Source organism: Parasphingopyxis sp. (assembly GCF_052168275.1).
Taxonomy (GTDB): Bacteria; Pseudomonadota; Alphaproteobacteria; order Sphingomonadales; family Sphingomonadaceae; genus Parasphingopyxis.
Genome location: NZ_JBQLZM010000003.1, coordinates 1 through 57,671 on the forward strand (window position 1 = coordinate 1; position 57,671 = coordinate 57,671).

At 63.4% G+C, this 57,671-nt stretch carries 47 protein-coding genes and 1 pseudogene (1 of these 48 running past the window's edge); 26 read left to right on the top strand and 22 right to left on the bottom strand.

Annotation, left to right across the window (positions count from 1 at the left end):
• Both ACTS1X_RS00165 and ACTS1X_RS00170 read left to right on the top strand, forming a co-directional pair.
• Positions 1–1,052 (top strand): NAD(P)/FAD-dependent oxidoreductase (locus ACTS1X_RS00165; RefSeq protein ID WP_442612363.1); only part of this gene is annotated, 1,052 nt, incomplete at its 5' end.
• Between the two features lie 45 nt (positions 1,053–1,097).
• Entirely contained in the window at positions 1,098–1,241 is a 144-nt protein-coding gene (locus tag ACTS1X_RS00170; protein WP_442612364.1) for an acyl-CoA dehydrogenase family protein, read from the top strand.
• A gap of 46 nt (positions 1,242–1,287) precedes the next feature.
• Here the strand turns inward: ACTS1X_RS00170 and ACTS1X_RS00175 are convergent.
• The 8 genes and pseudogenes from ACTS1X_RS00175 to ACTS1X_RS00210 form a co-directional block, all read right to left on the bottom strand.
• Positions 1,288–1,623, bottom strand: a pseudogene (locus ACTS1X_RS00175) (IS66 family transposase); the annotation flags it as partial.
• Positions 1,624–1,627: 4 nt separating this feature from the next.
• Entirely contained in the window at positions 1,628–1,834 is a 207-nt protein-coding gene (locus tag ACTS1X_RS00180) for a hypothetical protein (RefSeq protein WP_442612365.1), read from the bottom strand.
• 49 nt (positions 1,835–1,883) lie between these two features.
• Positions 1,884–6,974, bottom strand: a complete 5,091-nt coding sequence (locus ACTS1X_RS00185) for an autotransporter domain-containing protein (RefSeq protein ID WP_442612366.1) — start codon at positions 6,972–6,974, stop codon at positions 1,884–1,886.
• Between the two features lie 129 nt (positions 6,975–7,103).
• Entirely contained in the window at positions 7,104–9,467 is a 2,364-nt protein-coding gene (locus tag ACTS1X_RS00190) for a protein kinase domain-containing protein (protein ID WP_442612367.1), read from the bottom strand.
• Positions 9,468–9,469: 2 nt separating this feature from the next.
• Complete coding sequence (locus ACTS1X_RS00195; RefSeq protein WP_442612368.1) at positions 9,470–10,024, bottom strand: ECF-type sigma factor; 555 nt, start codon at positions 10,022–10,024, stop codon at positions 9,470–9,472.
• A gap of 417 nt (positions 10,025–10,441) precedes the next feature.
• Positions 10,442–12,067: a flavin-containing monooxygenase gene (locus tag ACTS1X_RS00200; protein WP_442612369.1), complete on the bottom strand. Its 1,626-nt coding sequence runs from the start codon at positions 12,065–12,067 to the stop codon at positions 10,442–10,444.
• Between the two features lie 10 nt (positions 12,068–12,077).
• Positions 12,078–12,881 (bottom strand): alpha/beta fold hydrolase, encoded by an 804-nt coding sequence (locus ACTS1X_RS00205; protein WP_442612370.1) that lies wholly within the window; start codon positions 12,879–12,881, stop codon positions 12,078–12,080.
• A gap of 11 nt (positions 12,882–12,892) precedes the next feature.
• Positions 12,893–15,235: a TonB-dependent receptor gene (locus tag ACTS1X_RS00210; RefSeq protein WP_442612371.1), complete on the bottom strand. Its 2,343-nt coding sequence runs from the start codon at positions 15,233–15,235 to the stop codon at positions 12,893–12,895.
• Positions 15,236–15,372: 137 nt separating this feature from the next.
• Between ACTS1X_RS00210 and ACTS1X_RS00215 the strand changes: the two genes are divergently transcribed.
• Positions 15,373–16,077: a TetR/AcrR family transcriptional regulator gene (locus ACTS1X_RS00215; protein ID WP_442612372.1), complete on the top strand. Its 705-nt coding sequence runs from the start codon at positions 15,373–15,375 to the stop codon at positions 16,075–16,077.
• Between the two features lie 3 nt (positions 16,078–16,080).
• Positions 16,081–16,830, top strand: coding sequence for an SDR family NAD(P)-dependent oxidoreductase (locus tag ACTS1X_RS00220; protein ID WP_442612373.1), 750 nt, complete (start codon positions 16,081–16,083; stop codon positions 16,828–16,830).
• Positions 16,831–17,083: 253 nt separating this feature from the next.
• Here the strand turns inward: ACTS1X_RS00220 and ACTS1X_RS00225 are convergent, their stop codons facing one another.
• Together ACTS1X_RS00225 and ACTS1X_RS00230 are read right to left on the bottom strand one after the other, a co-directional pair.
• On the bottom strand, positions 17,084–19,612 hold the full coding sequence (locus ACTS1X_RS00225) for an ABC transporter permease (RefSeq protein ID WP_442612374.1): 2,529 nt from the start codon (positions 19,610–19,612) through the stop codon (positions 17,084–17,086).
• The gene (locus ACTS1X_RS00230; RefSeq protein ID WP_442612375.1) at positions 19,609–20,310 is read right to left on the bottom strand and encodes an ABC transporter ATP-binding protein; all 702 of its coding nucleotides are present in this window, start codon (positions 20,308–20,310) and stop codon (positions 19,609–19,611) included. The genes ACTS1X_RS00225 and ACTS1X_RS00230 overlap by 4 nt, the downstream gene beginning before the upstream one ends.
• A gap of 16 nt (positions 20,311–20,326) precedes the next feature.
• Between ACTS1X_RS00230 and ACTS1X_RS00235 the strand changes: the two genes are divergently transcribed.
• Entirely contained in the window at positions 20,327–21,037 is a 711-nt protein-coding gene (locus ACTS1X_RS00235) for an arylesterase (protein ID WP_442612376.1), read from the top strand.
• A 28-nt stretch (positions 21,038–21,065) separates the two neighbouring features.
• On the opposite strand, the gene ACTS1X_RS00240 is transcribed toward ACTS1X_RS00235, so the two are convergent.
• The 4 genes from ACTS1X_RS00240 to ACTS1X_RS00255 form a co-directional block, all read right to left on the bottom strand.
• Complete coding sequence (locus ACTS1X_RS00240) at positions 21,066–22,178, bottom strand: TIGR03032 family protein (RefSeq protein WP_442612377.1); 1,113 nt, start codon at positions 22,176–22,178, stop codon at positions 21,066–21,068.
• Positions 22,179–22,311: 133 nt separating this feature from the next.
• A complete protein-coding gene (locus ACTS1X_RS00245) occupies positions 22,312–23,451 on the bottom strand; it encodes an acyl-CoA dehydrogenase family protein (RefSeq protein ID WP_442612378.1) in 1,140 nt (379 codons plus the stop codon).
• A 23-nt stretch (positions 23,452–23,474) separates the two neighbouring features.
• The gene (locus tag ACTS1X_RS00250) at positions 23,475–24,671 is read right to left on the bottom strand and encodes an acyl-CoA dehydrogenase family protein (RefSeq protein ID WP_442612379.1); all 1,197 of its coding nucleotides are present in this window, start codon (positions 24,669–24,671) and stop codon (positions 23,475–23,477) included.
• Positions 24,672–24,923: 252 nt separating this feature from the next.
• Positions 24,924–25,703, bottom strand: coding sequence for an STAS/SEC14 domain-containing protein (locus ACTS1X_RS00255; RefSeq protein WP_442612380.1), 780 nt, complete (start codon positions 25,701–25,703; stop codon positions 24,924–24,926).
• Between the two features lie 175 nt (positions 25,704–25,878).
• Here ACTS1X_RS00255 and ACTS1X_RS00260 point away from each other — a divergent pair, with 175 nt between their 5' ends.
• Positions 25,879–26,850 (top strand): zinc-dependent alcohol dehydrogenase family protein, encoded by a 972-nt coding sequence (locus tag ACTS1X_RS00260; RefSeq protein ID WP_442612381.1) that lies wholly within the window; start codon positions 25,879–25,881, stop codon positions 26,848–26,850.
• Positions 26,851–26,875: 25 nt separating this feature from the next.
• Here the strand turns inward: ACTS1X_RS00260 and ACTS1X_RS00265 are convergent, their stop codons facing one another.
• On the bottom strand, positions 26,876–27,478 hold the full coding sequence (locus ACTS1X_RS00265) for a murein L,D-transpeptidase catalytic domain family protein (protein WP_442612382.1): 603 nt from the start codon (positions 27,476–27,478) through the stop codon (positions 26,876–26,878).
• Between the two features lie 115 nt (positions 27,479–27,593).
• Here ACTS1X_RS00265 and ACTS1X_RS00270 point away from each other — a divergent pair, with 115 nt between their 5' ends.
• The gene (locus ACTS1X_RS00270) at positions 27,594–28,505 is read left to right on the top strand and encodes a L,D-transpeptidase family protein (protein ID WP_442612383.1); all 912 of its coding nucleotides are present in this window, start codon (positions 27,594–27,596) and stop codon (positions 28,503–28,505) included.
• Between the two features lie 229 nt (positions 28,506–28,734).
• Here the strand turns inward: ACTS1X_RS00270 and ACTS1X_RS00275 are convergent, their stop codons facing one another.
• Complete coding sequence (locus ACTS1X_RS00275; RefSeq protein WP_442612384.1) at positions 28,735–29,166, bottom strand: DUF2267 domain-containing protein; 432 nt, start codon at positions 29,164–29,166, stop codon at positions 28,735–28,737.
• A gap of 41 nt (positions 29,167–29,207) precedes the next feature.
• Positions 29,208–29,900 carry a DUF4136 domain-containing protein gene (locus ACTS1X_RS00280; RefSeq protein ID WP_442612385.1) on the bottom strand — a complete coding sequence of 231 codons (693 nt, stop codon included), beginning with the start codon at positions 29,898–29,900 and terminating at the stop codon, positions 29,208–29,210.
• A gap of 187 nt (positions 29,901–30,087) precedes the next feature.
• Here ACTS1X_RS00280 and ACTS1X_RS00285 point away from each other — a divergent pair, with 187 nt between their 5' ends.
• Positions 30,088–31,143, top strand: coding sequence for an NAD(P)-dependent alcohol dehydrogenase (locus tag ACTS1X_RS00285; RefSeq protein ID WP_442612422.1), 1,056 nt, complete (start codon positions 30,088–30,090; stop codon positions 31,141–31,143).
• On the opposite strand, the gene ACTS1X_RS00290 is transcribed toward ACTS1X_RS00285, so the two are convergent.
• The 3 genes from ACTS1X_RS00290 to ACTS1X_RS00300 form a co-directional block, all read right to left on the bottom strand.
• The gene (locus tag ACTS1X_RS00290; protein WP_442612386.1) at positions 31,140–31,784 is read right to left on the bottom strand and encodes a helix-turn-helix domain-containing protein; all 645 of its coding nucleotides are present in this window, start codon (positions 31,782–31,784) and stop codon (positions 31,140–31,142) included. The genes ACTS1X_RS00285 and ACTS1X_RS00290 overlap by 4 nt on opposite strands.
• A 120-nt stretch (positions 31,785–31,904) precedes the next feature.
• Complete coding sequence (locus tag ACTS1X_RS00295; protein ID WP_442612387.1) at positions 31,905–32,516, bottom strand: response regulator transcription factor; 612 nt, start codon at positions 32,514–32,516, stop codon at positions 31,905–31,907.
• A gap of 2 nt (positions 32,517–32,518) precedes the next feature.
• On the bottom strand, positions 32,519–33,652 hold the full coding sequence (locus tag ACTS1X_RS00300; RefSeq protein WP_442612388.1) for a sensor histidine kinase: 1,134 nt from the start codon (positions 33,650–33,652) through the stop codon (positions 32,519–32,521).
• A 223-nt stretch (positions 33,653–33,875) separates the two neighbouring features.
• Between ACTS1X_RS00300 and ACTS1X_RS00305 the strand changes: the two genes are divergently transcribed.
• The 9 genes from ACTS1X_RS00305 to ACTS1X_RS00345 all read left to right on the top strand — a co-directional run bounded on the left by ACTS1X_RS00305 (position 33,876) and on the right by ACTS1X_RS00345 (position 42,795).
• A complete protein-coding gene (locus tag ACTS1X_RS00305; protein ID WP_442612389.1) occupies positions 33,876–34,340 on the top strand; it encodes an Hsp20/alpha crystallin family protein in 465 nt (154 codons plus the stop codon).
• 244 nt (positions 34,341–34,584) lie between these two features.
• Entirely contained in the window at positions 34,585–35,538 is a 954-nt protein-coding gene (locus ACTS1X_RS00310; protein ID WP_442612390.1) for an MBL fold metallo-hydrolase, read from the top strand.
• A gap of 2 nt (positions 35,539–35,540) precedes the next feature.
• Entirely contained in the window at positions 35,541–35,978 is a 438-nt protein-coding gene (locus ACTS1X_RS00315) for a YeeE/YedE family protein (protein ID WP_442612391.1), read from the top strand.
• Between the two features lie 5 nt (positions 35,979–35,983).
• Positions 35,984–36,424 carry a DUF6691 family protein gene (locus ACTS1X_RS00320; RefSeq protein ID WP_442612423.1) on the top strand — a complete coding sequence of 147 codons (441 nt, stop codon included), beginning with the start codon at positions 35,984–35,986 and terminating at the stop codon, positions 36,422–36,424.
• A 4-nt stretch (positions 36,425–36,428) separates the two neighbouring features.
• Positions 36,429–37,748, top strand: a complete 1,320-nt coding sequence (locus ACTS1X_RS00325) for an FAD-dependent oxidoreductase (RefSeq protein WP_442612392.1) — start codon at positions 36,429–36,431, stop codon at positions 37,746–37,748.
• 20 nt (positions 37,749–37,768) lie between these two features.
• Positions 37,769–39,538, top strand: a complete 1,770-nt coding sequence (locus ACTS1X_RS00330) for a SulP family inorganic anion transporter (protein ID WP_442612393.1) — start codon at positions 37,769–37,771, stop codon at positions 39,536–39,538.
• 19 nt (positions 39,539–39,557) lie between these two features.
• Entirely contained in the window at positions 39,558–40,289 is a 732-nt protein-coding gene (locus ACTS1X_RS00335; RefSeq protein ID WP_442612394.1) for a VIT1/CCC1 transporter family protein, read from the top strand.
• 89 nt (positions 40,290–40,378) lie between these two features.
• The gene (locus tag ACTS1X_RS00340) at positions 40,379–41,611 is read left to right on the top strand and encodes an alginate export family protein (protein ID WP_442612395.1); all 1,233 of its coding nucleotides are present in this window, start codon (positions 40,379–40,381) and stop codon (positions 41,609–41,611) included.
• Positions 41,608–42,795 (top strand): NnrS family protein, encoded by a 1,188-nt coding sequence (locus tag ACTS1X_RS00345; RefSeq protein WP_442612396.1) that lies wholly within the window; start codon positions 41,608–41,610, stop codon positions 42,793–42,795. The genes ACTS1X_RS00340 and ACTS1X_RS00345 overlap by 4 nt, the downstream gene beginning before the upstream one ends.
• Here ACTS1X_RS00345 and ACTS1X_RS00350 read toward each other — a convergent pair.
• Positions 42,759–43,493: a cyclic nucleotide-binding domain-containing protein gene (locus ACTS1X_RS00350; protein ID WP_442612397.1), complete on the bottom strand. Its 735-nt coding sequence runs from the start codon at positions 43,491–43,493 to the stop codon at positions 42,759–42,761. The two genes, ACTS1X_RS00345 and ACTS1X_RS00350, sit on opposite strands and share 37 nt — an antisense overlap.
• A gap of 239 nt (positions 43,494–43,732) precedes the next feature.
• Between ACTS1X_RS00350 and ACTS1X_RS00355 the strand changes: the two genes are divergently transcribed.
• The 9 genes from ACTS1X_RS00355 (at position 43,733) to ACTS1X_RS00395 (ending at position 56,838) form a co-directional block, all read left to right on the top strand.
• Complete coding sequence (locus ACTS1X_RS00355; protein ID WP_442612398.1) at positions 43,733–46,483, top strand: nitrate/nitrite transporter; 2,751 nt, start codon at positions 43,733–43,735, stop codon at positions 46,481–46,483.
• Positions 46,484–46,495: 12 nt separating this feature from the next.
• Complete coding sequence (locus ACTS1X_RS00360; RefSeq protein WP_442612399.1) at positions 46,496–50,242, top strand: nitrate reductase subunit alpha; 3,747 nt, start codon at positions 46,496–46,498, stop codon at positions 50,240–50,242.
• Positions 50,239–51,765, top strand: coding sequence for a nitrate reductase subunit beta (gene narH / locus ACTS1X_RS00365; protein WP_442612400.1), 1,527 nt, complete (start codon positions 50,239–50,241; stop codon positions 51,763–51,765). Before ACTS1X_RS00360 ends, narH begins: the two co-directional genes overlap by 4 nt.
• Entirely contained in the window at positions 51,765–52,493 is a 729-nt protein-coding gene (gene narJ, locus ACTS1X_RS00370) for a nitrate reductase molybdenum cofactor assembly chaperone (protein WP_442612401.1), read from the top strand. The genes narH and narJ overlap by 1 nt, the downstream gene beginning before the upstream one ends.
• Positions 52,486–53,181, top strand: coding sequence for a respiratory nitrate reductase subunit gamma (gene narI / locus ACTS1X_RS00375; RefSeq protein WP_442612402.1), 696 nt, complete (start codon positions 52,486–52,488; stop codon positions 53,179–53,181). Before narJ ends, narI begins: the two co-directional genes overlap by 8 nt.
• Positions 53,178–53,990: a peptidylprolyl isomerase gene (locus ACTS1X_RS00380; RefSeq protein WP_442612403.1), complete on the top strand. Its 813-nt coding sequence runs from the start codon at positions 53,178–53,180 to the stop codon at positions 53,988–53,990. The genes narI and ACTS1X_RS00380 overlap by 4 nt, the downstream gene beginning before the upstream one ends.
• Before the next feature lie 51 nt (positions 53,991–54,041).
• Positions 54,042–55,472, top strand: coding sequence for a glutamate-cysteine ligase family protein (locus ACTS1X_RS00385; protein WP_442612404.1), 1,431 nt, complete (start codon positions 54,042–54,044; stop codon positions 55,470–55,472).
• A complete protein-coding gene (locus ACTS1X_RS00390) occupies positions 55,469–56,479 on the top strand; it encodes a M14 family metallopeptidase (protein ID WP_442612405.1) in 1,011 nt (336 codons plus the stop codon). Before ACTS1X_RS00385 ends, ACTS1X_RS00390 begins: the two co-directional genes overlap by 4 nt.
• Positions 56,480–56,592: 113 nt before the next feature.
• The gene (locus ACTS1X_RS00395; RefSeq protein WP_442612406.1) at positions 56,593–56,838 is read left to right on the top strand and encodes a YdcH family protein; all 246 of its coding nucleotides are present in this window, start codon (positions 56,593–56,595) and stop codon (positions 56,836–56,838) included.
• A 28-nt stretch (positions 56,839–56,866) separates the two neighbouring features.
• On the opposite strand, the gene ACTS1X_RS00400 is transcribed toward ACTS1X_RS00395, so the two are convergent.
• On the bottom strand, positions 56,867–57,671 hold the 3' portion of the coding sequence (locus tag ACTS1X_RS00400) for a cupin domain-containing protein (protein ID WP_442612407.1). 53 nt of this gene lie beyond the right edge of the window; 805 of the gene's 858 nt are visible here — the last part of the coding sequence; its start codon lies off the right edge, out of view; the stop codon is at positions 56,867–56,869.

Sequence of the window (57,671 nt, forward strand, 5' to 3'; positions counted from 1 at the left end):
GTCGCGAAGTGCTTGTCCTCGAAGCGGAAAACGCGATCGGCATGCACAGCAGCAGCCGAAATTCCGAAGTGATCCACGCCGGAATCTATTATGAGCCAGGGAGCCTGAAGGCCGAATTGTGCCGACGTGGAAAGGAGCAACTGTATCGCTACGCAGCCGAGCGTGGCATCCCGCATCACCGGACGGGCAAGCTCGTCGTGGCGTCGTCGAGCGACCAGGTCTTCCGGCTCGAGGAGATCAAAGCCAACGCCGTCGCCAACGGTATCCACGATCTGGAACTGATCTCCGGCTCCGCGGTGCGCGAGTTGGAACCGGCTATCTCCTGCACCGCAGCGCTTCTGTCGCCGTCGACCGGTATCATCGATACACATGCCTTTATGCTGGCGCTGGAAGGCGATTTGGAAGCGCATGGCGGCATGGTGGTGCTGCAGACGCCGGTTATCGGTGCGACGATCGGTGCGGCAGGCATCGAAGTCGAGATCGGCGGTGCCGAACCGACGAAACTGCGCGCGCACCACCTGGTCAACTGTGGCGGCCTTAAGGCGCCGCAGGTCGCGCGCTCGATCCGCGGGTTGGAGGCCACATCGATCCCGACCGCTTATTTTGCGATCGGGCATTATTACCGGCTAAGCGGGCAATCGCCGTGCCAGCGGCTGATATATCCGCTCCCCGAACCTGGCGGACTGGGTATCCATCTGACGGTCGATCTTGGCGGACAGGCGAAGTTCGGACCCGATCTGCGCTGGATCGACTGGATCGACTACGCGTTTGATGACAGTCGGTTCGAGAACTTTTTGGCCGCGATCCGAGAATATCTGCCGGACATAGCCGCCGACCGGCTGGCACCCGATTACACTGGTATCCGCCCCAAGATAGTGGGTCCCGGCGCGCCCGCGGCAGATTTCCGAATAGATGTAGAAGTTCCAAACCCAGGTGCGAGCGTGATCAACCTTTTCGGAATCGAATCGCCGGGCCTCACGGCGAGCCTTGCCGTTGCGGATCATGTCGCCGGCTTGTTGACGATATCCATTGATTGCGAGACCGACACATAAGAAACATACACACGCCTCTCGCCGGGGCATTGCTTGGATTGCTTTATGGGCATCGACCGCGCATATGGTTATCTCCGCGATTTCGATATGGAGCGCTATGTGCGCGATATTCTCGTCATCCCGATCCTCGGCGGCTCATCGGCCATCCAGCGCAACAACATCGCAAACCGCCTCCGCCTCCCACGATAGGGGGTGCCGAATGGCCTTCCCGTAAGCGTCCCGCCGCTGCACCCGATCAGCGAGTGTCAGCGTTTTCGGCGGTCCAGCTCCATGGCAGCAGTTCGTCGAGCCTGTTGGCGGGATGCCCATCGACCATCTTCTGGAGCACATCGGCGATATAGGCATAGGGTTCAACTTGATTGAGCGTCGCGGTCTCGACCAGCGATGCGACCATCGCCCAGCGCCGGGCACCACGGCCGCTGCCGGCGAACAGATAGTTCTTCCGCCCGAGCGCGATAGGGCGGATCGCGCGCTCGACCGGATTGGTGTCGAGCTCGACGCAGCCATCGGCGAGGAACCCGGTGAGTCAGGTCCAGCGCACGAGCGCATAGCGGATCGCCTTGGCGATCCGTTAGTCAGAGACGATATTGCTCGGCGATCGCAAGCAGATATCGCACGCGATTGCCGATGGCGCGTCGTTCGCTGAGTTTTCTCTCGAGCCATGCGTTGCGCGCGTCCCTCGGCTGGGCCAGCACCTCTTCGAGCAGTCGCAGCACTTCGCGTTCCGCTGAGGGGGCGAGCCGAGCGGGTCGGTCGATAGAGGGTGGTACGTGCATCACCATCCTATCTCCACGGTCCGCAGCGCCTGGCGGCAGGGCCGGCCGCTGCGGTTCAGAACCGCCATCCGACGGAGATGGAGCCGGCGACGGACTGCTCGTCTGAAGCGAGCAGGGCGCGGGTTTCGCCGGACAGCGTCCAGCCGTTGCCGAGTTCGTACCGGCCCGAGACGGTGAACAGGCCGGCCGCGCCATCGGTGCGCGGCGAGCGGGCCGGGAAGCTTGCGCCGGGCGCGCCCTGGAGCGTCATGCCGGCCTGGGCGACATTGGAGTGTCCGTCGACATATTGCGCGCTGAGGTCCACCCCGCCGCGATCGCCCTGCCAGTTGGCGAACAGGCCGCCCCCGAACCGGGTGATCTCGTCATCGGCACCGCCGCTGCGCAGGTTAAGGGCGTTCGCGCCGATTTCGGCAAAGCCGTCCAGGTCGCTGCTCGCATGATGGACCGAGGCGACCGGTCCGATCGCCCAGCCATTGCCGACGGGCAGCCCGTAACGCGCCTCGCCCGACAGCGCGAACGCGTCGATATCGGCATTGGCCCGCGCGGTGCGTGCGAGCCGGTTGACGCGGATGCCGCGCGTCACATCGGCGTCGATCCGGCCATAATCGAGCGCGCCGGTGAGCGTGATCCCGGTATTGCCGGTGCCGTAACGGCCATAGGCGCCGATATGCCAGCCGTCATATTCGGCATCGCTCAGCCGGTTGTCGACGTCGAGCCCGCCATCGATATAGCCGACCACAGCGCCCAGCGCCCATGCATTGGCGGGCCCGCGATAATCGATGCCGACATCGAAGCCATATTCGTCCTGATCGACATTGGCGGCGTTGCCATCGGCATTGATATCGTTGGTGCGCCCGGCGATCCCGCCCCAAATGCCCCAGCCTTCATGGACCGCCTCGTTGGCCCGCGCGACGAGCCGCTGGGCGCGCGACTGGCCGGCTGCACCGGCCTCGGCGAGCAGCGCGGCATAGATCTCGCCCGATGTCGTGTTGAACGCGGTGAGCGCGCCCGGCACGCTTGAGAAGAGCACGTTCATATAGACGAGGTTGGCGTCGGAGCCGGGCGTCCGGTCCAGCTCTTCGAGCCGCATTGCGGCACCCGCCTCATTGTATGTCGTCGCAACCGTCGGGAAGAGCGGCACCGATGGCGGCGGCGGATTGACCGTCGTCGGCGGTGGCGGAGGTGGCGGCGGCGGAGGCGGCGGCGCCGGAGTGGGAGAAGGAGGAGGAGGAGGCGGCGGCGGAGGAGGTGGCGGCGGAGGCGGCGGAGGCGGCGCGTTGTTCGGGGTCAGCGTCAGTTGCGCATCGTTGCCATCGCCGGCTGCATAATCCACGCTCGGCGTCAGAAAGGCGAACTGGTTGGTGAGTGTAGCGAAGGTTCCGGTAATCGCATCGGTCCCGTCATTGGCGATGATGATATAGTTGAACGGATCCGCGCCCATGAAGTCGCCGATCTCCAATACCGACAGGGTCGATCCGCCCAGCGCCACGGAGCCGTTGACGATCACCAGGTCGCTATTGCCCATGGCATCCACTTCCACCTCATAGGTCGAGGCCGCATCGAGGCTCAGATCGCCATTGATCGTCAGCGTCCCGATCCCGCCCGCAAGCGGCGCATTGTCCGCCATATCCGGCCCCGTAATCGAAAACGGTGTGTTTTCGGCAAGATCGGGGCCATCGCCGTGCGGCGCATTTTCGGCCAGCTCGACAAGTCCGTGCGGCGCTTCTTCCGCCAGGTCGGGCCCCGGAGCGTGCGGGGAATCTTCGGCGATCATGCCGTCGCGCTGCGCTTCATTGTCGAGGATCAAATCGGCAAACCCGCTATGCGGCGCCTCGTCCGCGACCATCGCGCTACGGGCACTGTCTGCGCTGTTCGCGACGTCCGGTTGGCTCCCCGATGCCGCTTGCACGACCGTTTCGGACGTCGGCGCAACGCCGTCGGCGCCCGGCGAGAGCGTGCCCCCGGTAACGGTCAATCCGCCCAGCGTGCCGGTGCCGCCGAGGGTTGTTCCCCCCGCGGCCGTGAACTGCGTGCCGGAAAGGTCGGCATTCACGACCAACGTTCCCCCGCGCAGCTCGTAGAGGCTGAACGCAGAACCCGAACCCGAGATGGTCAGCCGTCCGGGCCCGTCCTGCGCGAAGCCCTCGATGCTGACGAAATTGGGAAAGGCGCTGGAATTGAGATCGAGCTCGGCATCGGTCGCGGCGTCGGTTTCGAACAGCGCGAAGTCGGTCCCCTCGCCGCCGTCGACAGCGACCGAGTTGGAAAGCTGCGTCAGCAGGAACGTATCCTGGTCCGCGCCGAGCGTAATCATTCCCGCGATTGCATGATCTTCGGCGATCGCGACGATATCGTCGCCATCGCCGGCGTCGAAATCGCCGGTAACGATCGTGCCGGCGGCGATGGTGGCCGTATCGGCGCCGCCGCCGAGCAGCAGCGAACCGTTGATTGTGCCGCCCGCCTCTGTGGTCGCGGTGTCGTTTCCGGACCCTAGCTGAACATCGCCATTGGCGATGCCGGTCGAACGCAATGTGAAGCTGTCATCGCCATTCGCGAGGTCGATTGCCACACCAGAGCCGCCGGTCAAAACGCCGGCCAGATTGACGTTGGTCATGTTCAGGGAGTCGGCTTCGGTTTCGACGAATTCGTCGTCAACGCGTTCGAAAAAGGTGAAAGTCAGTTCTTCGGTAATTCCGGTGCCGTCCGCTACCACACTGCTGCCGTCCTCGATGAAGATCGAAACGGTGGAGGGCCCTGCCCGGAAGTTCACCGGATCATAGCCGTTGTTGACGTGAATGCCGCTCGTATCCACGCCGGTGACGGTGACCGTGCCGCCGTTGACGATACGAATATTGCCGGCGTTCGATCCGATATCGAGGCCGTGGCCTCCCGGCGAGACGACGGTGACGGTACCGCCGTCGATCGTCACATCGGCATCGGTGAAGTCCGTGAACAGATCTTGGACACTAACAATGATACCGGCCGAACCATATTCGCGGAACAGGTTATTGGCATCGCCGCCGATCACGTCGATCGTGCCGGTGAGCAGGAGGTCGATCGCGCCATCCCACTGGACGCCCGTTGCAGAGCCGTCGGCATCGGCTCCGCTGCCGCCGCGCGCGATGATCGTACCGGAAATATCGAATTCGGGCTGAAGCCCTGACGGGCTGAACGACCAGATGCCGGCCGCATCGCCGCCGAAAACAGTGGTGGCCGGCCCGGTCGCCGAAGCATCGCCTCCAGTCGCGCGGATCGTGCCGGCGATTTCGAACCGGGCGGTTTGCATGAACAGGCTGGCGCTCGGAATAAGCCCCTGCGCGGTACCGCCGACAACGAGAGTCTCGGCTATATTGCCCATGACGTTGGTCAGCGTCGCATCGCCGCCTGTTACGACGATATCCGCAACCTGCCGGTAAAGCCCGCCATCATAGAGCGTAATTCCAACGCCTTGGGCCAGGCCCCCGACAACGCGTCCGCCGATATTTTCCCCGGTGATATCGAGCGATGCGTCACCGCCAATCACGGTCATCACCGTATCCTGGATATAGACGAAATCATTTGTTGTATTTCGCCCGACGAGGCTCAGCGCTTGACCGCGTCCGCCCCTCACAGACGCGTCATAATCCCGGCCATTCGCGGTTCCCGTCGCGTTGCCGCCGGTTGCCGTCACCGGTCCGGTAAGGGCAAAATCGACATTCTGTGCCCCCGAAACGGATATGGTGAAAATGCCGCCGCCGCTGACATCCAGTCCATAGGTCGGCGTGCGGTCCGTTACATCGGCGTAAAGCGTACCGGTCATCGCGGTTCCGGTACCGGTCGCTTCGCCGAATGCATTGCCGCCCGTCGCGTCATAGCTGCCGTCGAGCGATATATCGACGGTGTCGGCACTGGAGATCGAAATCGCTCCGCCGGATTGGCCGACTGCGCGGGAATAGACGAGTCCGGCCGTTTCGCCAGCACCGCCGAGCGATGCCGTTGCCGTGCTGAATGCGTCGCCGCCAAGGATGATAATGTCTCCGGTAAGATCGAGATTCACATAGCTATCGTCGACATTGAAGCCGGGGCTGATCACCAGGCCCTGTGCGCCGCCGCCGAATGTGCCGCTATCGGCGACAGCCATCGGCACGCGCAGATTTTCCCCGGTGCTTCCTGCATTGGCGGTCGCCGTGATCGCGTCTCCATCGACTATGATGTCGCCGACGATCGTAAAATCGGCCCCTTGAAAGGCGGGTACCGGATTACCCGAAAAACTGAAAAAGGCGGGCGCGAAGACTCCGCTCAGGGACGTGTGGCCGACCTGGGCATCGGCGGTGTTGTCGCTTGTCGAAGCAGAGACGTTGCCGGCGCCGCCGGTAATCGTGATATCGCCCGTTTGGGTCAGGTCAAAGGTGCCGTTCCCCTGAAGATAGATGCCGTTATTCTCGGTGAAGAAATTACTGAACCGGATCGCCCGCGCACCGGCCGAGCCACCGAACGTGTTGGTCGTCGTGATATTGCGCGTGCCGCCGTCGAGCGTGATGTTGCCCGTATTGACGAGCGTTATGTCGCCGGTTTCGTTCTGGGCGTTGATGGCGCCGAAGCGCCCGAGCGTCATATCCGCGCGGAAGCCCGAATTGGCGGTCAGGGTCGGGCGCTGCACGTCGATATCGCCGATATGCGTGAAATCGATGTCGCCGTCTTCGGCTTGCAGCCCGAGTGCGCCGACATTCCGGTACTGGACACTCGTCGTGGTCGTGAAATCTTGCTGCGTCGGACCCACGATATCGCCGATCAGGGTGCCGGAAATACCACCCTCCGCGATAATATGAAATCCGGCCCGGGTGGTCGAGGAATCGCCGGAACTCGGCATCAGGTCGATCCGGAACGCTCCGAGATCGGCATTCACCGTGACATCGAGACCGCCGTCCTGCTGAAAGAGAAAGCCTTCATCGTTGATATCGGTGGTCAGCGAGTTGATGTTGACCGTCGTGACGGTCGCATCGAACACCGTGGGGCCGAAAGCGAGATCGCCCGTGCAGTCGAGCGTCGTCTCGTCCGCGCTTTCGACACATTGCGCCGAAGCGGCCGACGGGAATGCAAACATCGCCGTGCCGATGGCGGCCACTGCCGCGCCCTGACGCAATCGTGCCTTGGTGCCGAAAATCATGCCTATACTCCCCATGCGGGAGGCCGAAAATCAGCCCCTCCAATCCTTCCAGCGAGGGAATTGGGGAAAACGGGTCAAACAGATCGCAGACTTTTTTTGGGCGCGATCTCAGCAGTTGAGAGTCAGCGCCTAGCTGGCGGCCGGGCATTCCCGTAACCGCTCGGCCATCGGCGCCATGCGGTAGCGCAGCGTGGTGGTGGGAAGGTCCCAGCGCTCCGAATAGGCACGATAGATTGCCACCGAGCGGCGCATCGTCCGGCAGGCAGAATCCCTGTCGCCCAAGGCCCATTGCGCGTCCGACGCCTCCTGCAACCGGTGCGCATAGTTGAGCTGCGAGCCTTCCGCGCTCGCAATCGGGCGTTCGGCCTGTCGCGCGAGACGCAGGCCATCGCGCAGATAGCGTTCGGCGCGCTCCCGATCCCCGACATTGGCTGCCGCCAGAGCCCGGATGACGAGCACATAGCTCATACGCCGCTGCAAATCGTTGTCGGTCGGATCGTCGGTCAGCAGTTCCCGCGTTTCGCGATGCACAAGCGAGAGCACGCGATCCGCTTCCGCCGGCCGGTCGACGCGAAGCAGCGTTCGGCCGAGGTTGATCGCAATGGTGGTGAGCAGGCGATAGTCGCCTGCGGCGTGCGTCTCTTCGGTCAGTTCGCGCTGGGCGTTCATGGCCTGGTAGAATGTTATGATCGTGCCCTCTTCATCATTGTCCAGGAAGCGGCGAAAACCACCGCGCAAGTTGGTCAGATCGTTATAGGCCCTGCGAACCTCCGGATCGGCGCGGATGGGCGGCGACGCACCCTCGATCAGCGACAAACCCCGCTGGATCTCGCGCAGCCCCCGTTGCGCCTGATCGTAGCAGCAGGCCAGAAAATCGCCCATATAGCGCTGCGTTCGCCCGCGTGCCGCGATCACTTCGGCCGATTGGTTTTCGATTTCCGCAAGCAGCTGCGCAGCGCTTTCAAGATCGGGCAGCGTGCTCTGCACGTCGATAAAGGTCAGGCCCTTGTCGCGCGCCAGGCTCGTATAGACATTGGCGAGGGCAAACCGCGCTTCGTCGCTCGGTGCCTCCGCCATGACCTGTTCGAGCATCGCGACGGCGCGCTCCAGAAGCTCGACACCCTGGATCAGGTCTCCGCTGTTGCCTGTGTCGAGAGCGCCGGTGGCATTCGCCAGTCGGTGAAAGCCTCGACCTGCCTCGAGGCGCGCTTCGACCGAGGCATCCGGATCTTCCGCGATCTGCGTGAGATAGCGCTGTGCCGTTCGCGCGATCAGAAGCCGCGCATGGCTATTGCCTGGCCGTTCGCTGACTTCATCGAACACATCGAACATCATCGTTCCCGCCATCTCGCGCGTATCCGCCAGACGCTCTTCGGCCTCGATCTGCGCCACGCGCGCCTGCCGGAAGCCGATCGATGTCGTCACAAGGGCGCCGATCAGCAGCACAATGAATGCCGCTATTGCGCCGACCGCGTATTTCTGCCGCTTCAGGAATTTGCCGACATGATATGCGCGCCCGCCCTCGCGTGCCGCAACAGGGCGGCCGTCCCGCAATCGTTCCACGTCGTCGATCAATGCATCGACGGAACGATACCGTTCTTCCGGCTTCTCGGCCGCTGCGCGACCGATGACGGCTGCGACATCGCGATCGTCTTCGTCCGGTGCAACGAACAAGGCAAGGAGCTTTCCCAGCGAATAGATGTCGGTCAGCGTCGTCGCCGGCGCGCCATAGCGGCGTTCGGGCGCGGCGAAGCCGGGCGTCATGCTGAGCGCGACAAGCTTTCGGCCCGGTTGCGCCTCCGCCTGCTCCTGCTCCGTCGGTTTGGCGATGCCGAAATCGATGAGCTTGGGCTGGCCGTCGGGCGTCACCAGAACGTTGGCCGGCGTGATATCGCGGTGAATGACGAGATTCTGGTGCGCATAACGAACGGCACCGCAAATCTGCTCGAACAGGGCGAGCCGCGCCTGGCGATCGAGATCATGGTCGCCGACCCAGCGATCGACCGGTACGCCATCGATCAACTCCATCACGATGTAGGGGTTGCCGCCGTCCATCGTGCCGCCATCGTAAAGCCGGGCGATATGCGGGTGGGAAAGGCCTGCAAGCAACTGCCGCTCGCGCTCGAACCGGTCCTTCAGCGCGCCGCCGAGAACATCGGGGCGCACGATCTTGATCGCGACTTCATGATCGAAATCGCCACGGTCGCGAACGGCCCGATAGACCGCGCCCATGCCGCCCTCGCCCAGTTTTTCGGCGATCCGATATGCGCCTATCCGATCGGGCGCAGGTGCGTCGCCGACAATATGCGCGCCGCCGCCTGTCGGCAGCCTATCGCTCTGTTCGTCGACAGCGCCGAGCAATTCGAATACGCGGCGGCACAATGCGTCGTCATCGCCCGCTTCACGCCTGACAAACGCCTTGCGCTTCTCGGGAGCGTATCTCAGGGCTTCCTCGAGCAATGTCAGCGCGCGGGCGTCCACGCTGACTTCCATCGCTACGCCGCCATATCCATGGCAACGACAAGCCAGGCGCGCGCTGCATTCCACCGTCGCTTGACAGTGCGTTCGGACAGGCCGGTAACGAGGGAGATATCGGCCACTGTCATGCCTCCGAAATACCGCATCTCGACGATTTCGGCTTTCTCGGCGTCGATCGCGGAAAGCCGTTGCAGGGCATGGCTGAGGCGGAGCAGATCCTCGCGCGGCCGTTCGGCGATATTCGTGACGAGCGTAACGCGCCGGTGCGCCCGTCTATTCGCCTGCTTCGAACGTGCATGATCGATGAGTATGCGGCGCATCAGCCGCGCCGACAGAGCCTTTACATGGGCCCGATCCTGCCATCCGGCGTCTTCGATCTCCATCAGTCGGACAACTGCCTCGTTGACAAGATCGCCGATCGTAAACGTGATATGCCCCTCGCCGCGCAGGATTTCCGTCGCCGTCTTCTCCATCCACGCTTGCAACTGCTCGAGCAGCTCGTTGCGCGCGTCGCGGTCGCCATTGCGCCAACGCTGTACGAGATCGCCATTTCGCGTCCGAGATTCGGTCACAACGTCCCCCCTAACCCGCCTTTTGTTGCATATTGAATATGATAGGCCAATTCCAGCACCGAAATCGTCCGGAGAGCGGAGGAACCGCGCTTTCGACGCACCCGAGCATGATCCGCTGCTCCGTCGGTTCAGGCGGAATATCCGATGCGCGCGACGCTCGGCGCGCTGCCAGATCGGATGGCTGCCGGCCTTCTGAGATCGCAACACTCATATCGGGATCCGGAAAGCTGGGCCGGGTCAACCGTGTCCGATATGCCGACGAGCAAATTTGGGCCCCTGGCCCGCGTCCCAGCCCGTCGCTCACGGCGATTGGACGCCAGCATCATGTGTACGTTTTCAGTAGAACATGTTCGATAATCGGCGAGCGCCTGTTTCTCGAGGAGCCCATAACAACAGCCCACGATCGAATCACCGTTGCTAATCTAGGCAGACGATTTGCGAAAACCCGGCTTCGGCTGACTCTTCCAGTGCATCGAAATACGCTTCTGCGCCACCGAAGAAGAAAAGCGGTGCCTGCGGTTTGCCGGGAATGTTGGCCCCCATGAACCAGCTCTTGAGTTCGGCGCCGCCGCCGAGCAACGTGGCGTCCAACGTCTCGTCGACGACCCTGGCCCATTGTTCGACCGCTTCGCGCGAAGGCTCGACGATCGAGCAGCCGGTTTTTTTTGCGTGCTCCATGAGCGCGTCGATCCAGCGCGCGCTGGCTTCGGCGATTGGCGGAAGATTTGCAAACGGGACTTGCGGTCCGGTCATGATGAATAGATTGGGGAACTCGTCGACCATCAGGCCGAGATAGGTTTGCGGGCCGGCAGCCCATTTCTCGCGCATCGACAGGCCGTTCCGGCCTTCCACACCCAGTTTCATCAATGGTCCGGTTACTGCATCGAACCCGGTTGCAAAGATCACGACATCCAGCGCGTGCTCTTCCCCGCCACCGATTATTCCGTTCTGCGTAAGTCGTTCGATCGGCTTGGTGCTCACATCGACGAGCGCGACATTTTCGCGGTTGAATGCCTCAAAATAGTTGGTGCCCAAAGGAGGGCGTTTGAGCGCGAAGGGATAGTCCGGACAGAGCCGTTCGGCAGTGTCCGGATCGTCGACAATTGCGCGGATTTTCGAGCGGATGAACTCGGCAGCGGCGGCGTTGGATCGTTCGTCGACAAGAATGTCACCGAACGTTTCGAACAGGAACCGAAAGCCGCCTTTCTCCCACCCGGCCTCGAAAACCTGCTGTCGTTCCACATCATCAACATCGTCATAGGTCCGCGTCGCCGTCTTCATCGGGAAGGCGAAGACCTGCTTGCGAACCATGTCCCAGTTTCTGCCCCGTTCGCGATCCAGGCCGCGTCTGTCCTCGTCGGTCAGTGGATGGTTCCGGCTCGGTAGAACGTAATTTGGTGTACGCTGGAACAGGGTGACGTGGTCGGCGAGTTTTGCCACGATGGGCAGAAGTTGAACTGCCGTGGAACCGCTTCCGATGATCCCTACTCGCTTGCCCGCGAAATCGACAGGCTGTTCGGGCCAAGATGAGGACCGGTAAATCTCGCCTTTGAAATCGCACTCGCCCGGAAAGTTCGGCCGATAGGCTACCGACAGCCAGCCCATGGCGCTGATAAGATACCGGCTGTTGTAGGTCTGGCCTGTATGGGTGGTCACGTTCCAACGTCCGGTCCGTTCGTCGAACTTCGCCGAAACGATCTGGATCTCGAACCGGATGTCACGACGCAAGCCGAAACGGTCCGCAACATGGGAAAGATAGCTGTGAACCTGTTCCTGGCTCGGCATCCGGTCGGGCCATTGCCATTCGTCCTGCAACTCCTCGGAGAAAGCGTAACAATAAGACCATGCTTCGGAATCGGTGCGTGCGCCGGGGTACCGGTTCCAATACCAGGTTCCACCGACATCGCTTCCGGCCTCGAAAACCAGCGTGGACCTGCCCGATTGCCGCATCTCGTAAAGCGCACGAAGCCCCGCAAAACCGGCGCCGATAATGATAACGTCCAGATCAGGCGTAGAACCGGAAAGCGGGTTTTCGTTCGCCATGTTCGCCACCTTATCCGTCCAAGTCTTTCAAAAACCTCGATAGTGCGGTCATGTAACCGTCAAAATCCTCGAGAAACGGCGCATGGCCGCAATGGTCGAACGAAACATGCGTGCCATGGGGTGCGATGCGCGCCGCTTCAAGGCCGATAGCCGGCACGACGAAGTTATCCCTACCTCCGGTGACGCTAAGAACCGGTACCGCGAGAGCGCCGAGCTCGCTTCTCTGATCGCTCTGTGCAAGGTCAAGAATGGCGCGGTTGGCGAGCGGCGTGCTCTTGAGAAACAGCTGCCAGATCCATTCCTCGACACCATTGCTTATCTCGGCCGAACAGACTGCCGTCGCCATTTCGCGAAAGGTGCCTGGACGGTCCTTACGCAACGCCTCGACCACCGCGTGAACATCGGCCTCGGTTCCACCATAGGGGAAGTCGTCGGCTCGGGTGTAGCGGGGCGCAGCGCCGCAGGTGAGCACGAGCCCACTGACCTTATCGTTCCGCACAGCGGATCCGAGCGCGACTGCACCGCCGAGCGACCAGCCGTTCACGACCACATTTTCGAGCGCCAGATGGTCGATCAGTGCGATCGTATCGCCGATGCTCTCTTCGAGCGTCGCGCTGCCGAAGTCCTTGTCGCTCTCGCCGCATCCCCGCTGGTCGAATGCGATAACCCGGTTGCCCGCCCGCACCAAGGCGTCGCTTACCGTATCCCAAACCCGAAGCGACGCCGACCATCCATGAATGAGCAAGACCGGTCTCCCGTCGCCGGGGCGATCCTCAAAATAGAGCTGCTTTCCATCGCGTTCGAGCCCAGCCATTCACCCGTACCTCAAAAGCTGTAAGACAATTCGATGCCATAGCGTCTTGGCTCTCCCGGCGACATCGTGTTCGCGATGGCGCCAAGCGGCGTGTTCGGACCGGGAGCTTGCGAATACAGGATGATATTCTCCTGATAATATTCCTCGTCGAGGAGATTGGTCGCCCAAGCCGTAATACCCAAACCATTCCATTCCACGCCGATCCGAACAGAGAGCAAGTCGAGCGGATCGCGAACCGTTCCCGGCGCACCATTGATGTCCCAAGGGGTCTCGCCGATACGTTGATAGTCGACGCGGGCGATGAAATCCGTCGACGGACCGACCGGCATGTCCAGCTGAGCCCCGAGATTGATCGTGGACTTCGGCACGGATGGCAGCCGATTGCCAATCGCGGCGGGATTAGGTGTATATGCCTCCACCGTCGCATCGACATAGCCATAGGCCGCCGAGAGACTGAGAATATCGCTCACCTGCCACAGAGCATCGAGTTCGAAGCCCGTGATCTGCGTTTCGTCGATATTTACCCGAGTGCGCGAGGACGTGATGGGGGTGAATTCGAAGGATTGCGAATTTGTCGTATCGGTGCGGAAAACCGCGCCGTTGAATTGTAGCGTACCATTGGCAAGGACGCTCTTGAAGCCTAGCTCCCACCCCTTGACGACCTCTTCTTCATAATCGTCGAAAATGTTGATCGCAGCTGGATCGACGCCCGCGAAATCGATGGCGAGCACCGTGTCTCTCGTGCCGGCCTGGTTGAACCCGCCGGCGCGGAACGCTTCTCCGTAGGAGGCGTATAACGAAAGATTCTCGATCGGCTCCCAGCGAAGCGATATTCGCGGCTGGAAGCGGTCAAAATCCGCGCTACGCTGGAACCCGACCGGCACGGTGATCGTCGGCACCGGCGCGAACATGGGGTCCAAAAGGTTTGTCGCTGTCCGGTCTTCCGTATCGAAACGCCCGGCAAAGGACAGTTCCAATGTTGGCGTGATGTCCCAAAAAACCTGCCCGTAAACCGAGAGAACATTGGTCTGCACAGTCTGGAATTCGCTGACATTCAAGGTTTGCGGCCCGGGATTGCTGAGCTGGATCGAACCATCGCCCGGATCAAGCTGCACGGAGACCAAGGTCGTGCGTTCGATATCCGCGGCATAAAAGCCGACAGCAACGTCGAGACCATCGGCAACCTCGGCCGCCAGGCGAGCCTCGCCAGTCAAAGCTTCGCCGTCGCGTTGCTGGAAAGCGATCGTACCCGGAAAAGGGGTGTAACCGAGAATCCCGAACGGATTGTTTATCGAAAAATCGTCGGCCAGGCCTTCGAAGGTCACACCGGTCGGCGACGCGGCGGACAAGCGAATCAGGAAGTCCGATCCAAGTTGGTTTCGGTTTTCATTATAGCCGACAGCGGCAAAGAGTTCGACCGGGCCAAAGTCCCATTCCAGTTTCGCCGTCAGATCCAGCCGCTCGGCGAAATTTATCGAATCTACATTAGGTGCGAACGGAAGGCTGGTGTCATTGACGTCGATGCCATTCCGGAATTGCGGTTGAAGCGGCGACTGATACTGAAACACGATCGCACTGCCGTCGATATCGGCATATTCGGCAATCAGATCGAGCGAAGCATCGGGCAGGAAATCCCATAGGAGACGCCCTCTTATCCGCGCCTCTTGATAATAGTCGACGGTGCCGCCGAGCTCATTGTCAATGACGCCGTCGCGATCGGTGTATGAACCAGCTATGCTCGTGGAAAGCGTATCGAGAAGCGGACCGCTGACGATCCCGGCGAGGCGAAAATGATCGCCGTTTCCATATTCGGCGGTAACGCGTCCTTCCCAGATATTGCCAGGCCGTTGTGTGGTGACGAGAATCGCGCCGCCGACCGCGTTGCGGCCATATAGCGAGCTCACCGGCCCCTTGACGACTTCGATCTGCTGAATGCCGACCAAATCACGATTGAGCGCAAATGTGTCGGGCTGAACAACGCCGTCGACGATCAGGGCGTAGGAGGGATCCACATCGCGTGCGTTGATGATGCCGCGAATGATCACCTGCGTGTCTCCTGCCTCAGCGGTGTCGACCAGGAGAAGGTTCGGCACGAGCTGTGCAAAATCGGACGGTCGCTGAATGCCGGCGTCGGCGATATCTTCGGCCGAAAAAGCAGAAATGGTGACCGGCGCTTCCAGAAGTGTCTCTTCGGTGCGCCGGGCGGTGACGATGATGGGACTGGACGCTGGTTGCTCTTCGCCAATCTCGTCTTCGGCATTCGGCCCGGCCTGGGCCTTCGCAGGCTGCGTTCCGACGAAAATTGTGGCAAGACAACTGCTCGCCAGAAGCCATTTAGCGGTGCGATTGTTCATGGCCAACCTCCCCAGTTGCGGTTTTTTGTTCGTCACCAGATGCCGACTCACGCGGCTTGCCTGGTTCCCTATTTGAAGCACTTTTACTTGCTTGCGACAAGCATGTAAATTACGAAGATAATCATGGAGATTGAAAAATGGGCGCCAGAAGCGTGAAAAAGGGGTCAGTCAAAGCCGCTGTGGAACGGCTCACCCAGGAAGAGCGCACGGCGCGCTCCGACCGGAAAATGTGCGCCGTCGCGCTCCAGCTAATCTGCGAAAACGGCGCTCAGAACACCACGCTCAAGGAAATCGGAGAGCGCGCCGGGTTCAGCCGCGGGCTGGCAGGCAATCGTTTCGGCACCAAGGAGTTTTTGTTCGAGCGGCTCATCATCGAGTTCAATACCAAGTGGCGACAGGCAATCTCGCGGGCGGTCGACAAAGGCGCAGGCATCGACGCCCTGTGCACGGGACTGGACGTTGTCTGCGATTTTTTGCGTGAAGACCCCAATCATATGAAGGCGATCTACGTGCTCTGGTTCGAATCGATTGCGAGTCACTCGAGGATACGGGAGCGCCTGGCAGGGCACCACACGGCCTATCGCAATGATGTGGAACGCTGGCTCAGGCGCGGCATCACGGAACGCTGCGTAGCGCCTGACATTAACCCGAAAACCGTGGCCGAAGAGTATCTCGCGTTTATCTTCGGCATCATCTACCAATGGATGGTCAGCCCCGCCGACATCGAAATCGTCGATGCATTAAAGGGTTTCAAGACGACTCTGCGCCATCGCTATCAGATCGATCCGAGCGATAACGGCTTCGCGCGGACCACCGAATCGTCATCAGTCAAGAAAGGATAGATCATGTCTGGCACAGTAGCGGTTATAGGCGGAACCGGCGGTTTGGGCGGGGGCATCGTCCGAAAGCTGGTCGCTGAAGAGACCGATATTCTTCTCGGCTATCACGCCGACGCTGACAAAGCGGAAGCACTGGCGAAAGAACTCGCCTCCGCTCGGGCTCGTATCCATGTGAGACAGATCGACATACGGGACGAGGGCTCGGTTGAAAATTTCTTCAGTGACGAAGCCGCCAACGAACTGACGGGAATCGTTAACGCCACGGGGCCGGCAATACCGCTGCGACCTCTTAAAGATATATCCGCCGAGCAATTCTGGAGCATCATGCATACGGATGTGCTTGGCGCGTTTCATGTCCTGTCGGCCGGCATGCGACACCTGGCCAGTCGCGGCGGCGGATCAATCGTTCAACTACTGACGACCGCGGTTCTGCGGACGTTGGAAAATGACGGAATGTCCGGGATCCCGAAAACCGCCATCATGGGGATGATCCGTCAATTTGCGAGAGAGGTCGGCGACAGCGGGGTCCGGTTAAACGGTATCGCGCCGGGGGTGATCGATGTCGGTATTGTCCACTCGTCATTCGAGGTTGACGAAACGGCCAGGGGAGTGATCGAGCTCTGCATGGACCGCACACCGATACCGCGCATGGGCCAGCCCGAAGAGGTGGCTAGCCTTGCGGCGTTTCTCGTCGGTGCGGGTTCGGCCTATATGAACGGCCAGATAATCGCCGTTGATGGCGGTTACAGCGCTTAAGACAATCGATCCCCTGCTGCGCATGCCAATGGTCGTTTCGGTCGCGGGAATTCTGCAACGGTTCACTTTTCTACATTCCGCAGCGCCTGCCGAGCGTGCCGGCCGCCGCGGTTCAGAACCGCCATCCGATGGAGATGGATTCGGCGATAGATTGCTAGTCTGAAGCGAGCAGCGCCCGGGTTTTGCCGGACAGCGTCCAGCCATTACCGAAATCGCAGCGGCCCGAGACCGTGAACAGGCCGGAAACGAGAGGCTATAGCTGCCGCAGGGCCCGTGCGGGGCGGACCGACATGAGCGGCAATGCGCTCATCAGGCCGATCCCCAGGGTCAGCAGCGTGCCCGCCGCCAACGTCCCCAGAACCACGAACCAGTCGGGCGTCCAGCCGAATTCGAAGATCTGCACGATCACGCTCCACCCGGCGAGCAGCCCGAGTGCGAGCGCCACGACGGCGAGCACCGCCGCGAGCAGCGCATATTCGATCGCCTGGGTCAGCAGGATCTGGCCGCGCGTCGCGCCGAGCGTGCGCATGATCACGCTGTCATAGCTGCGCGCCTCGTTGGATGCGGCGATCGCCCCGATCAGGACGGCGATGCCCGCGATGATCGATACCGTCGCCGCGGCGATGATCGCCGCCGCCATCTGCCCGAGCAGCGCCGTGACCTGACCGATGACCTCGCGGACCTCGATGATCGAGACCGAGGGGAAGGTGGACAGGATGTCGCGCGACAGCGCGGCCTCGTCCCCGCCGTCGAGCGATATGGTCGAGGCGAGCGTATGCGGGGCGTCGCGCAGCGCGCTCGGCGACATCACCAGGATATAGTTGAAGCCCATCGTGTCCCAGTTGACCTCGCGCAGCGAGGCGATCTCGGTCTCGATTTCGCGGCCCAGGATGCTGACGACCAGCGTATCGCCGAGCCCGACCTCCATTACCCGCGCCGCCTCCTCGTCGAGCGAGACGAGCGGCGGCCCGTCATAATCGGCCGGCCACCATTGGCCGTCGGTCAACTCGCTCCCCTCGGGAAGGACGTCGCTGTACGTCACGCCCCGCTCGCCGCGCAGGAACCAGGCGCCATCGGGCAGTTCGTCGAGATCGGCGACCCGCTGCCCGCCATATTCGACGATCGTCCCGCGCAAGGTCGGCACGAGATTGATCTGGGTATCGCCATCCTGCTCCCCGATGATGCGGCGGAACTCGTCTTCCTCGGCGACGGGGATGTCGAGCACGAACAGGTCTGGCGCGCGCTCGGGCACGGTGTCGCGGATTTCGGCGGTGAGGCTGGTCTGGATCGCGGCCAATGTGACGAACAGCGTCAGCGCCAGGCCGAGCGCGATGACGATGGCCGGGGCCTGCGAACCCGGCCGGTGCAGATTGGCGACGGCCAGGCGCAGTATCGGACTGCGCGGTCGCGGCAATCGCCTCGCCAGGCCGCGCACGCCCCAGCCGAGCGCGTAGAGCAGCAGCAGCGCGCCGCCGGTGGCGCCCAGCACGACCGCGGAGAACATCGTCTCGCGCGCGCTCATCAGCGCGATCGCGACGATCGCCGCCGCGGCGAGCGCAACGCGCAGGAGCGTCTTTCCGTCAACCGCGGCGTGCCGCTCGACCAGGCTGCGGAACAGCGCGGCGGCCGGTTCGGTGCGCGCGCGGGCGAGCGGCGGCAGCACGAACATCGTCGCGATCAGCAGCCCATAGGCCGCAGCGACCGCCAAGGGTGCGGGATGGAGGGATATGCCGGGCGCGACCGGCAACAGGTCGCCGAGCGCCGTCACGATCAGCGGCGTCGCGAGCGCGCCCACGGCCAGTCCGCAGACGATCGCGAACAGCGCAACGATGCCGATCTGGACGGCATAGATCCGCGCGATATCGGCCGAGGTCGCGCCGAGTATCTTGAGGGTCGCGATGCCAGGGCGCTTGCGTCCGAGATAGGAGGCCACGCCGTTGCCGACACCGATCCCCGCGATGATCAGCGCGGTCAGCCCGATCAGCGACAGGAACTGCCCCATGCGCTCGAAGAAGCGGAACGCCCCGGGCGAGGCGCGGTCGCGATCCTTGAATTCCCATCCGGCCGACGGGAAGCGGTCCTGAAGGTCGTCGACCGTCGCCGCCGGATCGGTGCCCGGCGCGAGCCGGATCCGATATTTGGTTTCATACAGGCTGCCCGGCTGGATGAGGCCGGTGCGTCTCAGCCCCTCGATCGAGGTGATCGCGACCGGGCCGAGCGTGAACCCCTCGCCCACCCGGTCCGGCTCGTCGGCGATCACGTCGCGGATGGTGAAGGTCGCGGTTCCGTACCGCAGCGATTCTCCCGGTTCGATCTGCAGACGGTCGGCAAGCGACTGGCCGATCACCATTTCAGTGGGCGCGAGCGGCTCGTCCAGAACACCGCCCTGCAGAACGAAATCGCCATAAAGCGGATAGGCGCCGTCGACGCCCTTGAGCTCGCTCAATACCGCCTGCGGGCCGTCCGCCGACGGATCGGTATCGGCCAACTGGGCCATCGCGCGCATCCGGATGGTTTCGCTGAGTTCGCCCAATTCCCGCATCGCCGCCAGCTCGTCGCGATCGGCTTCCCGCTGCGTCATCGCAATCTCGACATCGCCGCCGAGCATCGTCTGACCGCGCGCCGACAGCTCGCCGGTTATGGATGCCGTCAGGCTGCCGATCGCGGCGAGCGTCGCGACGCCGAGGAACAGGCAGATGAACAGCAGCCGGAGGCCCCGGAAGCCGCCGTTCAGGTCCCGCCAGGCGACCCTCGCGCTCGCTCGCCAGCCGAGCGGTTTCATGGCCGGCGGTCCGAAACGATCCGGCCGTCCTTCATCTCGACGATACGGTCGCAGCGCTGCGCCAGGCTGACGTCATGGGTGATGATCACGAGGGTGGAGTCCGCCGCCGCTTTGCGTTCGAACAGCACGTCGATGATCGAACCGCCGGTCGCCGCATCGAGATTGCCGGTCGGCTCGTCGGCGAACACGATGCCCGGCCCCGGCGCGAGGGCGCGGGCGATCGCGACGCGCTGCTGCTCGCCGCCGGAAAGCTGGGTCGGATAATGGCCGAGCCGGTGGCCGATGCCGACCGCCTCCAGCTCCGCCGTCGCGACGGCGAACGGGTCGGCGATCCCGGCCAGCTCAAGCGGCACCGCGACATTTTCGAGCGCCGTCATCGTCGGCAGCAGGTGGAAGGATTGCAACACGATGCCGATCCGGCCGCGCCGGGCGCGCGCAAGTCCGTCCTCGTCGAGCGCGGTGAAGTCGACGCCGGAGACGGTCACCGCGCCGCCGCTGGCGCGTTCGAGGCCCGACAGGATCGCCATCAGCGAGGACTTGCCCGAGCCCGATGGCCCGAGAATGGCCAGGCTCTCCCCCGACACTATTTCAAGATCGATGCCGCGCAGGATGTCGACCGGCGCGGCTTGGGTACCCAGCGACAGCGTGACATTGGTGGCGCGGATTGCGATAGCGGGATCGCTGTCGGTTTCTGACATGTGGAAAGGATAATCCTTGACCGTGAGACTGTGCCTCTATGCCGCATTGCTGATTGTTGTCCAACCGCTTGCCGGGTGCGCGGACGACGGCAGCAGGAACGAACAGGCCGTTGATCGAAATGTCGGCGCGGATACCGACGCCGCCGCGCCGGGCGGGGCGGAGTACGACCATCTGATCGTTGCGTTCGGCGACAGCCTTTATGCCGGATATGGCCTGGACCAGGACGAAGGCTTCGCGCCCGAACTGCAGCGCGCGCTCGGCGAGCGCGGCCTGTCGGTGCGGGTGGTCAACGCCGGCGTGTCGGGAGACACCACGGCGGCGGGCCGGCAGCGGCTGGCCTTCACGCTTGACGGGCTGGATGCCAGGCCGGACCTCGTCATCGTCGGTCTCGGCGGCAACGACATGCTGCGCGGGATCAGCCCGGACCAGACCCGCGCCAATCTCGTCGCGATCCTCGAAGAGCTCGATGATCGCGACATCGATGCGATGCTGACCGGGATGGTGGCGGCGCCCAATCTGGGCGAGGATTACGGAAACGCATTCAACCCGATCTATCCCGAGCTTGCCGAACGGTTCGACGTCCCGCTCTACCCCTTCTTCCTCGACGGGGTCATCCAGCAGCCCGGGTTGATGCTGCCCGACGGCATCCACCCCAATGCGGACGGTATCGACGCGATCGTCGAACGTGTGGGGCCGCTTGTGGGTTCGGAGATCGCCCGCCAGTAGCCGGTGCTGGCCCGCCTGCCCTCGCTTTTCAGATGCTCTTTTCCGGCGCGTCGAGCGCCTGGGCGTCGAAGCTGTGCGTGTTGCGGATTTCGATCGTGTCGGGGCCGACCGACATAGGACAGCGCACGCCCGGCATCGCAGCCACGTCGAACAGCTCGGCGATATGGCCGTCGATCCGGATCCATTCGGCGATGCTGCCATTGGCGAGATTCACGACCAGCACGCCGCACCAGGGTTCGCTGTCGCGCTTTTCGAGTTCTCCGTCGAGTTCCAGCCCCTGAAAGCTGCCGTCGCGCGGTTTCGAGATCGTGACGATGGCGTGCCCGTTATGGATGGCGAGGCCGCGCAGGAAGCCCGGGCAGAATGCGATGTCGGTCCGCCCGCCGCTCTCCGGATCGATCCGGACCAGCTGACCGCGCCCCGAATCAAGCACATAGACCTGTCCGTCGTGGACGCGCGGGCTGTGCGGCATCGAGAGCTGTTCGGTCACGATCTCGTTCGTTTCGACATCGATCAGCACTCCGCCCTCGTGCCGCCGTTCGCGCCAGCCATTGACGGTATCCGAGCGGCTGACCGCCGTGACATAGCGTGGCCGCCCCGCCTCCATTGCGAGGCCATTGAGGTGACAGCGGTCCTCTGCGACGAGCTTGGAGATGAAGGGCGGCTTCCACATCGGCCTGAAGCTGTGCGTGAGATCGAACTGGCTCAGACAGCTATATTTGGTGTTGACGAACAGCACATGCCCGTCCGCCGTCACGCCGACCTCGTGAACGTCGACATCGCCGACCGTCTGCGCGTTGCGCGGGATCAGCGCCATGTCGAACTGCTTGTTCGCCAGCTGACCCGGCATCAGCATGTTCTCCAGCCGCCAAACCTGGAACAGGCTACCGACATAGAGCCTCCCCGGCCGGTAGCAGACGCCCATGGCACGCGAAAAATGCTGCTGGTTGAACGAAACCTTGTTCTGCGGCGTCACGCCCACGAGGAACAACTGGCCTGTCTGATAGGAGGTGAAGGCAAGGCTCGCCCGGTTGGAGATTAGCCAGTCCGCCATGCCCCGCGATACCGATATCTTGCTTTCGCCCTTGGCGGCATCCTCCGCCGCCCGCGCCGCTTCCCCGGTATCGGTCGTGTCGGTCATGGATCCGGTCCTCCCGCGCTCACAGGTCCGGGAATCGCCGGACCTCGAGACGGGTTATCGGCAACGCGCCTAAAAGGCCATGCGAGCACCCGGCTCCGGATCGCTTCGCGAAACGCAAACCTCGGCCGACGGCTCAGCCTGCCGCCGACAGCGCGACATGGCGCTTCATATGGTGATCCACATTTCCGAATTCGGAGTCGAAGATCGTCAGCCGTTTGAAATAATGGCCGATCGCGAGCTCGTCGGTCATCCCCATGCCGCCATGGATCTGGATCGCCTCCTGTCCGACATGATGCGCCGCCTGGCCGACCCGGACCTTGGCGCTCGCCACGGCTCGCTTTCGCTCCTTGGGCTCATCGTCCAGCCGAAGCGTGGCGAGATAGGTCATCGAGACCGATTGCTCATATTCCATGAACATGTCCACCATGCGATGCTGCAGCACCTGGAAGCTGCCGATCGGCATCCCGAACTGCTTGCGCTGGCGCGAATATTCGACGGTCATTTCATGCGCGACCTTCATCGCGCCGCAGGCCTCGGCGCACTGCGCCGCTATCGCTTCATCGACGACGCGGCCGATCAGCGGCAAGGCTGCGCCCTCCTCCCCGATCAGCGCTTCGGCCGGCACCGCGACATTCTCGAAATAGACTTCCGATGCGCGCCGCCCGTCGACGGTCGGATAGTCGCGCGTCGTCACGCCGTCGGCATCCTTGGGCACGATAAAGACGGAAATACCCTCCCGGTCGCGCCGCTCGCCGCTCGTCCGGGCGGTCACAACCAGGTGCGAGGCCCAGGGCGCGCCGATCACGACGGCCTTGTGCCCACTGAGGAGATAACCGTCGCCATCGCGCCTGGCGGTCGTTTCGAGATCGGCCAGATCGTAGCGGCCGCGGGGTTCGGCATAGGCGAAGGCGAAGACCCGGCTGCCGTCGATGATTCCGGCGAGATGCTCGGCCTTCTGCGCATCGCTGCCCGCATGTTTGAAGAACCCGCCGGCACAGACGACGGTCGGCACGAACGGCTCGACGACGAGGCCCTTGCCGAACTCCTCCATCACGATCAGCGAATCGACGGCGCTGCCGCCAAACCCGCCGTCCGCCTCGGAAAACGGCATGCCGAGCAGCCCGAGTTCGGCAAGCTGCGCCCAGATTTCCGGCCGCCAGCCGCTTTCGCTTTCCACGACCGAACGGCGCGTGTCGAAATCATATTGCTCGCGCACCATCCGGGCGAGGCTGTCGCGCACCATTTCCTGTTCTTCGGTGAAGTTGAAATCCACAAATGCTCTCCCGGGTTCCGGCCTTACAGGCCGAGAATCATCTTGGTGATAATGTTGCGCTGGATCTCGTTCGAACCGCCATAGATCGACGTTTTGCGCATGTTGAAATAGGTCGCGGCCGAATGCTGGGCATAATCGGGTCCGATCGGATATTCGTTCGAACCGGCATCGGCGACCGCGCGATAATAGGGCGTTCCGTAATGGCCGACCGCCTCGAGTGTCAGCTCGGTCAGCCGCTGCTGGATCTCGGTGCCCTTGATTTTCAGGATCGAACTTTCCGGACCCGGGCCGCGCCCGGCCTGTTCGCCGGCCAAGGTCCTGAGCTCGGTAATCTCGAGCGCCGCCAGATCGATTTCAAGCTGGCTCACCTTGCGCGCGAAATCGAAGTCGCTGATCAGCGGTTCGCCGTCGAGCATCTCGGCTTTCGCGATTTCGCGCAGCTGCTCCACGCCGCGCTTCGAGCGCGCGACGCCGGCGATCCCGGAGCGCTCATGGGCAAGCAGGAACTTGGCATAGGTCCAGCCCTTATTCTCTTCGCCGACGAGATTTTCGACCGGCACACGGACGTCGGTCAGCCACGTCTCGTTGACCTCGTAGCCGCCGTCGATCAGCTTGATCGGCCGGACCTCGATCCCCGGCGTGTTCATGTCGACGAGGATGAAACTGATGCCTTCCTGCGGCCGCGCCGCGTCGGGATCGGTCCGGCACAGGAAAAAGCCCCAATCGGCATATTGCGCCAGCGTCGTCCAGGTCTTCTGGCCGTTGATCACATAGTGATCGCCGTCCCGCACCGCCGTCGTCTTGAGTGAAGCCAGATCGGACCCGGCGCCAGGTTCCGAATAGCCCTGGCACCACCAGACGTCGCCGCTCCGGATACCCGGAAGATGCTGTTCCTTCAGAGCCTCGCTGCCGAAGCTGTAGATGACCGGCCCGACCATCGACACGCCGAACGGCAGCGGCATGATCGCGTTCACCCGGGCATTTTCCTCCGACCAGATATAGCGCTGGGTCGGCGTCCAGCCGGTGCCGCCATATTCGACCGGCCAGGAGGGAACGGACCAACCCTTCTCGCCGAGAATCCTGTGCCAGGCGAGCATGTCCTCGCGATCGAGATCCTCGCGCAATCCGATATTGCGGAGATGGTCGGGATAATTCTCTTCGATGAAGGCGCGCACTTCGTCGCGAAACGCCAGCTCTTCGGGGCTGAATTCGAGGTTCATCGGGCAGCTCTCCTCGCTCTGAAACCGAACCGTTGCAGGAAACAACCTACTCACTGACTTGCCGGGACCGGCATAGTCAAGCGTGTAGGACAGATTGTACGTGATTGCGCCGTTTGCCCGGCGATCGCATTGGCCCTCAAACGAGAGGGGCCGATCGCGAACCGGCCATAGCGCCGAAGTCCTGCGCGAACGCCCGTCCAGGCAAAGACACGAACGCCGGACGTTGAATGCCGGGTCGAACCCCAGGTTTCTTCAGGCCGCGATCAGATGTTCCGACTGCGGTTCCGCTTCGAGCCATGCCCAGGCGTCGGCTTCCTCGTCGCTCTCGAAGCAGCGAATCTCGATCCGGAACATGGGATCCAGCGCTTCGATCATCGTCTGCATCCAGCGGGGCGCGCCGACCACCGCATAGCGATCCAGCGTCCGTATCATGTCGCGCTTCATCGCCCAGAAGTCATCGTCCATCAGGCCGGCCGGCGCGAGGCCGCGATAGCTTTTGACCCGCCCCAGCAACCGCTTGGGTCTGCCGATTTCGAGCCGGTCCTTGAAATGATCGACCACGGCGTCGAGCTCCTCCGCCGACACTTTCCCGTTCAACTCGAATCCCAGCACGTCGGGATTGTCGGTCTCGATGATCTTGAACGATGGGCGGTGCGGCGATTCTTCCCGGCCTTCGACCCAGGCCAGCGCCTGGTCGCGTTCGTCCATCGTGTAGGTTTCATAGGCGATGCCGGGCAGCAGGGCGCTTTCGATCCGCGTCGCCCAGCGGATCCATCGCGTGTCGCTGACGACCGCGACCCGCCCGAACCGGTCGAGCTTGCCGATCATCTGCCAGCCGCGCGCCATCTGCTGGCCGAAGCCTTCGGTATCGAATCCCTCATAATCGCCGATCTCGAAGAAGAGATGGGTCTTTTCGTTCGCCGCGATCGCGGCCTCGATCCGGTCGAACATCTCCTCCATTTCGGCCTTGGAAATATGGCCGCCCATTTTCGCGACGATCACATCGTCGGCGCTCGGCAGGAATTCCAGCATCTAAACCTCCTTTTCGCATCGTCGTCGAATATATCGGTCAAGGGTATCGCGGCGCCGCTGCCGGCGACTTGACCCAACGCAACTTCGAGCGTTTCAAAAGGGCGGAGTTGCGGGGCCGCTATGCTATGACCTGCACCGTCCAAGGGAAGCGATGCCGATGGCGAACATGCGTGCGATGCAACTCGATACACCCGGCCGGGCTCTCGGCATGGTCGAACGGCCGATGCCGATTCCGGAAGGTAGGGACCTGCTCATCGAGATCGGGGCCTGCGGCGTCTGCCGTACCGACCTGCACGTCGTCGACGGGGATATTCACGGCCATCTGCCGATCGTTCCCGGTCATGAGATAGTGGGACGGGTTGCCGCCCTCGGTCCGGAAGCGAAGGGTTTCGCACTGGGCGGCCGGATCGGCGTTCCCTGGCTCGGGCAGACGTGCGGCCGCTGCCGCTATTGCCGTTCGGACCAGGAAAATCTGTGCGACGACCCGGTCTTCACCGGATTCTCGCGCGACGGCGGATTTGCCAGCCATGTCGTCGCCGATGCTCGATTTTGCCTGCCGATTCCCGACGCCTTCGACGACGCCCATGCCGCGCCGCTGCTCTGTGCCGGACTGATCGGATACCGGTCGCTCGGCATGGCGGGCGACGGCACGGAAATCGGACTTTACGGATTCGGAGCCGCCGCACATATCGTGGCGCAGGTGGCGATCTGGCAGGGCCGGACCGTTTACGCCTTTACCCGGGAGGGGGATGAGGCGGGCCAGAAACTTGCCCGCGCATTGGGTTGCGCCTGGGCCGGAGCCTCGGGCAAAACGCCGCCGACGGAACTGGACGCCGCGATCATCTTCGCACCCGTCGGCGCTCTCGTTCCCACGGCACTGCGAGCGGTGCGCAAGGGCGGCCGCGTGGTCTGCGCGGGCATCCATATGAGCGACATTCCGGGCTTTCCCTATGTCGATCTCTGGGAGGAACGCTCGATCCGGTCGGTCGCCAACCTGACCCGCGAGGACGGCGCGGCCTTTCTCGATATCGCCGCCAGAATTCCGGTCCGGACCCATGTGACGGTGCTGCCGTTGGGCGACGCCAATACCGCGCTCGACCGGCTCCGCGCCGGCGAGGTGGACGGCGCTATCGTATTATGCCCGTGATGCGAGTTGGCCCCGCCGCCGGCGCCTAGACCTTGTCGGCGTAGATGAGCCTGCCGGGCCCGAGCCGATCGAGCACCTGCGCGATATCGGCCTGCGAAAAGGCGAAGCAGCCTTCGCTGCGGCCGAGCTTGCCCTGCTCCCTGACCACTTCCGGATTGGCATACCAGGCCGAATGGATGACGATCGCGCGCGCTTCGGCATTGCTGTTTTCCGGGTCGAGGCCCGCCAGCCGGCGCGACGGGCCATGGCTGCCCGAATAGGCCCGGCCGGTCAGATAGGCGCCCGAGGACGTCGCGGCGGACCCAGGCACGTTGGAGAAGTGCTGCAGCCAGCCGCTATGGGACGGATCGGATCCCCGGCCATGGGCTACCAACAGGCGCTCGGTGCGTCCGCTTGCAAGATCGATAATGGAAAAGCGCGGCAGGCGCGACGGCGCGTTGAAATCGGCGACGCCGATCACGTCACGATGGACGATCGCGTCCTGGTGGCGTTGCAGGGCGGCAAGTGCTCGCTGGACGAGATCTCCAGTCGGTGCTGCGGCCGTTGCCGGGGCGGTGGCGGCCGCCGGGATGCTCGCCGCGAGCGCGCCGCCCGCGGCGATAAACTGTCTGCGCGAAATTCTGACCATCGAAAACACTCACTCCAAACGACGATGAACCAAGGAATATCTTTGTCCCCCGCGCGCCTGCCTATAGGTAGAAGCCCGTATTTGCCGCATGAGCGGCTTGGCGGAGAAAGTTCCGATGAAAACGCTCATTTCCGCGCTGTTCGGGATATCGCTCGGCCTCGCTGCGCCCGCCCCGGCGCAGGATGAATCGACCGAAATCCCGCTCGCCGACATTCCGACCGAGACGACAGCGTTGCCGGATCATCCGTATCCGACCGCGCTACAGGACGCCTATGCTGCGGAAAGCGATCCCGCGCGACGCGCGACGATCGCCGCCAATATCGAACGCTGGCGGCGGATGCCCGCCTCGCTCGGGCCGCGCTATCTGATCGTCAATGCGGCCGCCTTCGAAGTCACTCTGTGGGAAGGCCGGCGCGAAATGGGCCGCTGGCGCGTGATCGTGGGTACGCCGCGCACGCCAACCCCGATTTTCCAGGCCGAAGTTTCGGGCGTGATCTTCAATCCCTGGTGGGAAATCCCGGCCAGTATCGCGGCCGAGGGCATCGCCTCGATGGTCCGCAACCGGCCGGCGGCAGCCCGGCAGCGCGGCTATGTCTACCAGGACGGCCGCTACCGGCAGAGGCCCGGCGCCGGCAACGCGCTCGGCCTGATGAAGCTGGTCATGCCCAATCCCTATAGCGTGTTCCTGCATGACACCTCGAACCGCACCTTGTTCGAGCGGGACGTCCGCGCGCTCAGCCATGGCTGTGTCCGCGTCGGCGACGCGATGGGTTTCGCAACGGAGCTGCTGGCGGCACGGCCGGGCTGGAACCGGGCGCGCACCGACGAAATCGTCGCTTCCGGCCAGACGATGCGGATCGACCTGCCCGAACCGATCCCCGTCTATATCGGCTATTTCACGGCCGAACCGGCCGAAGACGGCACGATCCGCTATTTCGCAGACATCTATAACCGCGACCGGCGATCGGCGCAGCTGAGCGCGGTCGAGGCGGACATGGAGGAAGCGGATTCGCGCTGTCGCGTCTGAAAGGTGAAGGGCCTGCGGTTTGACCGAATCTCGTTCCGCTGGGAATCCGATCCAGCCTTCCGCAGGCCCCCACCTGTTGAGTCATCGCCGAATGGCATCGCTCTGCTATGCTTGCGCACGGGAAGAACGGGATAGCCTTCGACTCGTCATCAGGCAGTTCTGATTATGGGATGGCGGCGGGCCGCGCGATTGACGCGGATCAAGTCCCGCGAAAATTTTTCCGGCCCCATCACCCAGCCGGCCAAAGCGCCCGGATATCGCGCGGCAGACCACTTTTGATGTCGTCTACCTCGCCCGGCGAAAGACGCGCATCCAGCAACGCGAACACCGCGCGGACCGCGGCCTCCGGATCGGCATTCGGATCGGTATCGAAGGCGGCTTCCACCGCATCGATGAACTCGGCCGCACGCTTGTAGTCGGTTTGCGGACTGGAGGGCCGCCAACCCTCGTAATAGATTCCGCGCACCAAGATCGGCAGCTGTGCGGCGACATGCACCGCCTCGTTGACCTGCAGGCGATCCCGCAGCACATGCAGGGCCGATCTCAACAACCGATACGCCCGCTTCTTGTCATCCCAGTCGAGCAGCTTCATCAGCTCGTCGAGCCAGATATTGGCGTCCTGAACCGCCTTGTCGAATATTCGCAAACCCAGCGCACTCATGGCTGATCTCCTCAGATTGTTGGGCCTTGCCGAAGCACGATTCAGCCATAGGCCGGACAGGCGCCGTCGGCCGGCCGGCCGACTTCGATCGCGGCCGGCGACGCCTCCAGCGCGTCTTCCTCGATGAAGATCGTCTTCCACTGGCCGCTTTCGCCCGGAAAATTGTCGAACATGGCGGCGACGAGATACGGCATGATTTCGTTCAACCGGCTGTTGATGCCGATGCTCTTCGTGCGGCCCTCGAACAGCGGCAATGATTGCGGTTCGCCGGCCGACCGAATGTCCATCCGCAGCTCGCGCACATATTGCGCGACGGTCGAAACCACCGGCGGCTCCCAGCAACGATAGCCGTACCACTGCGGATTGAAGGGCTCGCCGCTGCGGTAATAATAGCGATAGGAGCAGCGCGGCCAGGACGAGATGATCCGCGGCGCGCCCTCATGGATCGAATAGTCGATCTCGGCGATGAGCGAGGCATTTCCGGCGTCCGCGGCAGGCGTGTATCCCGCATTTGCGAGCCGTTCCTCCAGCATCGTGCGGTACCCCGCGAACTCGAGACTGGATTGCGCGCGTGGATCGGCGGCGACGACCGCCACCGTCTCGCCGGTGGGCGGTGGCAAGCGATGAAGACGGTACACGTCGCACGATACGCCCGGCGTGCAGGCCGACACGAACAGCGCGGCCATGACGGCGATGAAGGCGGCACGGAAGAACGGCAGAGAATGATTCATCATATGTCGATGATGCCGCCATTCGACCGACGTCGGATTGCGTTCGATCAAGTTACGGCGACGGGGCCGCGCCGCGGTGGAATTAGATCGCGCAATTGATTTTGCGCAATTCGCCGGGCCGCGAAAGCCGGCACTATGCAAACATGATGTTCAGTTCTGTTTTGCGTAATTTCGAGGGGGAGCGATGACGATGGGGATGATGAAGGCCGCTGTTTTCGTGGAGCCGGGCCGGATCGTGATCGACGACAAGCCGGTTCCCGATATCGGCCCGACCGAGGCCCTGATCAAAATCACGACAACGACGATTTGCGGCACGGATGTCCATATCCTGAAGGGCGAGTATCCGGTCGAGCCGGGCCTGACGGTGGGCCATGAACCCGTTGGCATCATCGCGGCGCTGGGTTCGGCCGTTAAAGGGTTTCGCGAAGGCGAACGGGTGATCGCGGGTGCGATCACGCCATGCGGCCAGTGTTTTTCCTGCCTTGACGGGCATCTCGCTCAATGCCGCGGCGAAGCCATCGGCGGCTGGCGGTTCGGCAATACGATCGACGGAGCGCAGGCGGAATATCTGCTCGTTCCCGATGCAGCCGCGAACCTGACGCTCGTCCCCGAGCATCTGAGCGACGAGCAGGTGCTGATGTGCCCCGACATCATGTCGACCGGCTTTGCCGGCGCCGAAAGCGGCGGGATCCGGATCGGCGATACGGTGGCCATCTTCGCCCAGGGGCCGATCGGCCTGTGCGCCACCGCCGGCGCGAAACTGTGCGGCGCGACGCGGATCATAACGGTGGAAACCGTGCCGGAACGAATCGCCATGTCCAAGGCGATGGGTGCGGATGTCGTCATCGATTTCAATACCGAAGACCCCGTCGACCGGATCATGGAGCTGACCCAGGAGCGCGGAGTCGATGTCGCGATCGAGGCATTGGGAAAGCAACAGACCTTCGAGGCCTGCCTGCGTGTCGCCAAGCCCGGCGGCACGGTATCGAGCCTCGGCGTCTATTCAGGGAAACTGTCGCTGCCCGTCGACGCATTCGCGGCCGGACTGGGGGATCACCATATCGTCACGACATTATGCCCGGGCGGCAAGGAGCGGATGCGGCGCCTGATCGAGGTCGTCGCCTCGGGCCGGATCGATCTCAAACCGCTGGTGACTCACCGGTTCGACCTGGAGGATATCGAAGCGGCCTACGACCTGTTCGCGCATCAGCGCGACGGCGTATTGAAAATCGCCGTTACGCCCTAATGCGAGGCGAGGCCCATTATGCGCCCGGGATCGACGACGCGGATGCAGTCATGCTTCTCGATCCGCACGGCGCCGATATCCTTCAGTTTCCGGAAGGAGCGGCAAACGGTTTCCGGGGTCAGCGCGAGATAGGCGGCGATATCGGTTTGCGGCATAGGCAACACCGTTTCGTCGCCATGACCGAGCCGTGCGCAGACATCGGCGAGAAATGAACACATGCGCGCAAGCGCACCTTGCCTGCCGAGCAGCAGGCTGCGCGTATAGCTGGCTTCCAGTTCGGAGCGAACGGTGCCGAACAGCGTGTCGTCGAGATTCTGCGTGCAGCGCAATTCTTCGGTCCAGCATTCGACGCCCTGGGTCGAATAGCGAACCTCGGTAACCGCTTCGGCGGTATACCGGCAACGTCCGCCGAGCGGCACTCCGATCACATCGCCGGGAAAGAAGAAGCCGGTGACCTGCCGCTCGCCTTCCGACGAAAAATTGACGCTGCGAACGACGCCCGCCTCGATCCGGAACAGCTGCCGCGCCTCGTCGCCTTCCCAGAACAGGGCCTGTCCGGGCGAGACATGAACGGCAAGGGTGCGGCGACAGGTAGGCTCCCGATGAAGTGGTATGACGTTTCCCGCGAATTCCGGTTCCATGGCGTCCTCCCGAGGGTCGAAATCGAACGAGTGCAATGTGCGGTTCGCCAACCGGGTCGGGGAGTCGGGGCTTATACCTATGGCGCGTCAGAATCCGCGTCTTGCAGTACGGACAAAGCGCTACGCCCCGTTATGGATGCCGAGCCGGATCGCCATTCGAACGATATCCGCAAGGTTTTTCGCCTCCATCTTCGTCATGACGCGCGCGCGATGGATTTCGACCGTCCGGGGGCTGCACCCCAGATTATAGGCGATGACCTTGTTGGGCTGGCCAGTGACCAACTCGCGGAAAACATCCATCTCCCGCGGGGTGAGCGTATCCATTCGGGCGGCGAGCTCGGCGCGCTCCGCCGATTGCGCGCGCGCCGCTCCGCGTTCCGAGACGGCCTTTTCCACCGCGTCCATCAGCCGGGTATCGAGGAACGGCTTTTCGAGGAAATCCGCCGCCCCTTTCTGGATCGCCGAAACCGCAAGATCAACGTCGCCATGTCCGGTCATCATGATGACCGGCAGGGCCGGATCGCGGCGCTGGAGCTGCTCGAGGATGTCCATGCCGTCATGCTTGGGCATCCGGATATCGAGCATGACGCAATCCGCTTCGCGCAGATCCGCATCGGCGAGGAATTTCTCGGCATCGTCATGCGTTTCGATCGCATAGCCGGCGAGCTTGAGACGGCTGCCGAGCGCATCGAGGATCGCGGGATCATCGTCGACGAGAATGACCGTTGCCATCCCTAGCCCTCGGTCGAAGCGGGAATGGCGAAACAGAGTCGGGCACCGTTGGCCGGGCGATCCTCCGCCCAGATCGTCCCGCCATGCGCCGTGACGATCGACCGGCAGATGGCGAGGCCTATGCCCAGCCCGTTGCTGTTGCCGCTCACGAACCGGTCGAAAAGATCGTCGCGCAATTTGGGATCGATGCCGGTGCCGGTATCCTCGACGCATATCTGGACGTGCGTATCGCGGTGCGGCTTGGCCGATATCCGGATAAGCGGCACCTCGGCATCGCTCAACGCTTCCACGGAATTGCGAAGGAGATTGTGGAGCACCTGCTGAATCTGCACCGGTTCGACGCGGACCGCCGGCAGGTCTTCGGGGATATCGAGCTCGACCGCGATCCGCTTCTTTTCGCTTTCCAGCAGCGAGAGATCGACGGCTTCGCGGATCAAAGGTTCGAGCGCGCAACGTGTCTTTTCGCCACCCGTAAAGCGGACGAACCGTCTGAGCGACCGGATGATATCGCCGGTGCGTTCGGTCTGCCGGTTCGCCTTTTCGATGAACTCCAGCGCGGATGCGATATCGGCGTCTTTCTCGGAAAGCTGATGGCTGGCCGCGCTCAGATACTGGTTGATCGCCGCCAGCGGCTGGTTGATCTCGTGCGCCAGCCCGGTCGCCAGTTCGCCCATCGATGCGACGCGCGCCATGTGCTGCATCGCCGTGCGCATCTCCTCTTCCCGCGCTTTTGCGCGTTCTTCCTCGGTCAGGTCGTGCAGCAACCCGACAAATAGCGGCTCTCCGCCGTCCCAAACCTCCGCAACCCTGATGAACACGGGAAAAAGCGATCCGTCCTTGTGTCGCGCTTCGACTTTGCGGCCGACGCCTATAATGTGCGGCTCGTGGGTTTCGACATAGCGCGCGATATAGGCGTCATGACGGTCGTGATGCGGCGAAGGCATCATCAGATTCACATTCTCGCCGATCAATTCGTCGCCCGAATAGCCGAACATCGTCGTTGCCGCGGCGCCGATCGACTGGATGATGCCGCGGCGGTCGATCGTCACGATCATGTCCGGCGACAGGGACAACAGCGCGTTCAACAACAGGTCCCGCCGGGCGAGCTCCGTATCCGGTTCTTTGGGCACATTCATGGCTGGCTCCCACGGGTTGGACATCGCATGTCGGGCGGATTCCATGCAAGCGCTCTGCGCGCCCGATTTGCCGGGATGACAGTCCGAGCGGTTGACGCCGATCAACTCGCGACTCGCCGTGTGCGACGAATATGGGCATTCCGGTCGGACTTGCGAAGCGTCGGTCCCGGAAGGCGCCGACTGTCGAATCCGATCGGCCCGGACCAATCAGAGGAGGCTTATCATGACCGACGGACCGCCCGTTCCCGGATTGCGAGGCCGCTATGGTCTCCAGCTCCATCCGTTTCGCAGGCTGCAGGATCAGGTCGACCGGCTGTTCGAGGATTTCGGCGGCCTGTCGATCGCGTCCGACGATCTTTCGATGAAACCGAAAATCGATCTCAAGGAGACCGAAGCCGGCTTCGAATTGACCGCCGAAATGCCGGGCGTGGCAAAGGACGATGTCGATCTTCGCGTGACCGAAGACAGTGTCACGCTCCGCGCCGAGAAGAAAAGCACGCGCGAGGAAAAGGAGGACGACTACCAGATGGTCGAGCGCCGCTTCGGCACCTTCCAGCGCGCCATGCGGTTGCCGACCCATGTCGATCCAGACGAGGTATCGGCCGAATTCAAGGACGGGGTGCTCAAGGTCATCCTGCCCAAGGCCGCGGACGCCGAGCCGGATTCGCGGAAGGTGGAAATCGGATAACGCGATCGGGTGCCGCCATACCCTTTGCGTGGCGGTAACCCCGATGGGTGACGGCAGCCGATCCCTGCGCATCAAGCGACCCGGATGCGCCCGGCTGCCGTCTCTTTTTCCGGCTTTCGAAAGTTGACGCGGATCAATAACTTCCCATGATCGGTCGGCCACTATGGCCGCATCCAACTGACCCGCGTAGATATCCGAATTGCCCGGCAAATTTGCCGCGCATGATTGGAACCAGGAGGCCCGATTGACCACCGCGACCGTCGACAAGCCGGAAGACGACACGACATTGCAGAAAGCCCGTTCGATCGTCGAAGCGGCGGGCAAGAATGAAAAGGCCAGGCCTTTCGTTCGCTGCTTCTTCGACGAACCCACCTTCACCGCCAGCTACGTCATCCACGATCCGACGACGATGAAGGCCGCCATCATCGACTCGGTGCTCGATTACGACGCACCGTCGGGCCGCACCTCGCACGCGTCCGCCGACGCGATCATCGCCTATGTGAAGGATCAGGATCTCGACGTCGAATGGCTGCTCGAAACCCACGCCCATGCCGATCACCTGTCCGCCGCTCCCTATCTGCAGGAAAAGCTGGGCGGGGCGATAGCGATCGGCCGCGAGATACTGACCGTCCAGAAAGTGTTCGGCGCGCTGTTCAACACCGGTCCCGGTTTCGCGCAGGATGGATCGCAGTTCGACAGGCTGTTCAACGATGGCGACCGCATCCAATTGGGTGAGATCCAGGGCGTCGTGATGCATGTTCCCGGTCATACGCCGGCCGACCTCGCCTATGTGATCGGCGATGCGGCCTTTATCGGCGACACGCTGTTCATGCCCGATTACGGCACGGCGCGGGCCGACTTCCCGGGCGGCGATGCGCATATACTCTACCGGTCAATCCGGCGGCTCCTCTCGTTGCCCGGCGAAACCCGGCTGTTTCTCTGCCACGATTACAAGGCGCCGGGCCGCGACGAATTCGCGTGGGAGACAACGGTGGCCGACGAACGCGACCATAATATCCACGTCCATAACGGCGTGTCGGAGGAAGAATTCGTCGCAATGCGCACGGCGCGGGACGCGACGCTCGCCATGCCGACGCTGATCCTGCCGTCGATCCAGGTGAATATGCGCGGCGGGCATTTCCCCGAGCCGGAGGATAATGGCACGCGCTACCTCAAGATTCCTCTGAACGCCGTCTGACGATGATCCCTGATTACGCCATGCCCGTCCAGGGCCTGATCGGCGGCCTGATGATCGGTCTGGCGGCCGCGGTCATGCTGCTCGGACTGGGGCGGATCGCCGGCGTCAGCGGACTGCTGGCCCGCATGATGCGGATTTCCGACAGCGGGCCGCCGCTGGTGTTGGCGGGGATGTTCGTCGTCGGTCTCCCGCTCGGCGCATTCATGGTGGCGCTGCTCTCCGGTCCGATCGAAACCCGGTTTCCGGAGTCCGCGGCCGTCCTGATCGTCGGCGGGCTCGTCGTTGGCTTCGGCACGCGCCTCGGCAGCGGCTGCACGAGCGGTCATGGCGTATGCGGCCTGTCCCGCCTCTCGAAACGCTCGGTCGTCGCAACTCTGTGTTTCATGGGCGCGGGGTTTGCAACGGTCGCTGCGATGAACGCACTGGGACTGGGCTGGTGATCCGCATGGCGATCCTGGCGCTCGGATCGGGCACGCTGTTCGGCGCCGGGCTGGCGATATCGGGCATGGCCGATCCGACCCGGGTGCGCGATTTTCTCGACCTGTTCGGCCGCTGGGACCCGACCCTCGCCTTCGTGATGGCCGGCGCCATCCTGCCGATGGCGATCGCCTGGCAGGTCCAGCGCCGTCTCGCCTCCCCGTTGGCATCCTCGGAGTTCAACATCCCCTCGACAACCGGAATCGACGGCAAGCTGGTCGGCGGATCGCTGCTGTTCGGGGTCGGATGGGGCGTTGCCGGTCTGTGCCCGGGGCCCGCCATTGCCGGGCTCGCTCTCAGGCCGTCCGAAGCGCTGATCTTCGTCGTGGCGATGATCGTCGGGATGATGATCCATCGCAGCCTGAGCCGCCCGGCGTCCGCCGAAACGCTGGTCACCGAGAAGGGGTGAAGCCATGGCCGCCAAAAATCTCTCGTCAGGTTCCGACAGTACGGCCAATCGCGCGTCGCAAAGGCATGAGATACTGATCGTCGGTGGCGGATCGGCCGGGATAGCGGTCGCCGCCTCCCTCCTGCAGCGCGATGGCGACCTCTCGATCACCATCGTCGAACCGCGCGAAACCCATTATTATCAGCCCGGTTGGACAATGGTGGGCGGCGGCATATTCGAACGCAGCCAGACGCACCGGCCGATGGCAAGCGTCATCCCGAAAGGCGTGCACTGGATCCGCGCCCGCGTCGCGCAATTCGCGCCGGACCGCGATACGATAATCCTCGAAGACGGAACGCAGCTGTCCTACGGCGTCCTGATCGTGGCGGCCGGCATCAAGCTCGACTGGGCGCAGATCGACGGCCTCCCGGACGCGCTCGGCAGGAACGGCGTCACCTCCAACTATACGTTCGAAACCGCGCCTTATACTTGGCAACTGGTGCAGTCGCTCGAGGAAGGCGTCGCGCTGTTCAGCCAGCCGCCGATGCCGATCAAATGCGCCGGCGCCCCGCAAAAGGTGATGTACCTGGCGTGCGACCATTGGCGGCACTGGGGCCGGCTGCCGAACATCGATGTCGCCTTTCACACCAGCACGCCCGCGCTGTTCGGCGTCGCCGACTATGTCCCCGCGCTGCAAAGCTATGTCGAGAAATACGGGATCGAGCTGCGACTGGAATCGCGCCTGATCGCCGTCGATGGCGCGGCCCAACGCGCGACCTTCGCCGAAGCCGGCGGCGAGGTGACGCGCGATTTCGACATGCTGCACATCACGCCGCCGCAGGTTGCGCCGGACTTTATCGCCGAAAGCCCGTTGGCGGCGGAGAACGGCTTCGTCGAGGTCGATGACGAAACGCTCCGCCATCGGCGCTACGGCAACGTCTTCGCGCTGGGCGATGTCTGCTCGGCGCCCAATGCCAAGACCGCCGCGGCCGTCCGCAAACAGGCGCCGATAGTCGCCTGGAACGTCCTTGCCATGCTGAGCGGCACCGGCCGCCACGCCGCCTATGACGGCTATGGCTCCTGCCCCCTGACCGTCGAGCGCGGCAAGATCGTGCTCGCCGAATTCGGCTATGGCGGCGAATTGCAGCCGACCTTCCCGCGCTGGCTGATCGACCCGACCCGACCTTCGCGACTGGCCTGGCATCTGAAGGCGTCGTTGCTGCCCTGGGTCTATTGGAACGGGATGCTGCGCGGGCACGAATGGCTGGCCGGACCGAAGATCGTGCCCGGAGCGATGGAGCCGCCCGAGACGGATTCCGCCCAAACCGAATCCGCGGCCGGTTGAGTCGGAATTCCGCCCGCCTGATGCGATTGTCCCGCTATTTTCCGATCCTCGACTGGGGCCGGCACTATACCGGCTCGACGCTGACCAGCGATCTGGTCGCGGCGATCATCGTCACCATAATGCTGATCCCGCAAAGCCTCGCCTATGCGATGCTCGCGGGGCTACCGCCGGTTGTGGGGCTTTACGCCTCCATCCTGCCGCTCCTCGCCTATGCGCTGTTCGGCACGAGCCGGACCTTGGCCGTCGGCCCGGTCGCCGTCGTTTCGCTGATGACCGCGGCGGCGGCCGGAACGGTCGCTGTGGCCGGATCGGCCGATTACATCGCCGCGGCGCTTATCCTCGCAACGCTTTCGGGGATCATCCTGCTGGCGATGGGCCTGATGCGGCTCGGTTTTCTGGCAAACCTGCTATCGCATCCGGTGGTATCGGGCTTCATCACCGCGAGCGGCATCATCATCGCGACCAGCCAGTTGAAACACATACTCGGCATCGAGGCGGGCGGGCACGCCATGCCCGAACTGCTCTCCGGGCTCTGGGCCAATATCGCCGATACCAACGGACCCACGTTGGCGATCGGTGTCGCATCGCTGCTCTTTCTCTTCTGGGTCAGAAAGAGCCTCAAGCCGCTACTGATCCGGATCGGGCTGGCGCCGCGCCCGGCCGATCTCCTCGCCAAGGCCGGGCCGGTCTTCGCGGTCATCGCCACCATCGTCGCCGTCCTTCTGCTCGGGCTCGAAGAGCGCGGTGTGAACACCGTCGGCGTTATCCCCTCCGGCCTGCCGCCGATCGGCGCACCGCTGTTCGACGCTGAACTCTGGCTGGCGCTCGCCATCCCGGCGCTGCTGATCAGCATCATCGGGTTCGTGGAATCGGTCTCGATCGCCCAGACCCTCGCCGCCAAGCGCCGGCAGCGCATTGCGCCCGATCAGGAGCTCGTCGGGCTCGGCGCCGCCAATATCGCGGCCGGCTTTTCGGGCGGCTATCCGGTAACCGGCGGATTCGCCCGCTCGGTCGTCAATTTCGATGCGGGTGCGGAAACGCCGGCAGCCGGCGCCTTCACGGCGATCGGCATTGCGGTGGCGGCATTGATGTTGACGCCGCTGCTCCAGGCGCTGCCCGTCGCGACGTTGGCGGCGACGATCATCGTCGCGGTGCTGAGTCTCGTCGATCTGAGAACGCCGCTCGTGACCTGGCGCTATTCCAAGGCCGATTTCGCGGCGATGGCGATCACCATCGCGGGAACGCTGCTGCTGGGCGTCGAGACCGGCGTGATCGCCGGGGTCGCGCTCAGCCTGGCGCTGTTCCTGTGGCGCTCGTCGCGACCGCATGCCGCGGTCATCGGCCGCGTTCCGAACACGGAGCATTTCCGCAATGTCGAGCGGCACAAGGTCATCACCCTCCCGCACGTGCTGATGATCCGGGTGGACGAAAGCCTCACCTATCTCAACGCGCGCTGGCTGGAAGAATATGTGCTCGAACAGGTGGCGGACCATCCCGAACTCAAGCACCTCGTGCTGATGTGCTCCGCGGTCAACGAGATCGACGCCTCCGCACTCGAAAGCCTGGAGGCGATCAACCACCGGCTGGCGGACGCGAATGTCGAGTTTCACCTGTCCGAGGTGAAAGGCCCCGTGATGGACCGGCTCGAGGCTTCCCCCTTTCTCGACGCACTGACCGGCGAGATATTCCTGTCGCAGAACCAGGCGTTCGCCGAACTGGCCAAGCGCACCGAGAGCGCCGACATCCGGAAACCCGAACTGGATCCCTACGGGCCGCGCGGTCTGATATAGGGGTCCGCGGGAGGGCGCGATGACACTCGAACACAGCCACGATCCGGCGGCGATCTCGGCACGCCTGGCCGATGGCTCGAAGCCCTCCTATGTCCGCGATTTCGTCTATGGCGGGATCGACGGGGCGATCACCACCTTCGCCATCGTCGCGGGGGTGGTGGGCGCCGCGCTATCGGCCAACGTCATCCTGATCCTCGGCCTCGCCAACCTGCTGGCGGACGGTTTCTCGATGGCAGCCAGCAATTATAGCGGAACCAAGACGGTCGTCGACAATGTCGAACGGGTCAGGGAGATCGAAGCCCGTCACGTCCGGATCGACCCCGACGGCGAGCGCGAGGAGGTCCGGCAGATCCTTGCGCAAAGCGGGCTCGCCGGATCGACGCTGGACCGGGCGGTCGAGGCGGTCACCGCCGATCGCCAGCGGTGGATCGATTTCATGGTCGCCGAGGAATATGGCTTGGGCGCTACCAATCCCTCCCCGCTGCGTGCCGGCATCGCGACCTTTTCGGCCTTCGCGATCTGCGGCGCTGTGCCCCTGCTGCCTTTTCTCGTCGCCATCGCCGATCCGCTCGCTGTCTCGATCGCCATGACGGGAACAGTCTTTGTCGCGATCGGCGCCGCGAAGAGCCGCTGGGCGCTCACCGCCTGGTGGCGCTCGGGTCTGGAAACGCTGTTCATCGGCGGAACCGCGGCGGGCCTCGCCTATCTCACCGGCTATCTGCTGCGCACGATCTGGGACATCAGCGTCTGAACCGGCGCTGCTCGGTACCGCCCGGCCAAACTCGCCAATATTTGACATATATCAAATCGATTGCCGCGCGCCCTCTATAGGGAGACGGAATGCACATACGCCTTTCTCTCGCCTGGCTGGTCGTTGCGGCACTATGCGGCCCGGCCTCTGTCGCGCGTGCCGCGGACGGCGACCGCGCCGAAGAACGCCCGTCGATCATCGATCCCTATGTCGATTTCCGATACCGGCTGGAGCTGGTCGACCAGGATGGCCTCCCGAATGACGCCACCGCCTCGACGTTGCGGATCCGGGCTGGCGCCCGCACCCGGGAATGGCACGGGCTGAGCGCCCATATCGAAGCCGAAGCGATAGTGCATCTCGGCGCCGACGACTTCAACGACACCGTCAACGGCCGGACGGCCTTTCCGGTCGTCGCCGATCCGGACGATCTGTTGCTCAACCAGGCCTATGTCCGCTGGCAGCTGCCCGACCGCGTCGATGCGCAGGCCGGCCGCCAGGCCATCAATCTCGATAACCAGCGCTGGATCGGTTCGGTCGGCTGGCGGCAGAACGACCAGACCTATGACGCCGTCCTGGCAACCGCGCATCCGTCTGCCGCGACCAGCCTGACTTATGGCTATGCATGGCGGGTCAACCGGATATTCGGTCCCGACTCCCCCATGGGCATCTGGCGGGACAACGACATCCACATGATTCGCGGCTCGGTCGACGTAACGAATTTCGGCACGATCAGCGCCTATGGCTATCTGCTCGATATCCCGGATGCGCCTGCGAACTCGTCGCGGACCTGGGGCCTGCGCCTGACGGGACAGCGGCCGGTCGGCGGGAACGTCAGGCTCACCTATGCCGCGGAATATGCGCGGCAGAGCGATCATGCCGGATACCCGCGCGACTTCTCGCTCTCCTATCTTCTCCTCCAGCCGGGCGTAACGGTCGGGCCGGTCGCGTTTCAGCTGGGCTATGAACGGCTGGCCGGCAACGGCGTGGACGCCCTGCAGACCCCGCTGGCAACGCTCCACGCGTTCAACGGCTGGTCCGACAAATTTCTGCGGACTCCGCCGGACGGCCTGCGCGATCTCTATGCGGACGCCACCATCCGGCCGTTTCGATCGGGATTCCTGGAGAATGCAGCCTTCCGGATCGTCTATCACGATTTCCGGTCGACCCGCGGGGACATCCATTACGGCCGCGAGTGGAATGCGCAATTTTCGATCCCGCTGCGTCCGGGCTGGTCGTTGGCGCTCAAATATGCGGACTATGACGCGGACCGCTTCGCGACCGACACCCGCAAATTCTGGCTGACCACGCAGATAGGATTTTGACCGGTCCCGCCCCGATGACGGCCGGAGACCGGCGCCGGGCCTATGCCGGCCCCGCCTTTCTGAGCCATGGTTTCCGTCCTTTCTTCTTTCTCGGCGCCTGTTGGGCGGCGATCGCGATCCCGCTCTGGCTGGCGGCCTTCACCCATGGCTATGGGATCGGCGGCGATGCGATGCGCTGGCATGCGCACGAAATGCTGTTCGGCTATCTGGCGGCGATCGTCGCCGGGTTCCTGATGACCGCGATCCCGAACTGGACGGGCCGATTGCCGGTGATGGGGCTGCCGCTCTTCCTGTTCGTGCTGGTCTGGCTCGCCGGACGCATTGCCATGGTCGTCGGGAACGGCGTTCCCGCTTCCGCGATCGACAGCGCCTTCCTGATCCTCCTCGCCGGGTTCGCATGGCGCGAGGTGCTGCGCGGCAAGAATTGGCGCAACCTTCCGGTCTGCATTTTCGTCAGCCTGTTCGCGCTGGGAAACGTCCTGTTTCATCTTGAAAGCCATGCGGCGCTTCCGGCCAATATCGGCCAGCGCCTGGGGCTGTCGGTCGCCGTCATGCTGATGACGCTGATCGGCGGGCGGATCATTCCGTCCTTCACGATCAACTGGATGAAGAAGCAGGGAACGCGCCCCCTTCCCGCCCCGTTCGGACCATTCGACAAGATCGCTCTGGCGCTCACGGGTTTGACGCTGATCGGCTGGATCGCGGCGCCGGACCAGGTGCTGGTCGGCTATGCGTTCATCGTTGTCGGCGCGCTCCATCTCGCCCGGCTGGCGCGCTGGCGCGGCTGGCGGACATTGGGCGAACCCTTGGTCGCCATACTGCACCTGGCCTATGCATGGCTGGTCGCCGCCTTCTTCACGTTGGGCGTCGCAATCGTGCGGCCGGACCTGATTACGCCGTCGCTGGCCTTGCACGTGCTGACGGCGGGGGCGATCGGGCAGCTGACCATGGCGGTGATGACACGCGCCAGCCTCGGCCACTGCGGCCGTCCGCTGGAGGCAGGCGCGGGCACGACGACCATCTACGCGCTGATCTTTCTCGGCGCGGCCGTGCGCGTCGCGGGGCCGTTCACCGCGGTCGATTATGCGCTATTGATGTCAGCGAGCGGACTGCTGTGGATATCGGGCTTCCTGCTGTTCGCGATCCTCTACGGCCCGATGCTCTTCACGCCGCGCCGTTCGTAAATCTCTTCCACCGCATCGATCAGCGGCGTCGGCTTGGCGAATTCGGCAAGCAGCGCCCGATCGTCGATATGGATATTCCCGCCCCGCACCCGGACGCCGTGCGCGGACAAGGCGCCAAAGGCCCGGGAGAGATTCTCGGGCGTCATGCCGAGCAAGGCGGCAATCGTTCCCTTGCCGGCCGGCAGTTTGAAATGGGTGGGATCGCCGCGCGCCTGGGACTGGCGAAGCAGGTAGTTGGCCAGCCGTTCGGCCGCCAGACGCAGCTTGATCTCCTTGTGCTGCTTGACGAGCTGGCGATAGGCCTTGGAGAGTTCGGCCGCCACGGCCGCGGCGAACGCCCTGTCCTCGGCGAAGCATCGCCGGATATGCTCGTTGGGTATCATCATGATCCGCGACGGCAGAAAGGTCCGCGCCGACATCAGGAAGACGGCGTCGTTCAGCACAGCCGCCAGGATGAAGGCCGATGTCGGCTCGATCACCGCCATCGTCGTTTCGCGGCCATTGTGACCGGCATAGAGCTCCACCGCGCCCTCGACGAGGACATAGAGGAAATCGGCCGGATCGCCCTCGCGGATCAGATCGACCTGGGGCGGAAAGGTCTGGAGCAACGCCGCTTCGACCAGCTCGTCGAATCGCTGATCGTCCATGTCGGCGAACAGCGGCAGGTTGCGCACGATCGGTATGTCTTCGGGGCGCATGCGCGTCTCTTCCTTCCGCCGCCGGAAACTGTACCGACCAGCGCTTGATAAATATCAAGGACCCACTTGTCGATAGAGCGACATCCTGCCGAACTATGTCAAATAAGCGCTCAATAAATGTATGATTTTCATCGGCAAATCCGACATTTGATATAAATCAAAACGCTTCGCGATCCGCTTCCGCAGACAGAAGCGACGGAGAATCCTTTGCGATTCACATGGGGTGAGGGGAGCGGACAATGCACGATGTTGCCGAGATAAGGCCGGGCCAGCAGCACAAGGCGCTGGGCATGAGCACGGCGGCCTTCACCATCTGCTTCGCCGTATGGACGATCTTCTCGATCATCGGGATCCAGATCAAGGCCGATCTCGGTCTGAGCGATACGCAATTCGGCCTGCTGGTCGGCACGCCGATCCTCACCGGGTCGCTGTCGCGAATATTCCTCGGCATCTGGACCGATCAATATGGCGGGCGGCTGGTCTACACGCTCACGATGCTGAGCGCGGCGGCCGCAACCTTCCTGCTGTCGCTCGCGACCAGCTATCCCGTCATGCTACTGGCCGCGCTGGGCGTCGGCCTGGCCGGCGGCAGCTTCGCGGTCGGCATCGCCTATGTTTCCAAATTCTACCCGACCGAGAAGCAGGGCACCGCGCTCGGCATCTTCGGCGCGGGCAATGTCGGCGCCGCGGTCACCAAGCTGCTTGCGCCGATGGTGCTCGTCGCCTTTGGATGGACGGCGGTCGCGCAGGTCTGGGCGGTGGTTCTCGCGGCCACCGCGATCATTTTCTGGCTGACCACCGAAGACGATCCCGAGCACCGCGCCCGCAAGACCAGCGGCGAGAAACCGCGCTCGATGCTGATGCAGCTCGAACCGCTCAAGAACCAGCAGGTCTGGCGTTTCGCGCTCTATTATTTCTTCGTCTTCGGCGCGTTCGTGGCTCTGGCGCTCTGGCTGCCGCACTATCTGATCGACGTCTACGGCCTCGACATCAAGACGGCGGGGCTGTTGGCCGCCGCCTATTCGATCCCCGCCAGCCTGTTCCGCGCCTATGGCGGCTATCTGTCCGACAAATATGGCGCCCGCCGAGTGATGTATGCGACGTTCGGCGTTTCGTTGCTCTGCCTGTTCATGCTGTCCTATCCAGAAACCGACTATGTCATCCACGGGATCCGGGGGCCGATTGAATTCTCCACCTCGATGGGTCTGATTCCCTTCGTCGTTACCATCTTCATACTCGGTTTCTTCATGTCGCTCGGCAAGGCGGCGGTCTACAAGCATATTCCGGTCTACTATCCCGGTCATGTCGGCGCCGTGGGAGGTCTTGTCGGCATGATCGGGGGCTTGGGCGGCTTCCTGCTGCCGATCGCGTTCGGCGCGATGAACGACCTGACCGGCATCTGGACAAGCTGCTTCATGCTGCTCTTCGCGCTGGTCGGCGTCGCGCTGCTCTGGATGCATGCCGCCGTCCGGCAGATGGAACAGAGAGCGATGGGCAAGGAACTGTCCGAACTGCCCGAATTCCCGGAAATGCAGGAGCTCCACGAACCCGAAACCCATCCCGAGCAACGGTCGCCGACGCTGACCGACTGGCGGCCGGAGGACGAGGAATTCTGGGCCGACACCGGCGCCAAGATCGCCCAGCGCAACCTGTGGATCTCGATTCCCTGCCTGCTGCTCGCCTTCTCGGTCTGGATGGTCTGGTCGGTCGTCGTCGCCAAACTGCCGGCGATCGGGTTCGCCTATTCGACCGACGAGCTGTTCTGGCTCGCGGCGCTGCCCGGCCTGTCCGGTGCGACCCTGCGGATATTCTACAGCTTCATGGTACCGATCTTCGGCGGGCGGCTCTGGACCACGCTGTCGACCCTGTCGCTGGCGATCCCGGCGTTCGGCATAGGCTATGCGGTGCAGGATCCCGATACGCCCTATTTCATCTTCCTGACGCTCGCTCTGCTCTGCGGCCTGGGCGGCGGCAATTTCGCTTCGTCGATGGCCAATATCAGCTTCTTCTTCCCCAAGCGGCAGAAGGGCAACGCGCTCGCGCTCAACGCCGGCCTCGGCAACGCCGGGGTCTCGGTCATGCAGTTCGTCGTGCCGATCGTCATCACGATGGGTGTGTTCGGTGCGATCGGCGGCGACCCGCAACCGGTTGCCGGCGGCGATCCGCTCTGGATTCAGAATGCCGGCTTCATCTGGATACCGTTCATCCTCGTCAGCGCGGCGCTCGCCTGGTTCGGGATGAACGACATCGCGTCGGCCAAGGCGAGCTTTTCCGAACAGGCCGTCATCTTCCAGCGCAAGCACAACTGGATCATGTGCTTCCTCTACACCGGCACTTTCGGTTCGTTCATCGGCTATTCGGCCGGCTTCCCGCTGCTTGCGAACATCGCCTTTCCCGATGCCAACTCGCTCCAATATGTGTTCCTCGGTCCGCTGATCGGCGCCGTATCCCGTGCGGCAACGGGCTGGGTCTCGGACAAATGGGGCGGCGCGCGGGTCACCTTCTGGGTGTTCCTCGTCATGATCCTGGCGGTCGCGGGCGTCCTCTATTTCCTCGGGATCAAGGATCAGCCGGGCGCCTTCTGGGGCTTCTTCGCGATGTTCATGCTGCTGTTCTTCGCCACAGGCGTCGGCAACGCATCGACCTTCCAGATGATCCCGATCATCATGCGCAAGGAAATCGGCCGGCTGATGCCGGGCCTTCCGGCAAACGACCAGCTGCGCAACGCCGAGAAGGAATCGGCCGCGATCATCGGCTTTACGTCTGCAATCGCGGCTTATGGCGCCTTCTTCATCCCCAAATCCTACGGCAGCGCGATCGCGATGACCGGCCGGCCGGATGCGGCGCTCTGGGGCTTCCTGCTCTTCTACTTGGCCTGTGCCGCGGTCACCTGGTTCGTCTATTCGCGGCGCGGCGGCCTGCTGCACGACATCGAACGTGGCCGGGAAACGCCCATCCAGCCCCAGCTTGAACCCCAGCCCGCCGAATAAGGACAAGACGCCATGAGCCATCTCCTCGATCGCCTCAACTTCTTCAGCGAGAAGCGGGAATTTTCCGACGGTCACGGCGTCACGACGCGCGAGGATCGCCGCTGGGAGGACGGCTATCGCAAGCGGTGGCAGCACGACAAGATCGTGCGCTCGACCCATGGCGTGAACTGCACGGGGTCGTGCTCCTGGAAAGTCTACGTCAAGGGCGGGATCGTCACCTGGGAAACCCAGCAGACCGACTATCCGCGCACCCGGCCCGACCTTCCCAATCACGAGCCGCGCGGCTGCTCGCGCGGCGCGAGTTACAGCTGGTACATCTATTCGGGCAACCGGCTCAAATATCCGCTCGTGCGCTCCCGCCTCGTCAAGCTGTGGCGCGAGGCGCGCAGGACGATGGCGCCGGTCGCGGCCTGGGCGTCGATCGTCCAGGACAAGGCGAAGCGCGACTCCTACACCAAGATCCGCGGCCATGGCGGCTTCGTCCGCGCGGACTGGGACGAGGTGACCGAGATCGTCGCCGCCGCCAACGCCTATACCGCGCGCGAACATGGGCCCGACCGGGTCATCGGCTTTTCCCCGATCCCGGCCATGTCGATGGTCTCCTATGCCGCGGGCTCACGCTATCTGTCGCTGCTCGGCGGCACCTGCATGTCCTTCTACGACTGGTATTGCGACCTGCCCCCGGCCTCGCCGATGACCTGGGGCGAGCAGACCGACGTTCCCGAAAGCGCCGACTGGTACAATGCCGGCTTCCTGATGCTCTGGGGCTCCAACGTTCCGCAGACCCGCACCCCGGACGCCCATTTCTACACCGAGGCGCGCTACAAGGGCACCAAGTCCGTGGTCGTCTCCCCCGACTATTCCGAAGCCGCCAAATTCTCCGATATCTGGCTGCACCCCAAACAGGGCACCGACGCCGCGCTCGCCATGGCGATGGGCCATGTCATCCTGCGCGAATATCATCTCGACCGGCAGGCGGAATATTTCGAGGACTATGCCCGGCGCTACACCGACATGCCGATGCTCGTCCGGCTCGTCGAAAAGGACGGCCGCTTCGTTCCCGAACGGCTGCTGCGCGCCAGCGAGTTCGAGGATGGTCTCGGCGAAGAGAATAACGCCGAATGGAAAACCGTCGCGATCGACGAGAAGACCGGCGATATCGTCGCGCCCAACGGCTCGGTCGGCTTCCGCTGGGGCGAGAAGGGCAAGTGGAACCTCGAGGAAAAGGAAAGCGGCGGGGCGGATACCAAACTGCGCCTGACCAATATCCTCGACGGCGACTATGACGACGTGCTCGACGTCGCCTTCCCCTATTTCGGCAATCGCGACCATGACTATTTCAAGGGCACCGACCATCCCGATACGCTGATGCGGCGGATCCCGGTGATGAAGCTCAAGCTGGCCGAGGGCGATGCCTATGTCGCCACCGTCTACGACCTGTTCATGGCCAATTACGGTCTCGACCGGGGGTTGGGCGGCGAGAATCTCGCGACGAGTTTCGAGGATAACGAGCCCTATACCCCGGCCTGGGCCGAACAGATCACCGGCGTGCCGGCCGACCATATCATCACCGTCGCGCGCGAATTCGCGAGCAACGCCGAAAAGACGAACGGCAAGTCGATGGTGATCCTCGGGGCGGGCCTCAACCACTGGTATCACATGGACATGAATTACAGGGGGATCATCAACCTCCTGATCATGTGCGGCTGCGTGGGCCAGTCGGGCGGCGGCTGGTCGCACTATGTCGGCCAGGAGAAGCTGCGCCCCCAGACCGGCTGGCTGCCGCTCGCCTTCGGCCTCGACTGGGGCCGGCCGCCGCGCCAGATGAACTCGACCAGCTTCTTCTACGCCCATTCGGACCAGTGGCGCTACGAGACGCTGGGCCTCGACGAGATACTGTCGCCGACCGCGCCGGACGGCGATTGGGGCGGATCGCTGATCGACTACAATGCGCGGGCCGAGCGGATGGGCTGGCTGCCGTCCGCGCCGCAGCTCAAGACCAACCCGCTCGACATCGCGGAGGCGGCGCGCATGGTGGGGAAGAAACCCGAAGACTATGTCGTCGATGCGCTGAAATCGGGCGATCTCGAACTTAGCTGCCACGATCCCGACGACCCCGCCAACTGGCCGCGCAACCTGTTCGTCTGGCGCTCGAATCTGCTCGGTTCCTCGGGCAAGGGCCATGAATATCTGCTCAAGCACCTGCTCGGCACGAGCCATGGCGTACAGGGCAAGGATCTGGGCGAGATGGGCCATACCAAGCCCCAGGACGTCGCCTGGCACGAAGAGGCGCCCGAGGGGAAACTGGACCTCCTAGTGACGCTCGATTTCCGCATGTCGACGACCTGCGTCTATTCGGACATCGTGCTGCCGACCGCGACCTGGTACGAGAAGAACGACCTCAACACATCGGACATGCACCCCTTCATCCATCCGCTTTCGGCGGCGGTCGATCCCGTCTGGGAATCGAAATCGGACTGGGAAATCTACAAGGCGATCGCGAAGAAATTCTCCGAGGTCGCGCCGGAGGTTCTCGGCGAGGAAGAGGATGTCGTGCTGACGCCGATCCTCCACGACACGCCGGGCGAGATCGCCCAGCCGATGGACGTCGCCGATTGGACCAAGGGCCAAGCGGACCCCGTTCCCGGCAAGACCATGCCGAACATCACAGTAGTGAAGCGCGATTATCCCAATCTCTACAAACGCTTCACGGCGCTGGGACCGCTGATGGACACGCTCGGCAATGGCGGCAAGGGGATCGGCTGGAACACGCAGAATGAGGTCGAGCATCTCAAGGCGCTGAACGGCACCGTGACCGAAGAAGGCCCGACCCAGGGCATGGCGCGGATCGAGAGCGATATCGACGCCACCGAAGTCATCCTGATGCTCGCGCCCGAGACCAATGGCGAGGTCGCGGTCAAGGCATGGGAGGCGCTCGAGAAATTCACCGGCCGCGACCATGCGCATCTGGCGCTGCCCAAGGAGGACGAGAAGATCCGCTTCCGCGACGTCGTCGCGCAGCCGCGCAAGATCATCTCTTCGCCGACCTGGTCCGGGCTCGAAAGCGAGAAGGTCTGCTACAATGCAGGCTATACCAACGTCCACGAGCTGATCCCCTGGCGCACGCTCACCGGGCGGCAGCAGCTCTATCAGGATCATCTCTGGATGCGCGCCTTCGGCGAGGGTTTCTGCGTCTATCGGCCGCCGATCGACACCAAGGCGGTCAAGCCGATGCTCGACCGGGCCGAGGGACAGGACCATGTCGTCCTGAACTTCATCACTCCACACCAGAAATGGGGCATCCATTCGACCTATACCGACAATCTGCTGATGCTGACGCTGTCGCGCGGCGGCCCGATCGTCTGGCTGTCCGAAACCGACGCGGCCAAGGCCGGGATCGTCGACAATGACTGGGTCGAGGCGTTCAACGCGAACGGCGCGCTCGTCGCCCGGGCCGTCGTCTCGCAGCGCATGAAGGAGGGCACACTCTTCATGTATCACGCGCAGGAGAAGATCGTGAATGTCCCGGGATCGCAGATCACCGGCAATCGCGGCGGCATCCACAACAGCGTGACCCGCGCGGTGCTCAAGCCGACCCACATGATCGGCGGCTATGCGCAGCAGAGCTACGGCTTCAACTATTACGGCACGGTCGGATCGAACCGCGACGAGTTCGTGATCGTCCGCAAGATGAACAAGGTCGACTGGCTCGACGGACCTGAAAACAGGCTGTCCCCGGACATGGAGGCAGCAGAATGAAAATCCGCGCCCAAATCGGCAAGGTACTCAACCTCGACAAGTGCATCGGCTGCCACACCTGTTCGGTGACCTGCAAGAATGTATGGACCAGCCGCGAGGGCATGGAATATGCCTGGTTCAACAATGTCGAGACCAAGCCCGGCATCGGCTATCCGAAGGACTGGGAAAACCAGACGCGCTGGAACGGCGGCTGGGAACGGGTGCGCAAAGGCCGGCTGCGGCCGCGCATGGGCGGCAAGTGGCGGGTGCTCGCCAAGATCTTCGCCAATCCCGACCTTCCCGAGATCGACGATTATTACGAGCCCTTCACCTTCGATTACGAGCATCTGCAAAACGCGCCGGAGATGAAGGCGATGCCGACCGCGCGGCCGCGTTCGCTGATCTCGGGCGAGCGGATGGAGAAGATCGAATGGGGCCCGAACTGGGAGGAAATCCTCGGTGGCGAATTCTCGAAGCGCTCCGAGGATTACAATTTCGAGGGCATCCAGAAGGAGATTTACGGCGAGTTCGAAAACACGTTCATGATGTACCTGCCGCGGCTCTGCGAGCATTGCCTCAACCCGACCTGCGTCGCCGCCTGCCCATCGGGCGCGATCTACAAGCGAGAGGAAGACGGCATCGTCCTGATCGACCAGGAGAAATGCCGCGGCTGGCGGATGTGCGTCTCGGGCTGCCCGTACAAGAAGATCTATTATAACTGGAACACCGGCAAGTCGGAGAAATGCATCTTCTGCTATCCGCGGATCGAAGCCGGCCAGCCGACCGTCTGTTCGGAAACCTGTGTCGGCCGCATCCGCTATCTCGGCGTGATGCTCTACGATGCGGACCGTATCGAGGAAGCGGCGTCGGCGGAGGATGTGGAAGACCTGTATCAGGCGCAGCTCGATATCTTCCTCGATCCCAACGATCCGGCAGTGATCGAACAGGCCCGCAGGGACGGCGTTCCCGAGGCCTGGCTCGATGCGGCGAAAGCCTCGCCCGTCTGGAAGATGGCGATGGAGTGGAAGGTCGCCTTCCCGCTCCATCCCGAATATCGGACCTTGCCGATGGTCTGGTATGTCCCGCCATTGTCGCCGATCAGCGCGGCGGCCAATGCCGGTCAGATCGCGGTCAATGATGACATGCCCGACGTGCGCTCGCTGCGCATCCCGCTCGGATATCTGGCCAACCTGCTGACGGCGGGCAAGGAAGAGCCGGTCGCGCTCTGCCTCGAACGGATGCTGGCGATGCGCAGCTATATGCGTGCGAAGACGATCGATGGCGTGATCGCCACGGACGTCGCCCAGAAGGTCGGCCTCACCGCGCAGCAGATCGAGGACATGTACCATGTCATGGCGATCGCCAATTACGAGGATCGCTTCGTCATCCCGACCACCCACCGCGAAGAGGTGGAAGACGCCTATGACGTGCGCGGCTCATGCGGTTTCTCGTTCGGCAATGGCTGCTCGGGCGGCGCGTCCGAACCCAATCTGTTCGGCACGCCGAAGAAGAAGCGCATCCAGACCCCTTCGGAGATGTTCTGATGACGATAAAGAGCTTCAAGGTCCTCTCGCTGCTGCTCGCCTATCCGACCGTGGAGATCCAGGCGGCATCCTGCGAATTTCACGATATCCTCGCCGGTGAGGGCCTTGTGCCCGCCGACTGCCTGCCGCCGCTGCGCGCGCTGATCGAGGAATACCGGACGCGCGAGCTGCTCGATCTGCAGGAGCGCTATGTGCTGCTGTTCGACCGCACCCGCTCGCTCTCGCTCCACCTGTTCGAACATGTCCATGGCGAGAGCCGGGACCGCGGCCAGGCGATGGTCGATCTCAAGGCGATGTATGAAGAGCGCGGGCTCGCGATCGAGAGCAAGGAACTGCCCGATTTCATCCCGCTGTTCCTCGAATTCCTGTCGACCTTGCCCAAGACCGAGGCGCTCGACCTGCTCGGCCAGCCGGCGCATGTCATCGCGGCGCTCGGCGAGCGGCTGGCGAAACGCGAAAGCAGTTATGCCGCCGCAATGCTGGCGCTCGCCGCGATGGCCGAAGCCGACCCGAAAGCGACCGAAGCTCTGCTCGACGAGGCCGACGACGATCCGAACGACCTGGAAGCCATCGATGCGGCCTGGGAAGCCGAACAGGTTACCTTCGGCCCGGGTTCGCCGGATGACGGCTGCCCCAGGGTCGCCGGCATGCTGGACCGGCTGGCTGCAGAAGTTCCACCACCCGACACGGCCGGCAAGGCCCTTGATGGGAGCGCGCGCAATGGCTGAATTTCTCAACAGCCTGGTCTTCGGCATCTATCCCTATATCGCGCTCTCGGTGCTCGCGATCGGATCGATCGTGCGGTACGACCGCGAACCCTATAGCTGGCGCTCGGGATCGAGCCAGCTCCTCAGGCGCCGCCAGCTGATGGTCGGTTCGGTGCTGTTCCATCTCGGCGTGCTGGTCGTCTTCATCGGCCATCTGGTCGGACTGCTGACGCCGATCGAATTCTTCGACTGGATGGGCATCAGCCATCCGTTCAAACAGGTCATGGCGATCGGGGTCGGCGGCGTCGCGGGCGCGATTTCGCTGATCGGCGCGACGATGCTCGTCCATCGCCGGCTGTTCGATGCCCGCATCCGCCGCAATTCGAGCTTTGCCGATACCGCGGTGATCCTGCTGCTCTGGGTTCAGCTCGTACTCGGCCTGTCGACGATCCTGATATCGCTCGAGCATCTCGACGGCGCGGAGATGGTCCGTTTCATGGCCTGGGCACAGGGCATCTTCGTCTTCGACCCGGCGGCCGCGACCTACATTCTCGATGCGCACTGGATCTTCAAACTGCACATCTTCCTGGGCCTGACGATCTTCCTGCTCTTCCCCTTCACCCGGCTCGTCCACATGCTCTCGGCGCCGGTCCGCTATCTCTGGCGGCCGGGCTACCAGATCGTGCGCAGCAAGCGGTCGACGGCATGAGCGACGTCCGACCCAGCGACGCGCCGACGGTAAACGGCCGGGAAATATCCCCCGAGGCGATCGCCGCGGAGGCGCAGAACCATCCGGCGGGCGATCCCGACAAAGCCTGGTCGGCGGCCGCCGAAGCGCTGGCAATCAAGACGCTGCTGCTGGCCGAAGCCGACCGGCTCGACATCGCCCCGCCATCGCTCAAGGACGACAAGGGCCGCGATCTCGCGCCCGACGATGCGCGGATCGAAGCGCTGCTCGAGCGCGAGGTGAAAACGCCCGATGCCGATGAAGAAACCTGCCGGCGCTTTTACGACCGCCACACGGATCGTTTCACGAGCCCCGATCTGGTAGAGGCGTCGCACATTCTCTTCGCCGCGCGCCGGGACGATGAAACCGCCTATGCAAAGGCCGTCGCCGACGCCCAGGCGACGATCGCCGAGCTGGCGGACCATCCGGAACGTTTCGCGGCGCTGGCCGAGGCGCGATCGGCCTGTCCGTCGGCCGGCCAGGGCGGAAATCTCGGCCAGCTCGGTCCCGGCCAGACCGTCGACGAGTTCGATACCTTCCTGTTCAATCTCGACGAAGGGCAGCTATGCCCGGTGCCGGTCAAGACGCGCTACGGCGCGCATGTCCTGAAAGTCGGACGCAGGATCGCCGGCCGGACGCTGCCGTTCGACATGGCGCATGCGAAAATCGCCGACTATCTCGAAGAAGCAAGCTGGCGCCGCGCCGTCGCCCAATATATCGGTATTCTGGTCGGGCGCGCCGACCTGCAGGGAACCAGCCTCGAAGGGCATGAAAACCCGTTGGTTCAATAAGGACCGTCGCGCCCGCGGTCATCGGATGCACCGTTTCCAGGGGATGTAAAATTGGGCCAGGACATCGCACGATCGCGTTTCGACGAAAGCGACCATGCAGAGTTTCGGGCGCGGCTCCGGGACGAGACGAAAACGCTCAAACGCTGGTTCGAAGAGAAACGGTTCGAGCAATCCGACATTTTCAAAACCGGCCTCGAACTGGAAGCCTGGCTCGTCGACGAGAACTTCCTTCCCACCCCGAGCAGCGACGAATTCATCGCCACCGCGAACGATCCGCATGTCGTCCACGAACTTTCCAAGTTCAATTTCGAACTCAACGCCGATCCCCATGACCTGAAAGGCCGATGCTTCGCCACGATGCGGGGCGATCTCGACAATCTGTGGCAGCGCTGCACGCATGCGGCGGAGACCCTCCGGCAGCGGCCATTGGCGATCGGTATCCTGCCGACCGTGCGCGACGAGATGCTCCAGCCAGCCTGGATGTCCGACCTCAACCGGTACAAGGCGCTCAACGACGAGCTGTTCCGCGCCCGCCAGTCCGAGCCCTTTCATATCGAGATAAGCGGGCAGGACGAACTCGATTACCGCTGCGATCACATCATGCTGGAAGCCGCCTGCACATCGCTCCAGGCGCATCTCCAGATCAACCAGGACGATGCGGTCCGCTTCTACAACGCATCGCTCGTCGCCGCCGCTCCGCTGATCGCGGCGACGGCGAATTCGCCGTTCCTCTATGGCAAGTCGCTGTGGGCCGAGACCCGAATCCCGGCTTTCGAGCAGGCGACGAAAGTGCACGGCTTTCACGACCTCCATGGCCGGCAGGTCCTGCGCGTCACATTGGGCATGGGCTATCTGCGGCACTCGTTTCTCGAGCTTTTTCTCGAGAATCTGAGCTATCCGACCCTGCTTCCGATCGTCAGCAAGGATGGCGATCGCTTTCGCAACTTGCGGCTCCAAAACGGCACCATCTGGCGCTGGGTGCGGCCGATCATCGGGTTCGACGAGGCCGGCACGCCGCACCTGCGGATCGAGCACCGGGTCATGCCCTCGGGACCCACGATCGCGGACACGATCGCCAATCTGATGCTGTGCTTCGGCCTGATGCTGGATCTTGGCCGCGCGGAAACGCCACCGGAAACCGAAACCGGGTTCGAGGATTGCCGCGCGAATTTCTACGCCTGCGCAAGGGACGGGCTGAATGCGCGGATATGCTGGGCCGGACAGAGCCATGACGTCCGGACCCTGCTGCTCGAAAAGCTTCTGCCCGACGCCCGGCGCGCGCTCGCCCAAGTGGGCGTGGATGCGGCCGATCTCGACTATTATTTTGACGAGATCCTGCACCCGCGTGTGACGTCCGGCCTGATCGGGGCGGAATGGCAGCGGCGCTACTATTCCGGGAACGGGCGGAATTTCCAGGCGCTGACCGAACGCTATGCCGAATTGCAAAGCGGCGGAACGCCCGTCCATAGCTGGCCCGTATGACCGCACGGGATGCGGCGATCCGGCTCGATCGCCTGGACCAGTTTCCGGCCGGCCTCGCCGATATCGGGCCACGGGAGATCGCGACGCTCGTCCCGAACCCGGCGCTGATCACGATTCCCGGCGAGCGGGAAGATCCGCTGTTCGTGTCGACGGTCCTCCATGGCAACGAGACGACGAGCTTTTACGTGCTGCGCGAACTGGCGCGCAAATATCGCGCGACGCCGCCGCCGAGAAGCCTGATGATTTTCGTCGGCAACGTTCGGGCGATGGCGGCGGACGTCCGCTATCTGCCCGGCCAGCCCGATTTCAACCGTATCTGGGCGGACGGCGACAGCCCGTTCCACCGTCTCGTGCACGAAGTCGCCGACGCCGCCCGGGAGCGGGACGCGTTCGCCAGCATCGACATTCACAACAATACCGGCACCAACCCCCATTATGGCTGCGTCAACGCGCTCCGGCCCGCCGATCTGCATCTGGCGGCGGCGTTCGCGCCGGTCGGGGTCTTCTACAAGAATCCGTCGACGACCCAGTCGATCGCCTTTTCGCAATTCTGTCCGGCGGTCACGATCGAATGCGGTCAGAGCGGCGACCGGGCGGGGATCGCCAAGGCGTTGGGGCTGGTCGAGCATGTTGCCGCGCTCGACCATTTTCCCGATCACGCGCCGCCAAAAGAGGCCGTCCGGCTCTACCAGACTATCGGGTCGGTCATGGTCGATCCGGCCGCCAGCATTTCGTTCGACGACACCGAAGCGGACCTCGCATTGCGTCCGGATCTCGAAGCGATGAATTTTTCCGACCTCGAGGCCGGGACCTATTGGGCCACGGCCCGCGAGCCGGCGCGCGCGCTCCGCGTGGTCGGCGAGCATGGCGACGACCTGACCGATCGGTTTTTCGTTGCCGATGGCGCCCGCATATCGCTCAAACGGGCGGCCACGCCGGCGATGATCACGAGCGACGAGAGCGTCATCCGTCAGGATTGTCTCGGCTATCTGATGGCGCCGCTCTGATTTGTCCTGGATCAAACTTGCCGGCATCGATCCCGCTACAGTGGCGTGGCAGGCCGGACCCCGGTCATATGGCCGATACGCAACGAACCAATGAACTGAGGAGGCAGAGGATCATGTCCCATGTACCGCACGAACTGGCGGACGAATTCCCCGACCATGTCGATCGGCTTCACGACCTGAAGGTCGGCAATGCCCATTTCGCGAGGCTGGCGGACGAATATCACACGATCAACCGCGAGATCCACCGGATCGAAAGCGGCGTCGAACCGGGAACGGACGAGCGGACCACGGTGCTCCGCAAACAGCGGCTCGAACTGAAAGACGAGATCGCGGCCATGATCTTCGAGACCACCGGATAGGCGGCCGCCGACAGCCCCCGGGCGCCGCTCAATAGGCGGCCGGGGGCATCCATTCGGCCTCGGCCAGATGGGCCAGTTCGTCGGGAAGCACCGGCGCATAGGGCGCATCGTAGCGAAACGGCGCCTGCTCGTCGGTCCACTGGTTGACATGCCGGCCGCCGACGAAGCGGATCAGGGACACGCATCCCCAGCGCGCGCCGAAAGGGCCATGGGCGATGCCCGGCGGGCGCCAGAAATAGGCGCCGGGATGCATCGTGCCGAACGGCCCGGTCAGCGAGCCGGCGATCAGATAGGCCTCTTCCACCACCGGATGGATTTCCTGTGGCCCCTCGCCGGTCGGCGGCGCGCTTTGCGGCAGGATGAGAGAGAGGAACGTGCGTTCGCCGGTCGCCGGATCGGTGCGCAGATTCTTGCGCGAGATACCCAGATGCCGAAGATTGGGATCGTTCAGCGTCATGTCCCAGGGCATCCCGGCGGCATCGATATGCGGAATGGCGCGGGAGGCGTCCTCCTCGGCCAGTTCGCCCTCATCGGGCATCAGCTTCGGTTCGCGATCGTAAAAGGCCAGCAGCACGCAGCCGTCCGGCGCGCTCATCGAGCGCCGCGTCCAGCCGGCCGGCAGATAGGCGTAGCTGTCCGCCGGATAGACATGATCGTCCATGTGCAGCGCCCCTTCGAGCACGTAGAATTCTTCGCTCGCGGCGATATGCTCGGGGCCCTCGCGCGACCAGCCGGCCGGATAGCGCATCAGCGCCGTGCAGGCGCCGTCCGCGGGATCCCGGCTCAGCATCTTGTATTCCGCGTCCGGCCGGGCGAGCCCGACGCCGATCCGC

Coding starts and splice junctions, on each gene's coding strand:
- ACTS1X_RS00170 (WP_442612364.1), top strand. CDS start 1,098: ATGGGCATCGACCGCGCATATGGTTATCTCCGCGATTTCGATATGGAG.
- ACTS1X_RS00180 (WP_442612365.1), bottom strand. CDS start 1,834: ATGGTGATGCACGTACCACCCTCTATCGACCGACCCGCTCGGCTCGCC.
- ACTS1X_RS00185 (WP_442612366.1), bottom strand. CDS start 6,974: ATGATTTTCGGCACCAAGGCACGATTGCGTCAGGGCGCGGCAGTGGCC.
- ACTS1X_RS00190 (WP_442612367.1), bottom strand. CDS start 9,467: ATGGAAGTCAGCGTGGACGCCCGCGCGCTGACATTGCTCGAGGAAGCC.
- ACTS1X_RS00200 (WP_442612369.1), bottom strand. CDS start 12,067: ATGGCGAACGAAAACCCGCTTTCCGGTTCTACGCCTGATCTGGACGTT.
- ACTS1X_RS00205 (WP_442612370.1), bottom strand. CDS start 12,881: ATGGCTGGGCTCGAACGCGATGGAAAGCAGCTCTATTTTGAGGATCGC.
- ACTS1X_RS00210 (WP_442612371.1), bottom strand. CDS start 15,235: ATGAACAATCGCACCGCTAAATGGCTTCTGGCGAGCAGTTGTCTTGCC.
- ACTS1X_RS00215 (WP_442612372.1), top strand. CDS start 15,373: ATGGGCGCCAGAAGCGTGAAAAAGGGGTCAGTCAAAGCCGCTGTGGAA.
- ACTS1X_RS00220 (WP_442612373.1), top strand. CDS start 16,081: ATGTCTGGCACAGTAGCGGTTATAGGCGGAACCGGCGGTTTGGGCGGG.
- ACTS1X_RS00225 (WP_442612374.1), bottom strand. CDS start 19,612: ATGAAACCGCTCGGCTGGCGAGCGAGCGCGAGGGTCGCCTGGCGGGAC.
- ACTS1X_RS00230 (WP_442612375.1), bottom strand. CDS start 20,310: ATGTCAGAAACCGACAGCGATCCCGCTATCGCAATCCGCGCCACCAAT.
- ACTS1X_RS00240 (WP_442612377.1), bottom strand. CDS start 22,178: ATGACCGACACGACCGATACCGGGGAAGCGGCGCGGGCGGCGGAGGAT.
- ACTS1X_RS00250 (WP_442612379.1), bottom strand. CDS start 24,671: ATGAACCTCGAATTCAGCCCCGAAGAGCTGGCGTTTCGCGACGAAGTG.
- ACTS1X_RS00255 (WP_442612380.1), bottom strand. CDS start 25,703: ATGCTGGAATTCCTGCCGAGCGCCGACGATGTGATCGTCGCGAAAATG.
- ACTS1X_RS00260 (WP_442612381.1), top strand. CDS start 25,879: ATGCAACTCGATACACCCGGCCGGGCTCTCGGCATGGTCGAACGGCCG.
- ACTS1X_RS00265 (WP_442612382.1), bottom strand. CDS start 27,478: ATGGTCAGAATTTCGCGCAGACAGTTTATCGCCGCGGGCGGCGCGCTC.
- ACTS1X_RS00270 (WP_442612383.1), top strand. CDS start 27,594: ATGAAAACGCTCATTTCCGCGCTGTTCGGGATATCGCTCGGCCTCGCT.
- ACTS1X_RS00275 (WP_442612384.1), bottom strand. CDS start 29,166: ATGAGTGCGCTGGGTTTGCGAATATTCGACAAGGCGGTTCAGGACGCC.
- ACTS1X_RS00280 (WP_442612385.1), bottom strand. CDS start 29,900: ATGATGAATCATTCTCTGCCGTTCTTCCGTGCCGCCTTCATCGCCGTC.
- ACTS1X_RS00285 (WP_442612422.1), top strand. CDS start 30,088: ATGGGGATGATGAAGGCCGCTGTTTTCGTGGAGCCGGGCCGGATCGTG.
- ACTS1X_RS00290 (WP_442612386.1), bottom strand. CDS start 31,784: ATGGAACCGGAATTCGCGGGAAACGTCATACCACTTCATCGGGAGCCT.
- ACTS1X_RS00295 (WP_442612387.1), bottom strand. CDS start 32,516: ATGGCAACGGTCATTCTCGTCGACGATGATCCCGCGATCCTCGATGCG.
- ACTS1X_RS00300 (WP_442612388.1), bottom strand. CDS start 33,652: ATGAATGTGCCCAAAGAACCGGATACGGAGCTCGCCCGGCGGGACCTG.
- ACTS1X_RS00305 (WP_442612389.1), top strand. CDS start 33,876: ATGACCGACGGACCGCCCGTTCCCGGATTGCGAGGCCGCTATGGTCTC.
- ACTS1X_RS00315 (WP_442612391.1), top strand. CDS start 35,541: ATGATCCCTGATTACGCCATGCCCGTCCAGGGCCTGATCGGCGGCCTG.
- ACTS1X_RS00320 (WP_442612423.1), top strand. CDS start 35,984: ATGGCGATCCTGGCGCTCGGATCGGGCACGCTGTTCGGCGCCGGGCTG.
- ACTS1X_RS00325 (WP_442612392.1), top strand. CDS start 36,429: ATGGCCGCCAAAAATCTCTCGTCAGGTTCCGACAGTACGGCCAATCGC.
- ACTS1X_RS00330 (WP_442612393.1), top strand. CDS start 37,769: ATGCGATTGTCCCGCTATTTTCCGATCCTCGACTGGGGCCGGCACTAT.
- ACTS1X_RS00335 (WP_442612394.1), top strand. CDS start 39,558: ATGACACTCGAACACAGCCACGATCCGGCGGCGATCTCGGCACGCCTG.
- ACTS1X_RS00340 (WP_442612395.1), top strand. CDS start 40,379: ATGCACATACGCCTTTCTCTCGCCTGGCTGGTCGTTGCGGCACTATGC.
- ACTS1X_RS00350 (WP_442612397.1), bottom strand. CDS start 43,493: ATGCGCCCCGAAGACATACCGATCGTGCGCAACCTGCCGCTGTTCGCC.
- ACTS1X_RS00355 (WP_442612398.1), top strand. CDS start 43,733: ATGCACGATGTTGCCGAGATAAGGCCGGGCCAGCAGCACAAGGCGCTG.
- ACTS1X_RS00360 (WP_442612399.1), top strand. CDS start 46,496: ATGAGCCATCTCCTCGATCGCCTCAACTTCTTCAGCGAGAAGCGGGAA.
- narH (WP_442612400.1), top strand. CDS start 50,239: ATGAAAATCCGCGCCCAAATCGGCAAGGTACTCAACCTCGACAAGTGC.
- narJ (WP_442612401.1), top strand. CDS start 51,765: ATGACGATAAAGAGCTTCAAGGTCCTCTCGCTGCTGCTCGCCTATCCG.
- narI (WP_442612402.1), top strand. CDS start 52,486: ATGGCTGAATTTCTCAACAGCCTGGTCTTCGGCATCTATCCCTATATC.
- ACTS1X_RS00380 (WP_442612403.1), top strand. CDS start 53,178: ATGAGCGACGTCCGACCCAGCGACGCGCCGACGGTAAACGGCCGGGAA.
- ACTS1X_RS00390 (WP_442612405.1), top strand. CDS start 55,469: ATGACCGCACGGGATGCGGCGATCCGGCTCGATCGCCTGGACCAGTTT.
- ACTS1X_RS00395 (WP_442612406.1), top strand. CDS start 56,593: ATGTCCCATGTACCGCACGAACTGGCGGACGAATTCCCCGACCATGTC.